At 71.7% G+C, this 57,671-nt stretch carries 44 protein-coding genes, 3 rRNA genes and 2 riboswitches (1 of these 49 running past the window's edge); of the genes, 28 read left to right on the top strand and 19 right to left on the bottom strand.

All coding sequences use genetic code 11. The features are described from left to right. Positions 1-151: 151 nt before the first annotated feature. From OH807_RS08240 to mmuM, 3 genes are all read right to left on the bottom strand, one after another. Entirely contained in the window at positions 152-871 is a 720-nt protein-coding gene (locus OH807_RS08240; protein WP_406195767.1) for an MIP/aquaporin family protein, read from the bottom strand. A 312-nt stretch (positions 872-1,183) separates the two neighbouring features. Next, on the bottom strand, positions 1,184-1,948 hold the full coding sequence (locus tag OH807_RS08235; protein ID WP_406195765.1) for an IclR family transcriptional regulator: 765 nt from the start codon (positions 1,946-1,948) through the stop codon (positions 1,184-1,186). Between the two features lie 185 nt (positions 1,949-2,133). Continuing rightward, the gene (gene mmuM, locus OH807_RS08230; RefSeq protein ID WP_406195763.1) at positions 2,134-3,105 is read right to left on the bottom strand and encodes a homocysteine S-methyltransferase; all 972 of its coding nucleotides are present in this window, start codon (positions 3,103-3,105) and stop codon (positions 2,134-2,136) included. 150 nt (positions 3,106-3,255) lie between these two features. Between mmuM and OH807_RS08225 the strand changes: the two genes are divergently transcribed. The 3 genes from OH807_RS08225 (at position 3,256) to OH807_RS08215 (ending at position 7,026) form a co-directional block, all read left to right on the top strand. Then, positions 3,256-4,266, top strand: coding sequence for an NUDIX hydrolase (locus tag OH807_RS08225; RefSeq protein ID WP_406195760.1), 1,011 nt, complete (start codon positions 3,256-3,258; stop codon positions 4,264-4,266). A gap of 39 nt (positions 4,267-4,305) precedes the next feature. Beyond that, positions 4,306-4,854 carry an NUDIX domain-containing protein gene (locus OH807_RS08220; RefSeq protein ID WP_406195757.1) on the top strand — a complete coding sequence of 183 codons (549 nt, stop codon included), beginning with the start codon at positions 4,306-4,308 and terminating at the stop codon, positions 4,852-4,854. Between the two features lie 153 nt (positions 4,855-5,007). Further along, positions 5,008-7,026, top strand: a complete 2,019-nt coding sequence (locus OH807_RS08215; protein WP_406195755.1) for an acetoacetate--CoA ligase — start codon at positions 5,008-5,010, stop codon at positions 7,024-7,026. Positions 7,027-7,090: 64 nt separating this feature from the next. On the opposite strand, the gene ptsP is transcribed toward OH807_RS08215, so the two are convergent. Together ptsP and OH807_RS08205 are read right to left on the bottom strand one after the other, a co-directional pair. Continuing rightward, a complete protein-coding gene (gene ptsP / locus OH807_RS08210) occupies positions 7,091-8,761 on the bottom strand; it encodes a phosphoenolpyruvate--protein phosphotransferase (RefSeq protein WP_406195752.1) in 1,671 nt (556 codons plus the stop codon). Positions 8,762-8,862: 101 nt separating this feature from the next. After that, positions 8,863-9,312, bottom strand: coding sequence for a PTS glucose transporter subunit IIA (locus OH807_RS08205; RefSeq protein ID WP_406195750.1), 450 nt, complete (start codon positions 9,310-9,312; stop codon positions 8,863-8,865). A gap of 675 nt (positions 9,313-9,987) precedes the next feature. On the opposite strand from OH807_RS08205, the gene OH807_RS08200 reads away from it, so the two are divergent. The 14 genes from OH807_RS08200 to OH807_RS08135 all read left to right on the top strand — a co-directional run bounded on the left by OH807_RS08200 (position 9,988) and on the right by OH807_RS08135 (position 27,572). Beyond that, a 16S ribosomal RNA gene (locus OH807_RS08200) occupies positions 9,988-11,511 on the top strand. 284 nt (positions 11,512-11,795) lie between these two features. Continuing rightward, positions 11,796-14,918 (top strand): 23S ribosomal RNA (locus OH807_RS08195). Between the two features lie 85 nt (positions 14,919-15,003). Further along, a 5S ribosomal RNA gene (rrf, locus tag OH807_RS08190) occupies positions 15,004-15,120 on the top strand. Together the 16S, 23S and 5S rRNA genes form the textbook arrangement of a ribosomal RNA operon. 98 nt (positions 15,121-15,218) lie before the next feature. Further along, complete coding sequence (locus OH807_RS08185) at positions 15,219-15,839, top strand: CDP-alcohol phosphatidyltransferase family protein (RefSeq protein ID WP_406195747.1); 621 nt, start codon at positions 15,219-15,221, stop codon at positions 15,837-15,839. A gap of 123 nt (positions 15,840-15,962) precedes the next feature. Continuing rightward, positions 15,963-18,458, top strand: a complete 2,496-nt coding sequence (locus tag OH807_RS08180) for a sugar phosphate nucleotidyltransferase (RefSeq protein ID WP_406195745.1) — start codon at positions 15,963-15,965, stop codon at positions 18,456-18,458. Between the two features lie 366 nt (positions 18,459-18,824). Next, positions 18,825-19,889 carry a DUF881 domain-containing protein gene (locus tag OH807_RS08175; protein WP_406195743.1) on the top strand — a complete coding sequence of 355 codons (1,065 nt, stop codon included), beginning with the start codon at positions 18,825-18,827 and terminating at the stop codon, positions 19,887-19,889. Further along, positions 19,886-20,218, top strand: coding sequence for a small basic family protein (locus OH807_RS08170; RefSeq protein ID WP_030062488.1), 333 nt, complete (start codon positions 19,886-19,888; stop codon positions 20,216-20,218). Before OH807_RS08175 ends, OH807_RS08170 begins: the two co-directional genes overlap by 4 nt. Before the next feature lie 121 nt (positions 20,219-20,339). Beyond that, positions 20,340-21,572 (top strand): DUF881 domain-containing protein, encoded by a 1,233-nt coding sequence (locus OH807_RS08165; RefSeq protein WP_406195741.1) that lies wholly within the window; start codon positions 20,340-20,342, stop codon positions 21,570-21,572. A 214-nt stretch (positions 21,573-21,786) separates the two neighbouring features. Further along, positions 21,787-22,671, top strand: coding sequence for an FHA domain-containing protein (locus OH807_RS08160; protein WP_406195739.1), 885 nt, complete (start codon positions 21,787-21,789; stop codon positions 22,669-22,671). A gap of 182 nt (positions 22,672-22,853) precedes the next feature. Further along, positions 22,854-23,546 (top strand): MerR family transcriptional regulator, encoded by a 693-nt coding sequence (locus OH807_RS08155; protein WP_406210791.1) that lies wholly within the window; start codon positions 22,854-22,856, stop codon positions 23,544-23,546. Positions 23,547-23,620: 74 nt separating this feature from the next. Then, positions 23,621-24,097, top strand: a complete 477-nt coding sequence (locus OH807_RS08150; protein WP_329490873.1) for a bifunctional nuclease family protein — start codon at positions 23,621-23,623, stop codon at positions 24,095-24,097. 270 nt (positions 24,098-24,367) lie between these two features. Beyond that, complete coding sequence (locus tag OH807_RS08145; RefSeq protein WP_406195737.1) at positions 24,368-25,012, top strand: MerR family transcriptional regulator; 645 nt, start codon at positions 24,368-24,370, stop codon at positions 25,010-25,012. A gap of 189 nt (positions 25,013-25,201) precedes the next feature. Further along, positions 25,202-25,933, top strand: coding sequence for a vancomycin high temperature exclusion protein (locus tag OH807_RS08140; protein ID WP_406195735.1), 732 nt, complete (start codon positions 25,202-25,204; stop codon positions 25,931-25,933). A 127-nt stretch (positions 25,934-26,060) separates the two neighbouring features. Continuing rightward, on the top strand, positions 26,061-27,572 hold the full coding sequence (locus OH807_RS08135; protein ID WP_406195733.1) for a DNA polymerase IV: 1,512 nt from the start codon (positions 26,061-26,063) through the stop codon (positions 27,570-27,572). A 209-nt stretch (positions 27,573-27,781) separates the two neighbouring features. On the opposite strand, the gene OH807_RS08130 is transcribed toward OH807_RS08135, so the two are convergent. Both OH807_RS08130 and OH807_RS08125 read right to left on the bottom strand, forming a co-directional pair. Further along, on the bottom strand, positions 27,782-29,272 hold the full coding sequence (locus OH807_RS08130) for an MFS transporter (RefSeq protein WP_406195731.1): 1,491 nt from the start codon (positions 29,270-29,272) through the stop codon (positions 27,782-27,784). A gap of 213 nt (positions 29,273-29,485) precedes the next feature. Further along, positions 29,486-30,859 carry a PRC and DUF2382 domain-containing protein gene (locus OH807_RS08125; protein ID WP_406195729.1) on the bottom strand — a complete coding sequence of 458 codons (1,374 nt, stop codon included), beginning with the start codon at positions 30,857-30,859 and terminating at the stop codon, positions 29,486-29,488. Between the two features lie 223 nt (positions 30,860-31,082). Next, a riboswitch (glycine riboswitch) is annotated at positions 31,083-31,186 on the top strand. Between the two features lie 240 nt (positions 31,187-31,426). Between OH807_RS08125 and gcvP the strand changes: the two genes are divergently transcribed. Then, on the top strand, positions 31,427-34,327 hold the full coding sequence (gcvP, locus tag OH807_RS08120; protein ID WP_406195726.1) for an aminomethyl-transferring glycine dehydrogenase: 2,901 nt from the start codon (positions 31,427-31,429) through the stop codon (positions 34,325-34,327). Between the two features lie 151 nt (positions 34,328-34,478). Here gcvP and OH807_RS08115 read toward each other — a convergent pair whose 3' ends face one another. Further along, positions 34,479-34,670 (bottom strand): DUF5999 family protein, encoded by a 192-nt coding sequence (locus tag OH807_RS08115; protein ID WP_360185144.1) that lies wholly within the window; start codon positions 34,668-34,670, stop codon positions 34,479-34,481. A 363-nt stretch (positions 34,671-35,033) separates the two neighbouring features. Next, positions 35,034-35,606, bottom strand: a complete 573-nt coding sequence (locus OH807_RS08110; RefSeq protein WP_406195724.1) for a hypothetical protein — start codon at positions 35,604-35,606, stop codon at positions 35,034-35,036. Positions 35,607-35,973: 367 nt separating this feature from the next. Between OH807_RS08110 and OH807_RS08105 the strand changes: the two genes are divergently transcribed. Then, positions 35,974-37,479, top strand: a complete 1,506-nt coding sequence (locus OH807_RS08105; RefSeq protein WP_406195722.1) for a glutamate--cysteine ligase — start codon at positions 35,974-35,976, stop codon at positions 37,477-37,479. Between the two features lie 75 nt (positions 37,480-37,554). After that, positions 37,555-38,343 carry a CPBP family intramembrane glutamic endopeptidase gene (locus tag OH807_RS08100; RefSeq protein ID WP_406195720.1) on the top strand — a complete coding sequence of 263 codons (789 nt, stop codon included), beginning with the start codon at positions 37,555-37,557 and terminating at the stop codon, positions 38,341-38,343. Here the strand turns inward: OH807_RS08100 and OH807_RS08095 are convergent. From OH807_RS08095 to OH807_RS08070, 6 genes are all read right to left on the bottom strand, one after another. Next, positions 38,321-38,854: an HAD domain-containing protein gene (locus tag OH807_RS08095; protein WP_406195718.1), complete on the bottom strand. Its 534-nt coding sequence runs from the start codon at positions 38,852-38,854 to the stop codon at positions 38,321-38,323. The genes OH807_RS08100 and OH807_RS08095 overlap by 23 nt on opposite strands. A gap of 102 nt (positions 38,855-38,956) precedes the next feature. Further along, complete coding sequence (locus OH807_RS08090; RefSeq protein WP_406195716.1) at positions 38,957-40,219, bottom strand: MFS transporter; 1,263 nt, start codon at positions 40,217-40,219, stop codon at positions 38,957-38,959. Positions 40,220-40,348: 129 nt separating this feature from the next. Then, on the bottom strand, positions 40,349-41,050 hold the full coding sequence (locus tag OH807_RS08085) for a dienelactone hydrolase family protein (protein WP_406195714.1): 702 nt from the start codon (positions 41,048-41,050) through the stop codon (positions 40,349-40,351). A gap of 63 nt (positions 41,051-41,113) precedes the next feature. Then, a complete protein-coding gene (locus tag OH807_RS08080) occupies positions 41,114-42,526 on the bottom strand; it encodes a sugar porter family MFS transporter (RefSeq protein ID WP_406195712.1) in 1,413 nt (470 codons plus the stop codon). Between the two features lie 125 nt (positions 42,527-42,651). Continuing rightward, positions 42,652-43,275, bottom strand: a complete 624-nt coding sequence (locus OH807_RS08075) for an FMN-binding negative transcriptional regulator (RefSeq protein ID WP_406195710.1) — start codon at positions 43,273-43,275, stop codon at positions 42,652-42,654. Positions 43,276-43,287: 12 nt separating this feature from the next. Next, the gene (locus OH807_RS08070) at positions 43,288-43,950 is read right to left on the bottom strand and encodes a pyridoxamine 5'-phosphate oxidase family protein (RefSeq protein WP_406195708.1); all 663 of its coding nucleotides are present in this window, start codon (positions 43,948-43,950) and stop codon (positions 43,288-43,290) included. A 34-nt stretch (positions 43,951-43,984) separates the two neighbouring features. Here OH807_RS08070 and OH807_RS08065 point away from each other — a divergent pair, with 34 nt between their 5' ends. Beyond that, complete coding sequence (locus OH807_RS08065; protein WP_406195705.1) at positions 43,985-45,322, top strand: aminotransferase class I/II-fold pyridoxal phosphate-dependent enzyme; 1,338 nt, start codon at positions 43,985-43,987, stop codon at positions 45,320-45,322. Between the two features lie 156 nt (positions 45,323-45,478). Then, the gene (locus OH807_RS08060; RefSeq protein ID WP_406195703.1) at positions 45,479-46,696 is read left to right on the top strand and encodes a GDSL-type esterase/lipase family protein; all 1,218 of its coding nucleotides are present in this window, start codon (positions 45,479-45,481) and stop codon (positions 46,694-46,696) included. Positions 46,697-46,787: 91 nt separating this feature from the next. Here OH807_RS08060 and OH807_RS08055 read toward each other — a convergent pair whose 3' ends face one another. Beyond that, complete coding sequence (locus OH807_RS08055; protein WP_406195701.1) at positions 46,788-48,146, bottom strand: NAD(P)/FAD-dependent oxidoreductase; 1,359 nt, start codon at positions 48,144-48,146, stop codon at positions 46,788-46,790. 331 nt (positions 48,147-48,477) lie between these two features. On the opposite strand from OH807_RS08055, the gene OH807_RS08050 reads away from it, so the two are divergent. The 4 genes from OH807_RS08050 (at position 48,478) to purB (ending at position 51,721) form a co-directional block, all read left to right on the top strand. Continuing rightward, positions 48,478-49,233 carry a HipA family kinase gene (locus OH807_RS08050; protein ID WP_406195698.1) on the top strand — a complete coding sequence of 252 codons (756 nt, stop codon included), beginning with the start codon at positions 48,478-48,480 and terminating at the stop codon, positions 49,231-49,233. Further along, on the top strand, positions 49,230-49,646 hold the full coding sequence (locus OH807_RS08045; protein WP_406195696.1) for a DUF3037 domain-containing protein: 417 nt from the start codon (positions 49,230-49,232) through the stop codon (positions 49,644-49,646). Before OH807_RS08050 ends, OH807_RS08045 begins: the two co-directional genes overlap by 4 nt. Positions 49,647-49,765: 119 nt before the next feature. After that, entirely contained in the window at positions 49,766-50,221 is a 456-nt protein-coding gene (locus OH807_RS08040) for a MarR family winged helix-turn-helix transcriptional regulator (RefSeq protein WP_406195693.1), read from the top strand. Positions 50,222-50,290: 69 nt separating this feature from the next. After that, positions 50,291-51,721 carry an adenylosuccinate lyase gene (gene purB, locus OH807_RS08035; RefSeq protein ID WP_406195690.1) on the top strand — a complete coding sequence of 477 codons (1,431 nt, stop codon included), beginning with the start codon at positions 50,291-50,293 and terminating at the stop codon, positions 51,719-51,721. A 7-nt stretch (positions 51,722-51,728) separates the two neighbouring features. Here the strand turns inward: purB and OH807_RS08030 are convergent, their stop codons facing one another. After that, positions 51,729-53,282, bottom strand: a complete 1,554-nt coding sequence (locus OH807_RS08030; RefSeq protein WP_406195688.1) for an MFS transporter — start codon at positions 53,280-53,282, stop codon at positions 51,729-51,731. A gap of 310 nt (positions 53,283-53,592) precedes the next feature. Beyond that, positions 53,593-53,750: riboswitch (cyclic di-AMP (ydaO/yuaA leader) on the top strand. 5 nt (positions 53,751-53,755) lie between these two features. Between OH807_RS08030 and OH807_RS08025 the strand changes: the two genes are divergently transcribed. After that, positions 53,756-54,751, top strand: coding sequence for a peptidoglycan DD-metalloendopeptidase family protein (locus OH807_RS08025; RefSeq protein ID WP_406195686.1), 996 nt, complete (start codon positions 53,756-53,758; stop codon positions 54,749-54,751). Positions 54,752-55,015: 264 nt separating this feature from the next. Here OH807_RS08025 and OH807_RS08020 read toward each other — a convergent pair whose 3' ends face one another. Next, positions 55,016-55,735, bottom strand: coding sequence for a DUF2470 domain-containing protein (locus tag OH807_RS08020; RefSeq protein ID WP_406195684.1), 720 nt, complete (start codon positions 55,733-55,735; stop codon positions 55,016-55,018). 270 nt (positions 55,736-56,005) lie between these two features. Here OH807_RS08020 and OH807_RS08015 point away from each other — a divergent pair, with 270 nt between their 5' ends. Then, positions 56,006-57,271, top strand: coding sequence for an MFS transporter (locus tag OH807_RS08015; protein ID WP_406195682.1), 1,266 nt, complete (start codon positions 56,006-56,008; stop codon positions 57,269-57,271). A gap of 145 nt (positions 57,272-57,416) precedes the next feature. On the opposite strand, the gene OH807_RS08010 is transcribed toward OH807_RS08015, so the two are convergent. Beyond that, on the bottom strand, positions 57,417-57,671 hold the 3' portion of the coding sequence (locus OH807_RS08010) for a RidA family protein (protein ID WP_406195678.1). 153 nt of this gene lie beyond the right edge of the window; only the last 255 of its 408 coding nucleotides appear in the window; its start codon lies beyond the right edge, outside the window; it ends in the stop codon at positions 57,417-57,419.

Raw genomic sequence — 57,671 nt, 5'->3', positions numbered from 1 at the left:
GGGTCCTCGGCTCAAGATGGGGGATTCGGGTGGGTGGGTCCGACTGTCCGGTCGGTCCCCGTGCTCGGGCTGGGCTAAGCCTGGCCCCGGGAGGACGGCCGTTTCCCGAAGGCGGTGATTCCGGAAACGGCCCTTCCAGCAGACGGCGCTTCTAGAAGATGACGTTGTAGAGGCCGCCGGCCAGCAGACCGCCGACGACCGGGCCGGCCACCGGGATCCAGGCGTACGACCAGTCCGAGCCGCCCTTGTTCGGGATCGGCAGCAGCGCGTGCACGATGCGCGGGCCGAGGTCGCGGACCGGGTTGATGGCGTAGCCGGTCGGGCCGCCGAGCGAGAGGCCGATGCCGACGACGGTGAAGGCCACGATCAGGATGCCCAGGCCGGACTCGCCCAGACCCTTGTTGACGCCCTGGGTGAGGATGCCGAAGCAGAGCACGAAGGTGCCGATGATCTCGGTGAGCAGGTTCTGGACGGGGTTCCGGATCTCGGGGCCCGTCGCGAAGATGCCCAGGGTCGGCTCCTTGTTCTCCTGGAACTGGCCGAGGTAGGTGGCCCAGACGAGGACGGCGCCGATCATCGCGCCGAGCAGCTGGGAGCCGAGGTAGACGGGGACGTCGCTCCATTCGCCGGACTTCACGGCGAGGGCCAGGGTCACGGCCGGGTTCAGGTGCGCGCCGGACTTCGGGGCCGACATGTAGGCGGCGATCATCACCGCGAAGCCCCAGCCGAAGGTGATCGCCAGCCAGCCGGCGTTGATGGCCTTCGACTTCTTGAGCGTCACGGCGGCGCAGACGCCGCCGCCGAGAAGTATCAGGGCGGCGGTGCCGAGGGTTTCGCCGACGAAGATGTCGCCGGTGGAGAACGCGGACACAAAGACTCCCTTGTCCATATGGCCCGGAGGTGCGGGTGGGGGCAGGTGACCGAGCGATCACTGTGCGGGTGAGCGCGTTGTGGGAGAGGTTCGCTCGGCCATCGTTCGACAATGTCGACCGTCATGCGGAAGCTTCCTCCCCGGGCCACCTTCACGTCAAGGCCGGGTTACGCAGCTGTGACCCTTCACTCGAAGTTACCAATCGGATATCCCTAAATACGGACAAAACGCTAAGGCGCGGACAGGCAACCCGCCTGTCCGCGCCTCAGCGTGAACGTCAGATGTCCGGCGCGGGCTCCGCGCGCCGCGCCGTCAGAACCGCCCGGCCCCCAGGTCCCGGGAGATCGCCCGGGCCGCGCTGCGCACCGAGGCGACCAGCGACGGCCTCACGAAGCCGTCCTCGCAGACCCGCTCCACCGCACCGCTGATGCAGACCGCGCCCACCGGGTTGCGCCGCCGGTCCTGGATCAGCGCACCGATCGAGGCCACGCCCTCCCAGGTCTCCTCGATCGAGTCCGCCCAGCCCCGCTCCCGGGTCAGCGCCGCCTCGGCGTCCACGTCGGCCGAGTCGGTCAGTGTCCGCGCCGTGTACGCCTCGAACGGCCCCGGGCCCAGCTCGCCGCGGGCCACCGGGTCGTAGGCCAGCAGGACCTTGCCCAGTGCGGTGGAGTGCAGCGGCTGCATCGAGCCGACCTCCAGGACCTGCCGGGTGTCGTCCGGGCGGAACACGTGATGCACGATCAGCACACCCTGCTGGTGGAGCACCCCCAGATAGACGGTCTCGCCGGCCGCCCGGGCCAGGTCGTCCGCCCAGACCAGGGCCCTGGCCCGCAACTCGTGCACGTCCAGGTAGCTCTGGCCCAGCCGCAGCAGCTCGGCGCCCAGCTGGTACTTGCCGCTCTCCGGGTCCTGCTCCACGAACCCCTCCTGCTGGAGGGTGCGCAGGATGCCGTGCGCGGTGCCCTTGGCGAGGTCCAGCGCCGTCGCGACCTCGGAGAGCCCGAGGCGGCGCTCGCCGCCGGCCAGGAGGCGCATGATCGCGGCGGCCCGGGAGAGCGACTGGATCGGGCCGGGCATTCGGTACCTCCGCTGACAGGCGGTCGGCATTGTCGACCGCAGTGGTAACGGCACGAGTCTGCCAGGCCGCCCCCGGTCCGTGCACCTTCCCCCTCGGTAACGACGCCCGGCAAGTGCTGTCCGGCAGGTGGCGCACGGTGGTGCCGATCGGCGGGTTGCCGTCCGGCGGGAGGCGCCCGGGGGGTTCAGCTGCGACCGCGCGCCACCTCGGCGGCCAGCCTGCCGATCTCCCGCGGCCCCACCCGGCAGCAGCCGCCGACCAGCCGGGCCCCGTCGGCCAGCCAGCCGCCCACCCGGTCCGCGCGGAACGTGGCACCGCCGCGCCACGCCCGGGCGCCGGCGTCCCAGCCCTCGCCGCTGTTCGGGTAGACCACCACCGGCTTCCCGGTCACCCGCGCCGCCGGCGCCACCGCCCGGTCCGCGTCCTCGGGGGTGCAGCAGTTCACCCCCACCGCCACCACCTCGTCCGCCTCCGCGGCCAGGGCGAAGGCCTCCGCCAGCGGCTGCCCGGCCCTGGTCCGCCCGCCCGCCACGCTGTACGACAGCCAGGCCGGCACCCCGAGCCCGCGGACCGCCCGCAGCAGCGCGCGGGCCTCGTCCGCGTCCGGCACCGTCTCCAGCGCCAGCACGTCCGGCCCGGCCGCCGCCAGCACCTCCAGGCGCGGGCGGTGGAACGCCTCCAGCTCGCGCACCGTCAGCCCGTACCGGCCCCGGTACTCCGAGCCGTCCGCGAGCACCGCGCCGTACGGGCCCACGGACGCGGCCACCCACCGCGGCCGGCCCGCCGCGGTCGCCCCGGCCGTACCGGCAGCTCCGCCCGCCCCGGCCGCCGGCGGCGCCGCTCCGGCCTGCCGGGCCGCCTCCCGCGCGAGCTCCACGCTGCGCGCCAGCAGCCCGGCCGCCGCCGCCCGGCCCACCCCGCGCCGGGCGAACCCCTCGAAGCTCGCCTGGTAGCTGGCCGTGATCGCGACCTCCGCCCCGGCCTCGAAGTACGCCCGGTGCGCGGCCACCAGCGCCGCCGGATCGTCCGCCAGCAGGCGCGCCGACCAGAGCGCGTCCGTCAGGTCGTGCCCGGCCGCGGCCAACTGGTTCGACAGCCCGCCGTCCAGCACCAGCGGACCGGCGGCCAGTGCCGCGGCGAAGCCGTTCCCGCTCATCGAAGCCCCCTTCCGGGCCGTGGAACCCCTGCTCACAGCCTAGGGAACCCGGCGCCGGGGCCGGTCGGGAAAATCATTTGCCGCAGAGTCAACGGATCGCTACGTTGTGCTCATCCCGAGAACGACGACCACGCACGGAAGGGGCCGGCCATGACCGCGGAGCAGCCGTCCGCCGACACCGGCACCGACCCGGGCGGCGACACCGGCCCCGGTCCGGAGCCGGCTGCGGGTGCAGCACCCGGCGGTGCGGCACCCGGCATCGACGAGCGCGACTGGCTCGCCGCCTACGATCCACGCGCCTACACCCCCGTGGCCGTCACCGTCGACGTGGTCGCCCTGACGCTGCGCCACGGCAGCCTGCACGTCCTGCTGGTCGAGCGGGCCGCTCCGCCCTACCAGGGCTCGTGGGCGCTGCCCGGAGGCTTCCTGCGGGCCGGCGAGGAGGGCCTGGACGAGGCGGCCGCCCGCGAGCTCGCCGAGGAGACCGGCCTGCACGGCAGCTCCGACGCCGAGGCCGCACTCAGCCGCATCCACCTCGAACAGCTCGGCACCTACGGCACCCCCGACCGGGACCCGCGCATGCACGTGGTCTCGGTCGCCTACCTGGCCTTCGCCCCCGACCTGCCCGACCCCGAGGCCGGCTCGGACGCGGCGACCGCGGCCTGGCACCCCGTCACTGCCCTCGAACTCCGGCCGTCCGGCGGCCGGTCACCGGCAGCCGGTGGGCCCGTCGACACCCACGGGGGTGGCGTCGACGGGCCCACCGGCCCCCACCCCGCCGACCCGCGCCCGGAGGGCGACCACCCGGCCGGCCCGGCGCCGATCACCCTGGCCTTCGACCACGACCGCATCCTGGCCGACGCCCTCGACCGCGCCCGCGCCAAGATCGAGTACAGCCCGCTGGCCACCGCCTTCCTCCAGCACGACTTCACCGTCCCCGAGCTGCGCGCCGTGTACGAGGCCGTCTGGGACGAGAAGCTCCACCCCGGCAACTTCCACCGCAAGGTGCTCTCCGTCCCCGGCTTCGTGGAGAGCACCGGCACCACCACCGAGCGCGGCGGCGCCCGCGGCGGCCCGCGCGCCCGCACCTACCACGCCGGCGACGCCCAGCTGCTCCACCCCGCCCTCCTCCGGCCCACCCGCGAGGACGAGATCCGCTGACCGGCGCCACCGGTCCCACCCGCGCACTACCATCCCGCCATGACCACTCAAGAGGTGAGCAGAACGAGCAACCGGCCGAACTCCCACTGCCACTGGTGCGGCACGCCCTACGCGCCGGGCACCGACGCCTGGCCCCGCACCTGCCCCGGCTGCGCCGAGATCAGCTACCGCAACCCGCTCCCCGTCGTGGTCACCCTCCTCCCGATCGTCCAGGCGAGCACCGCACCCCGCCTCGTCGTCATCCGCCGCACCATCGAGCCCGGCTACGGCGAACTCGCCATGCCCGGCGGCTACATCGACTACGGCGAGAGCTGGCAGCAGGCGTGCGTGCGCGAGCTCCGCGAGGAGACCGGGATCCTGGCCGAGGCCTCCGACATCACCCTCGTCGCCACCGACTCCGACACCCGCGGCGGCTTCCTCTGCCTCTTCGGCCTGCTCCCGGCCCGCCCGCTGGCCGAGCTCCCGCCCTCCGAGCCCACCGACGAGACCGACGGCTGGGAGCTCGCCACCCCCGAGACCCCCCTCGCCTTCCCCTTCCACACCCGCGTCTCCCGGTCCTGGTTCAACGGCGAGTTCGCCCCCCGCTGACCCGTCACCGGCACCGGGCTGACCAGGCGCGCGCCCGCCCGGCAGACCCTGGCGCACCGGCCGCTCACATGGCAGGGTCTGCACCGACAGCCCAACCGGACGGGCCCTGCCACAAGCACCCCCGTCCCATCGACCGGCCGGGAGACCACCACCGTGAGCACCCCACCCCAGGACCAGCCGCTCTGGCGCCCCAGTCCCGAGCGCGCCGCCGCCACCAGCCTCGTCGCGTTCCAGGCCTGGGCGGCCGAGCAGCACGGCGCCCCGGCCGCGCCGCTGGCCCCGACCGCCGACGACGCCGAGGCCGCCCGCCGCTACGCCGACCTGCACGCCTGGTCGGTCGAGGACCTCGACCGCTTCTGGACGGCCGTCACCCAGTGGTTCGACGTGCGCTTCCTGCAGGCCCCGGAGGCCGTGCTCGCCGACCCGGCCATGCCCGGCGCCCGCTGGTTCCCCGGCGCCCGTCTCAACTACGCCGAGCACGCCCTGCGCGCCGCCGCCGACCCGGCCAACCACGACCGCCCGGCCGTCCTCCACCTGGACGAGACCACCGAGCAGCCGGTCACCCTCACCTGGGCCGAGCTCCGCCGCCAGGTCGGCTCCCTCGCGGCCGCCCTGCGCGCCCACGGCATCGGCCCCGGCGACCGCGTCAGCGCCTACCTGCCCAACATCCCGCAGGCCGCTGTCGCCCTCCTCGCCACCGCCGCCGTCGGCGCCGTCTGGACGAGCTGCGCCCCCGACTTCGGCGCCCGCAGCGTCCTCGACCGCCTCCAGCAGATCGAACCCGCCGTCCTCTTCGCCGTCGACGGCTACCACTACGGCGGCAAGGACCACGACCGCACCGAGGTCGTCGCCGAGCTCCGCCGCGAGCTCCCCACCCTGCGCACCGTCGTCCACGTCCCGCTGCTCGGTGCACCCGCCCCCGAGGGCGCCCTGCACTGGGACGACCTGGTCGCCGACGACGTCGAGCCGGTGTACGAGCCCGTTCCGTTCGACCACCCGCTCTGGGTCCTCTACTCCTCCGGCACCACCGGCCTGCCCAAGGCCATCGTCCAGAGCCAGGGCGGCATCCTGGTCGAGCACCTCAAGCAGGCCGGCCTCCACCTGGACCTCGGCCCCGAGGACCGCTTCCTCTGGTACACCTCCACCGGCTGGATGATGTGGAACTTCCTCCTGGCCGGTCTGCTGGTCGGAGCCACGATCGTCACCTACGACGGCAGCCCCGGCCACCCGGACACCGGCGCCCTCTGGTCCGTCGCCGCCCGGACGGGCGCCACCGTCCTCGGCACCTCCGCCGCCTACGTGATCGCCAGCCGCAAGGCCGGCCTCCACCCCGGCCGGGACTACGACCTCTCCGCCGTCCGCTGCCTCGGCACGACCGGGTCCCCGCTCCCGCCCGACGGCTTCCGCTGGATCTACGACGAGGTGAAGGAGGACGTCTGGCTCGCCTCCGTCAGCGGCGGCACCGACGTCTGCTCCTGCTTCGTCGGCGGCGTCCCCACCCTCCCCGTCCACCTCGGCGAGATCCAGGCACCCTGCCTGGGCGCCGCCGTGGAGTCCTGGGACGTCCAGGGCCGCCCGCTCACCGACGGCGTCGGCGAACTCGTCGTCACCAAGCCCATCCCGTCGATGCCCACCGGCTTCTGGAACGACCCCGACGGCACCCGGTACCACGACAGCTACTTCGACGTGTACCCGGGCATCTGGCGCCACGGCGACTGGATCACCGTCACCTCGCGCGGCACCGTCGTCATCCACGGCCGCTCCGACTCCACCCTCAACCGCCAGGGCGTCCGGATGGGCTCCTCCGACATCTACGAGGTGGTCGAGCGCCTCCCCGAGATCGCCGAGTCCCTGGTGATCGGCCTGGAGGAGCCCGACGGCGGCTACTGGATGCCGCTCTTCGTCGTCCTCGCCCCCGGCGCCGACCTGGACGACGACCTCGTCGGCCGCATCCGCACCACGCTGCGCACCGAGCTCTCCCCGCGGCACGTCCCGGACGAGGTCATCGCCGTCCGCGGCCTGCCGCACACGCTGACCGGCAAGCGCATCGAGGTCCCGGTGAAGCGCCTGCTCTCCGGCACCCCGCTGGAGCAGGCCGTCAACCCCGGCTCGGTCGACAACCTCGACCACCTGCGCTTCTTCGAGCAGCTCCGCCGGGAGCACCAAGCCTGACCCCGGACACGGCGAAGGGGCGCCCCACCGTCGGCGGGGCGCCCCTTCGATCTCTCCTGCGGAGTTACTCGCCGGACAGCACCTGCTGCGCGGCGGCCCGCGCGCCCTCGGCGCTGTCGGCCGACCGGGCGGCCTCGGCGGCCCGGCGGCACTGCGCCAGGGTGTACTTGGCCAGCGCCGTCCGCACGTAGGGGATCGACGACGAGCCCATCGACAGGCTGGTGACACCCAGACCGGTCAGCACCACCGCGAGCAGCGGGTCCGCGGCGGCCTCGCCGCAGACGCCGCAGCTCTTGCCGACGGCCTGCGCGGCCTCGGCCGAGAGCGCGACCAGGTCGAGCAGGGCCGGCTGCCACGGGTCCTGCAGTCGGGCCAGCGCACCGACCTGGCGGTCGGCGGCGAAGGTGTACTGAGCCAGGTCGTTGGTCCCCAGCGAGAGGAACTCGACCTCCTGAAGGATCGACCGGGCCCGCAGCGCCGCCGACGGAATCTCCACCATGGCGCCGTACTTGGCGTTCAGCCCGGCCTCACGACACGCGTCCGCGAAGTCCTTGGCGTCCTTGCGGTCGGCCACCATCGGGGCCATCACCTCAAGGTGGACCGGCAGGCCCTCGGCGGCCTTCGCCAGCGCGCGCAGCTGGGTCTGCATGACCTCCGGGTGCTCCAGCAGCGTGCGCAGACCACGGACGCCCAGCGCCGGGTTGGGCTCGTCCGCCGGGGTCAGGAAGTCCAGCGGCTTGTCCGCGCCCGCGTCCAGCGCCCGGACGACGACCCGGCCCTCCGGGAACGCCTCCAGCACCTTGCGGTACGCCTCGACCTGCTTCTCCTCGCCGGGAGCCTTCGCCGAGTCGTCCAGGAACAGGAACTCGGTCCGGAACAGCCCGACGCCCTCCGCCCCGGCCTCCAGCGCGGCCGGCAGGTCGGCCGGGCCGCCCACGTTGGCCAGCAGCGGGACGCGGTGCCCGTCCGAGGTCTGCCCCGGACCGGAGGAGGCGGCGAGGGCGGCCTTGCGCTCGGCGGAGATCCGGCGCAGCTCGTCCTGCTTCTCCTGCGAGGGCTCCACCAGGACGTCGCCGGAGCTGCCGTCCACCGCGACGACGGTGCCCTCGGCGACGCCGGACGCGCCCGGCAGCGCCACCACGGCCGGCACGCCCATGGCCCGGGCCAGGATGGCGCTGTGGCTGGTCGGCCCGCCCTCCTCGGTCACGAAGCCGAGCACCAGGGTCGGGTCCAGCAGCGCGGTGTCGGCGGGCGCCAGGTCCCGGGCGAACAGCACGTACGGCTCGTCGCTGTCGGGAACACCGGGCATCGGCACGCCGAGCAGTCGGGCGACGATGCGGTTCCGCACGTCGTCGAGGTCGGCGACCCGGCCGGCCAGGTACTCCCCGGCCGAGGCGAGCAGCGCGCGGTAGGCGGCGAACGCGTCGTAGACGCCGCGCTCGGCGCTGCTGCCGACAGTGATCCGGCGGGCGACGTCGGCCATCAGCTCCGGGTCCTGCGCCATCAGCGCCTGCGCCTCCAGCACGGCCTGGGCCTCGCCACCGGCCAGGTTGCCGCGAGCGGTCAGGTCCGCGGCCACCGCCTCGACGGCTGCCTGCGCGCGGGCCTGCTCGCGCGGGGCGTCCTCGGTGGGGATCTGGGTGGCCGGCGGCTCCAGCACCGCCGTCCCCATGTGCCGCACCTGGCCGATCGCGACCCCGTGGCTGACACCCACGCCGCGCAGCGTCTTCTCCATTGTCACTGTCTCCGCTGAGAGGAGCGGCCCCGCCGGGTACCGCTGTGTGCCGGGCCGCCCCGTCGAGTGCGCCGGGGCGGGTGTGTCGGGTGAGAGAGGGGTCAGCTCCAGCTGAACAGGGTGTCGCCGACGGCGACCTCCCCGTCCTCGCGGAGCTCGCCGAGGGAGTCGGGCGCCGCCTCCAGGGCGACGATCGGCGAGATCGGCGACTTGCCGGCGGCCTCGACGGCGGCCGGGTCCCACTTGATGACGGCCTGGCCGCGGGTCACCGTGTCCCCCTTGGCGACGAGGAGTTCGAAGCCCTCGCCGTTCAGCTGGACGGTGTCGATGCCGAGGTGGGTCAGCACGCCGTGCCCGTCCGCGTCCACGACGACGAACGCGTGCGGGTGCATGGATACGACGACACCGTCCACCGGGGCGACGGCCTCGGTCGGCCGGCGGACCGGGTCGATCGCGGTGCCGGGGCCGACCATCGCGCCCGAGAAGACCGGATCGGGCACGCCGGCGAGCCCGACGACACGGCCGGTCAGCGGCGACGTCACAGTGGTCATGGTTGAGCCTCCCAAGTGCGCAGTACAGCGAGCGGCCGCGAGCTGCGGCAGGACATCGAGTGAAGCCTAAATCATGTCAACTTCGGACATCTGCTGACATTCCCGGGCGAAGAACCACGCCCTGTCCACTCCACCTCGGCCGACATCTCACCGACCGACAGTGGTCTAGTCCTCTTCACCAACGCGCCGCACTCTACAGGCATCTTGGCGAATCGGGACCATTGCTGTATATGCTCGCGAGAGCAACAAATCATGCCTCCGACCGGGTGACGCCCGGCGCGGCTCGATTCGCGCTCCGTCACGGGAGCCGCTATGGTTGGTCGAGTCGCCGCAAGACGACGGTTAACAGCAGATTTCAGAAGCGAAAAGCACCGGTAAACGGAGCGGAAAGCATCTGGTAAGCTGGAAACACGAAAGAGCGAAGCGCCCGGAGGGCCGGTGTGAAAGCCGCCCGAAGGAAGTGTCCGTTCCTTGAGAACTCAACAGCGTGCCAAAAGTCAACGCCAGATATGTTGACATCCCCGGCCTCGATCATTTGATCGGGGTTGGAGATTCCTTTTGAAGTAAAACACTAGCGAGGACGCAGTGCGCGGGGCCGCCCTATTCCGGTGGTTGCCGTGCCGCTCGACGCGAGTGCAGCTCGACCGCTTTTCATTAAGCACTGTCGAGAAGACATTCACGGAGAGTTTGATCCTGGCTCAGGACGAACGCTGGCGGCGTGCTTAACACATGCAAGTCGAACGGTGAAGCCCTTCGGGGTGGATCAGTGGCGAACGGGTGAGTAACACGTGGGCAATCTGCCCTGCACTCTGGGACAAGCCCTGGAAACGGGGTCTAATACCGGATATGACCACGGTCCGCATGGACTGTGGTGTAAAGCTCCGGCGGTGCAGGATGAGCCCGCGGCCTATCAGCTTGTTGGTGGGGTAATGGCCTACCAAGGCGACGACGGGTAGCCGGCCTGAGAGGGCGACCGGCCACACTGGGACTGAGACACGGCCCAGACTCCTACGGGAGGCAGCAGTGGGGAATATTGCACAATGGGCGAAAGCCTGATGCAGCGACGCCGCGTGAGGGATGACGGCCTTCGGGTTGTAAACCTCTTTCAGCAGGGAAGAAGCGCAAGTGACGGTACCTGCAGAAGAAGCACCGGCTAACTACGTGCCAGCAGCCGCGGTAATACGTAGGGTGCGAGCGTTGTCCGGAATTATTGGGCGTAAAGAGCTCGTAGGCGGCCTGTCGCGTCGGATGTGAAAGCCCGGGGCTTAACCCCGGGTCTGCATTCGATACGGGCAGGCTAGAGTGTGGTAGGGGAGATCGGAATTCCTGGTGTAGCGGTGAAATGCGCAGATATCAGGAGGAACACCGGTGGCGAAGGCGGATCTCTGGGCCATTACTGACGCTGAGGAGCGAAAGCGTGGGGAGCGAACAGGATTAGATACCCTGGTAGTCCACGCCGTAAACGTTGGGAACTAGGTGTTGGCGACATTCCACGTCGTCGGTGCCGCAGCTAACGCATTAAGTTCCCCGCCTGGGGAGTACGGCCGCAAGGCTAAAACTCAAAGGAATTGACGGGGGCCCGCACAAGCAGCGGAGCATGTGGCTTAATTCGACGCAACGCGAAGAACCTTACCAAGGCTTGACATATGCCGGAAACGGCCAGAGATGGTCGCCCCCTTGTGGTCGGTATACAGGTGGTGCATGGTTGTCGTCAGCTCGTGTCGTGAGATGTTGGGTTAAGTCCCGCAACGAGCGCAACCCTTGTTCTGTGTTGCCAGCATGCCTTTCGGGGTGATGGGGACTCACAGGAGACTGCCGGGGTCAACTCGGAGGAAGGTGGGGACGACGTCAAATCATCATGCCCCTTATGTCTTGGGCTGCACACGTGCTACAATGGTCGGTACAAAGGGCTGCGATGCCGCGAGGCGGAGCGAATCCCAAAAAGCCGGCCTCAGTTCGGATTGGGGTCTGCAACTCGACCCCATGAAGTTGGAGTTGCTAGTAATCGCAGATCAGCATGCTGCGGTGAATACGTTCCCGGGCCTTGTACACACCGCCCGTCACGTCACGAAAGTCGGTAACACCCGAAGCCGGTGGCCTAACCCGTAAGGGGAGGAGCCGTCGAAGGTGGGACCAGCGATTGGGACGAAGTCGTAACAAGGTAGCCGTACCGGAAGGTGCGGCTGGATCACCTCCTTTCTAAGGAGCACATGGCCGCTTGCAGGCGAATGTTCTGCACGGTCGCTCATGGGTGGAACGTTGACTATTCGGCACAGGAAGAGATCGGTTCACAAGTACTGCCTTCGGGCGTGGAACGTGGGTTCGGGATTGACTGTGTCGGGCACGTTGTTGGGTCCTGAGGGAACGGCCGTATGGTCGTTGCTTCAGAGATGCCGGTCTCACTTGAGGCAGCCCGTTTCGGGTTGTTGATGGTGGGTGACTGGTCGTTGTTTGAGAACTGCACAGTGGACGCGAGCATCTGTGGCCAAGTTTTTAAGGGCGCACGGTGGATGCCTTGGCACCAGGAACCGATGAAGGACGTGGGAGGCCACGATAGTCCCCGGGGAGCCGTCAACCAGGCTTTGATCCGGGGGTTTCCGAATGGGGAAACCCGGCAGTCGTCATGGGCTGTCACCCATACCTGAACACATAGGGTATGTGGAGGGAACGCGGGGAAGTGAAACATCTCAGTACCCGCAGGAAGAGAAAACAACCGTGATTCCGGGAGTAGTGGCGAGCGAAACCGGATGAGGCTAAACCATCAGCGTGTGAGACCCGGCAGGGGTTGCGCTGGTGGGGTCGTGGGATTTTTCTTGATCGGTCTGCCGGCCGGTCGACGAGTCAGAAACCGTATGGGTAGTCGAAGGACATGCGAAAGGTCCGGCGTAGAGGGTAAGACCCCCGTAGACGAAATCTGTACGGCTCGTTTGAGAAACTCCCAAGTAGCACGGGGCCCGAGAAATCCCGTGTGAATCTGGCGGGACCACCCGCTAAGCCTAAATATTCCCTGGTGACCGATAGCGGATAGTACCGTGAGGGAATGGTGAAAAGTACCGCGGGAGCGGAGTGAAATAGTACCTGAAACCGTGTGCCTACAAGCCGTGGGAGCGTCGGACATGCAGCTTGCTGTGTGTCTCGTGACTGCGTGCCTTTTGAAGAATGAGCCTGCGAGTTTGCGGTGTGTAGCGAGGTTAACCCGTGTGGGGTAGCCGTAGCGAAAGCGAGTCCGAATAGGGCGTTTCAGTTGCATGCCCAAGACCCGAAGCGGAGTGATCTAGCCATGGGCAGGTTGAAGCGGAGGTAAGACTTCGTGGAGGACCGAACCCACCAGGGTTGAAAACCTGGGGGATGACCTGTGGTTAGGGGTGAAAGGCCAATCAAACTCCGTGATAGCTGGTTCTCCCCGAAATGCATTTAGGTGCAGCGTCACGTGTTTCTTGCCGGAGGTAGAGCACTGGATAGGCGATGGGCCTCACCGGGTTACTGACCTTAGCCAAACTCCGAATGCCGGTAAGTGAGAGCGTGGCAGTGAGACTGTGGGGGATAAGCTCCATGGTCGAGAGGGAAACAGCCCAGAACACCGACTAAGGTCCCTAAGCGTGTGCTAAGTGGGAAAGGATGTGGAGTCGCAGAGACAACCAGGAGGTTGGCTTAGAAGCAGCCACCCTTGAAAGAGTGCGTAATAGCTCACTGGTCAAGTGATTCCGCGCCGACAATGTAGCGGGGCTCAAGCACATCACCGAAGTCGTGTCATTGCAGCATATAGGGCCAACGCCTGCTGTGATGGGTAGGGGAGCGTCGTGTGCCGGGTGAAGCGGCGGTGGAAACCAGTCGTGGACGGTACACGAGTGAGAATGCAGGCATGAGTAGCGATACAAGAGTGAGAAACTCTTGCGCCGATTGACCAAGGGTTCCTGGGTCAAGCTGATCTGCCCAGGGTAAGTCGGGACCTAAGGCGAGGCCGACAGGCGTAGTCGATGGACAACGGGTTGATATTCCCGTACCCGCTTTGAAGCGCCAACGCTGAACCAGGTGATGCTAAGGCCGTGAAGCCGGCCCGGAGTCTTCGGACAAAGGGACGTGGTGGAGCCGCCGGACCAAGTCTGTATTAGGTGAGCGATGGGGTGACGCAGGAAGGTAGTCCAGCCCGGGCGGTGGTTGTCCCGGGGTAAGGGTGTAGGCCGAGTGATAGGCAAATCCGTCACTCATTAAGGCTGAGACCTGATGCCGAGCCGATTGTGGTGAAGTGGATGATCCTATGCTGTCGAGAAAAGCCTCTAGCGAGTTTCATGGCGGCCCGTACCCCAAACCGACTCAGGTGGTCAGGTAGAGAATACCGAGGCGTTCGGGTGAACTATGGTTAAGGAACTCGGCAAAATGCCCCCGTAACTTCGGGAGAAGGGGGGCCATTCCTGGTGGAGAGTCTTGCACTCCGAGCTGGGGGTGGCCGCAGAGACCAGCGAGAAGCGACTGTTTACTAAAAACACAGGTCCGTGCGAAGCCGTAAGGCGATGTATACGGACTGACGCCTGCCCGGTGCTGGAACGTTAAGGGGACCGGTTAGCTCTGATTCGTCGGGGCGAAGCTGAGAACTTAAGCGCCAGTAAACGGCGGTGGTAACTATAACCATCCTAAGGTAGCGAAATTCCTTGTCGGGTAAGTTCCGACCTGCACGAATGGCGTAACGACTTCTCGACTGTCTCAACCATAGGCCCGGTGAAATTGCATTACGAGTAAAGATGCTCGTTTCGCGCAGCAGGACGGAAAGACCCCGGGACCTTTACTATAGCTTGATATTGGTGTTCGGTTCGGCTTGTGTAGGATAGGTGGGAGACTTTGAAGCAGCAACGCCAGTTGTTGTGGAGTCGTCGTTGAAATACCACTCTGGTCGTGCTGGATGTCTAACCTGGGTCCGTGATCCGGATCAGGGACAGTGTCTGGTGGGTAGTTTAACTGGGGCGGTTGCCTCCTAAAGAGTAACGGAGGCGCCCAAAGGTTCCCTCAGCCTGGTTGGCAATCAGGTGTTGAGTGTAAGTGCACAAGGGAGCTTGACTGTGAGACTGACGGGTCGAGCAGGGACGAAAGTCGGGACTAGTGATCCGGCGGTGGCTTGTGGAAGCGCCGTCGCTCAACGGATAAAAGGTACCCCGGGGATAACAGGCTGATCTTCCCCAAGAGTCCATATCGACGGGATGGTTTGGCACCTCGATGTCGGCTCGTCGCATCCTGGGGCTGGAGTAGGTCCCAAGGGTTGGGCTGTTCGCCCATTAAAGCGGTACGCGAGCTGGGTTTAGAACGTCGTGAGACAGTTCGGTCCCTATCCGCTGTGCGCGTAGGAGTGTTGAGAAGGGCTGTCCCTAGTACGAGAGGACCGGGACGGACGAACCTCTGGTGTGCCAGTTGTCCTGCCAAGGGCATGGCTGGTTGGCTACGTTCGGGAGGGATAACCGCTGAAAGCATCTAAGCGGGAAGCCTGCTTCGAGATGAGCGCTCCCACCTCCTTGAGAGGGTAAGGCTCCCAGTAGACGACTGGGTTGATAGGCCGGATATGGAAGCCCTGTAAGGGGTGGAGTTGACCGGTACTAATAGGCCGAGGGCTTGTCCTCAGTTGCTCGCGTCCACTGTGTTGTTCTGAAACAACGACCCCCATGCCAGGTCACGGTATGGGTGCGGTGATAAGTTTCATAGTGTTTCGGTGGTCATAGCGTGAGGGAAACGCCCGGTTACATTCCGAACCCGGAAGCTAAGCCTCACAGCGCCGATGGTACTGCAGGGGGGACCCTGTGGGAGAGTAGGACGCCGCCGAACAATTCTTCTGGAGAAGCCCCCGCCCGGGAACCGGTCGGGGGCTTCTCTGTTGTAGGGTCAGCATGCAAAGTCGTCACACGGTAACAGGAGGCCCCCGGGTGGAGGTCCAGGAGACGCGGGTCCAGACCGATCGCGTCCTCACCATCCCCAACCTGCTGAGCATGGGCCGGCTGGTCGGCGTTCCGCTCTTCCTCTGGCTGATTCTCTGGCCGGTGTTCGACGGGCCGAACAATGACGGCTGGGCGCTGCTGATCCTGATGCTGAGCGGCATCAGTGACTACCTGGACGGAAAGCTTGCCCGCAGGTGGGGGCAGATCAGCCGGGTCGGCCAGTTGCTGGACCCGTTGGCGGACCGGCTCTACGTGCTGTCCACCCTGGTCGGCCTGACCTGGCGTGAGATCCTGCCGTGGTGGCTGACGGCGATCCTGTTGGCCCGTGAGCTGTTTATCGCGACCCTGCTGCCCATTCTCAACCGGCACGGCTACGGGCCGTTGCAGGTGAGTTTCCTGGGGAAGGCCGCGACTTTCAATCTGATGTACGCGTTTCCGCTTCTGCTGCTCGGTACCGGCGACAGCTGGATCGCGCGGCCGGCCGAGGCGGTGAGCTGGGCCTTCATCTGGTGGGGGACCACGCTGTACTGGTGGGCCGCCATTCTTTACGCGGTGCAGGCACGGCAGATCGTCCGCGGGGCCGCAGGCTCCTCGGCGTCCACAGTCTGAGACGTGATCTGAGAGAAGTCCCACGGCGACACGGTGCGTCGGACGATATCTTCCGGGTAGAGAACCTCTGGAACGGTTTGATGGACCTGCAGGTCCACCACCGCGAAGGAGGACGCACCCGTAATGAAAGCCGTTGTAATGGCAGGGGGCGAAGGCACTCGTCTCCGCCCGATGACCTCCAGCATGCCGAAGCCACTGCTTCCCGTGGCCAATCGGCCGATCATGGAGCACGTGCTGCGGTTGCTGAAGCGGCACGGCCTCTCCGACACAGTCGTGACCGTGCAGTTCCTGGCCTCGTTGGTCAAGAACTACTTCGGTGACGGCGAAGAGTTGGGTATGCATCTGACATATGCCAACGAGGAGACGCCACTCGGCACTGCGGGGAGTGTCAAGAACGCCGAGGACGCGCTCAAGGGTGACTCCTTTCTGGTGATCTCCGGTGACGCGCTGACCGACTTCGACCTCACAGAATTGATCGAGTTTCACCGCAGTAAGAACGCACTGGTGACGGTCTGTCTCACCCGGGTACCGAATCCACTGGAGTTCGGTATCACGATCACCGATGACGAAGGGCGGGTCGAGCGCTTCCTGGAGAAGCCGACCTGGGGGCAGGTGTTCTCCGACACGGTGAACACCGGCATCTACGTGATGGAGCCCGAAGTCTTCGACTACGTGGCGGCGGGGGAGTCCGTCGACTGGTCGAGCGACGTGTTCCCGCAGCTGCTCAAGGAGGGCAAGCGGGTCTACGGGTACGTGGCCGAGGGCTACTGGGAGGACGTCGGCACCCACGAGAGCTACGGCAAGGCCCAGGCGGACGTCCTGGAGGGGAAGGTCGACGTCGAGCTCGACGGCTTCGAGATCTCCCCCGGCGTCTGGGTGGCCGAAGGAGCCGAGGTGGACCCGGAGGCGGTGCTCCGCGGGCCGCTGTACATCGGGGACTACGCCAAGGTCGAGGCCGGCGTGGAGATCCGCGAGCACACCGTGCTCGGCAGCAACGTCGTCGTGAAACGCGGCGCCTTCCTGCACAAGGCCGTGATCCACGACAACGTGTACATCGGACCGCAGAGCAATCTGCGGGGCTGCGTGGTCGGAAAGAACACCGATGTGATGCGGGCCGCGCGGATCGAGGACGGCGCGGTGATCGGGGACGAATGCCTGATCGGCGAGGAGTCGATCATCGGGGCGAACGTCCGGGTCTACCCGTTCAAGACCATCGAGGCCGGCGCCGTGGTGAACACCTCGGTGATCTGGGAGTCGCGCGGGCAGGAGCACCTGTTCGGCCTGCGCGGCGTCTCGGGCATCCTCAACGTCGAGATCACGCCGGAGCTGGCCGTTCGGCTGGCGGGCGCGTACGCGACCACGCTGAAGAAGGGCGCCACCGTCACCATCGCACGTGATCACTCGCGGGGTGCGCGTGCGCTCAAGCGGGCGATGATCTCGGGGCTGCAGACGAGCGCGATCGACGTCCGCGACCTGGAGAACGTGCCGATGCCGGTGGCCCGGCAGCACACCGCCCGGGGGAGCGCCGGCGGGATCTTCCTGCGGACGACGCCCGGTGTGCCGGACTCGCTGGACATCCTGTTCTTCGACGAGCGCGGCGCCGACCTCTCGCAGGCCGGCCAGCGCAAGCTGGACCGCGTCTACGCGCGCCAGGAGTACCGGCGGGCGTTCCCCGGCGAGATCGGGGACCTCACCTTCCCGTCCAGCGTCTTCGACTCGTACGCGGGCAACCTGCTGCGGACCATCGACACCACCGGGGTCCGCGAGGCCGGGCTCAAGGTGGTCGTGGACACCGCGCACGGCAGCGCGGGGCTCGTCCTGCCGAGCATCCTCGGCCGGCTCGGCGTGGAGGCGCTCACCGTCTCCAGCGGGTTGGACGAGGCCCGGCCGACCGAGGACGCCGAGGAGCGCCGCAAGGGCCTGGCCCGGCTCGGCGAGCTGGTGGCGTCCTCCCGGGCGGCCTTCGGCGTCCGCTTCGACCCGGTGGGCGAGCGGGTGGCCTTCGTGGACGAGCTCGGGCGGGTGATCGACGACGACCGGGCGCTGCTCGTCCTGCTGGACCTGGTCGCGGCCGAGCGGCGGAGCGGGCAGGTGGCGCTCCCGGTGACCACCACGCGGATCGCGGAGCAGGTGGCGGCGTACCACGGCACCCAGGTCATCTGGACGACGACCACGCCGGACGACCTGGCCAAGGCGGCCGCCGCCGAGGGCACGGTGTTCGGCGGGGACGGGCGCGGCGGCTTCGTCGTCCCGGAGTTCAGCGGCGTCCTGGACGGGGCGGCGGCGTTCGTCCGGCTGGTCGGGCTGGTGGCCCGGACCCAGCTCACGCTGAGCCAGATCGACGCGCGCATCCCCCAGGCGCACATCCGGCGGCGGGACATCGCGACGCCCTGGGCGGCCAAGGGAATGGTCATGCGCTCGGTGGTCGAGGCGGCCGGTACCCGGCGGCTGGACACCACGGACGGGGTCCGGGTCGTCGAGGCCGACGGGCGCTGGACGCTCGTCCTGCCGGATCCGGCCGAGGCCGTGACCCATCTCTGGGCGGAGGGCCCGGACGACGAGGCGACCGAGGCGCTGCTGGACGAGTGGGCGGCGGTGGTCGACGGCGCCGGGAGGTGACCGCAGGCCGGCGGCCACCGCTCGGTGGCCGCCGGTCGCCGGCCAGGAGCGTGTGAGGACCGGAGCGCTTGAGGACCGGGGCGGGTGAGGACCGGCGCGGGTGGCGCCATCTGCCACCCGCCCCGGCCGTGCACCCGCCTTGTCGCCCGCCCCGGCCGTGCGGAGGCCCCGGTACGTCGTGCGGAGGCCCCGCCGGGGCAGGACATGACCGATTTGTGACCCTTGCGTACGATCCGTCGCTTCTGGTGAGTGTGCAGGTCAGGGGGTGTGCGCGGGCCCCTCCGCCGACGTGGGACGATGGTCCGCATGCCAGCGACGCCGACGCCGAGTGCCAGGAACGGACGGTACAACCGTCCGGATGCCTCGATGTCCCTGCTGACCAGCGTGATGGATCACGGCCTGGACGAGGGGTACGCCGAGGCGGCCGCGGCCCGGGGCGGCGATCGCGACAGCCGGATACCCGGCACGGCCCGGGGCCTGCTGACACTGGGTGTCGGGCTGGCCCTGGTGGGGGCGGTGGTGACGGTCGGGGCGGTGAACGCACACAAGGCGGAGCCGACGCTGGCCAAGGAGCGCGACGCACTGATCCACCGGATCAATGACAGTAACGGCTCGGCGGAGCGCCTCCAGCAGCAGGTGCAGGAGCTGCGGCGGAAGGTCGACAGCACGCAGCAGCAGGCACTCCCCTCGGGGGACGGGGATCCGGCCGCGCTGGCCGGCTCGGTGGGCCTCGCCGAGGTCACCGGCCCCGGCGTCAAGCTGGTCCTGGAGGACGCGTCCGGCACCGGCGCCGGCGGAAACGTCGACCCGCGGGCCGGGCAGGGCTTCTCGAACAGCGGCCGGTTGCGGGACCGCGACCTCCAGCTGGTGGTGAACGGGCTCTGGGAGTCCGGCGCGGAAGCCGTCTCCATCAACGGGCAGCGGCTCACGGCGCTCTCGGCGATCCGCGCCGCGGGGGAGGCGGTCCTGGTGGACAACCGGCCGCTCGTCCCGCCCTACAACGTCCAGGCGCTGGGGGACGGGCCCAAGCTGGTCGGTGCCTTCGAGAGCAACATGGCGGGCCAGTACCTGCGCCTGTTGCAGGAGAAGTACGGCATCAAGTCGACGATCTCCGCACAGAAGAAGCTGACGCTGCCCGCCGCGGTGGGCGTCACCCTGCGGACCGCCCAGCCCGTCACGCCGGAGCCCTCGCCGACCGCGAGCCCGTCCGCCGTGCCGACGACGAGTCCGTCGGCGTCCGCCCCGGGATCCACGCCGTCCGCCGCAGGCGCGGGGAGCCCCTCCGCGAGCCTGTCGCCGTCGGCCGCGCCGAGCCCGCAGAGCTCGGGGAAGCGCACACCGAGCGGTTCCGCCAAGACCACGACAGCCCATACCCCCACGGCGGCCACGAGCGGGTCGTCGTCCGCAGGGACAGGAGCAGCTAGACCGTGATTGCCGTACTGGGTCTCGTGATCGGGGTGGTCGTCGGACTCTTCGTCCAGCCCGAGGTGCCGGACGCCGTTGTGCCCTACCTCCCGATCGCGGTGGTGGCGGCGCTCGACGCCGTGTTCGGCGGCGTCCGGGCGATGCTGGACGGGATCTTCAACGACAAGGTGTTCATCGTCTCCTTCCTCTCCAACGTGGTGGTGGCGGCGCTGATCGTCTTCCTCGGTGACCAGCTGGGCGTCGGCTCGCAGCTCTCCACCGGCGTGGTCGTCGTCCTCGGCATCCGCATCTTCTCCAACGCCGCAGCGATCAGGCGCCATGTCTTCCGCGCCTGAGCACGGCCGCGGGCCGGCGGACGAGAAGCAGGCGGACGGACGGGCAGGAGAAGGCGTGCGCGAGGGCAGTCCGGTGGGGCACGAGGCGTCGCCCGGGAAGCCGGCGGGGCCGGTCGGCCCGGTGGAGCGGTCGGAGTCGGAGCCGGACGCCCGGCCCGGCACGACGGCCGAGGCGGCGGAGACGGAGCCGGCGGGCGGCGACGCCACGGTGCCCGGGCAGTCGGCCGCGCCGGTGGCCGCGTCCGAGCCGGATCCTGAGCCCGAGCCCGAGCCCGAGTCGGAGCCCGAGCCCGAGCCGGTGTCGGAGGCCGTGGTGGAGCCCGCGGAGTCGACCGGGCCGGAGCCCGAGCCCGTAGCCGCCGAGCCCGTGGTGGACGTGTCGGTGGCGGATGTGCCCGCGGCCGCGAAGCTCACGAAGCCTGCGCAGTCCGCGAAGCCGGAGCAGGAAGGGCCCGCAGCGACCGAGGCGGAGCAGCGCGAGGCTGACGTGACCCGCGTCGGCGAGCCGACGGCCGCGCCTGCCGAACACGACCCCGAACACGACCCCGAGGCCGTACCGGCCGAACCGGCACGCGCCGAAGCTGCCGAGCCCGAGGCCGAAGAGCCGTCCCGGCCCGCCACCGACCGCGGCGAGGGCCGGCGCCGCCTGCAGGCCGCGCTCTGGCCGCCGCGGCTCTCGCGCGGTCAGCTGGTGGTGGCGGTGCTGCTCTTCTCGCTCGGCCTGGCCCTCGCGATCCAGGTCCGCTCGACCAACGACCACCACAGCCAGCTGCGTGGCGCGCGCCAGGAGGATCTTGTCCGGATTCTCGACGAACTGGACGGCCGTCAGCAGCGTCTCCAGCAGGAGAAGGCGGAGCTTGAGCAGTCCCTGGCCAAGTTGGAGAACAGTTCCAACCAGGCCAAGGAGGCCCAGGAACAGACCAGGAAGAAGGTGACGGAGCTCGGTGTCCTCGCGGGAACCGTCAAAGCCACTGGTCCGGGCATCGTACTCACGGTCGATGATCCCCAAGGGCAGGTGAAGGCGGATATGCTGCTGGACACCCTGCAGGAACTCCGAGCGGCGGGGGCGGAGGCGATTCAGATCAACGATGTGCGCGTGGTGGTCAACACCTACTTCACGGACGTGTCCGGCGGCGGTGTGCAGATCGACGGCAAGAAGGTCTCGCAGCCCTACCGCTTCACCGTCGTGGGGAACCCGCAGGACCTCACACCCGCGCTGAACATCCCGGGAGGTGTCGTCCGCACGCTGGAGAGCCATCAGGCGCGCGCGACCATCACCCAGCAGCAGAAGGTGGTCGTCGACGCCCTCGTCGAGCCGAAGACACCGCAGTACGCCAAGCCGGCTCCGAAGTGACGGCGCACCGGCCGAACGGCCCGTCACCTGCGCGCGGCCCCCGGTGCGGGGTGCCGTCGTTCCGTGGGCGAGACTGGTCGGCACCGGCAGACGCCGGAGCACCACACGTAGGAGTACCACTTCAGCCGGCCCGATCAATGACCGGGCCCGAAGCCTGTCCGAGGTTCTCACCCTGCCCCGCGGGCGGGTCTGTCACACGCAAGGGGATTCGCCCGTGAGTTTCTTCTCGAAGTTGTTCGGTCGCAACAAGGGCCGTGACGCGGCTGCCGTCGAGGCACCCACCGCGCGTCACCGCCGCGCCGACGAAGAGCCCGCCGTGCCGGGCATGCGTCCCGCCCCCGAGGGGGTGGAGTACGCCGACCGCCCCCTGTTCCGTGAGGGCGCGGACCAGCAGTTCGCGGCGAATCCGGCGGGCTACGGCGCGTCGGTCGACCCCTCCGGCGACCCGCGCATAGGTTTCCAGTCAGGACCCTCAACCTCGGGTGGAGGGTTTGCCCCGGACCCGTACGCCGGGCACAACCCGTCGGGTGTGCCGCGCCAGGAGGCTGTGAACATGGCTGGCCCCATTCCGTGCCCCAGGTGCGGTAACCAGAACCCGGCCGCGGCCCGCTTCTGTTCCAACTGCGGCACGGCGCTGCGCGGCGGAATGCTGCCCGAGGGTCCGGCGGAGACCACGTCGACCATCTCGATCTCCGGCCTGGAGTCGTACGACCCCAACACCACGACCGGGACCGGCGCCACGCCGGCGCTCTCGGCCGAGGTGCTGGCGGCGATCGACGCGCTGCCGGCCGGCTCGGCCCTGCTGATCGTCCAGCGCGGTCCGAACTCCGGCAGCCGGTTCCTGTTGGACTCGGACAAGACGACGGCCGGCCGTCACCCGCAGGGCGACATCTTCCTGGACGACGTCACCGTCTCGCGCAAGCACGTGGAGTTCCGCCGGACGCCCGGCGGCGGCTTCACCGTCGCGGACGTGGGCAGCCTGAACGGCACCTACGTCAACCGGGAGCGGATCGACGAGGTGCCGCTGAACAACGGCGACGAGGTCCAGATCGGGAAGTACCGGCTGGTCTTCTTCGCCAGCCACCACCGGGGGTACTGAAACCAACGTCGGCAGGAGCCCGAGTGAGTGCGAACACCCCTTCATCTCTCGGGGCGGCCAACCCCGCGCCCTCCGGTCCGGACCAGGACCGGGGCGCGCGGGGGGTGGTCGCGGCCCCCAGGCAGCCGGTCCGTCCGGACCGGCCCGCCGGGGGCGGCCGACGGCGCGGCGGTGAAGAGCTGCTGAGCATCGGCGCGGTGCTGACCTTCCTGCGGGACGACTTCCCCGAGGTCACCATCTCCAAGATCAGGTTCCTGGAGGCCGAGGGCCTGGTCGAGCCGCAGCGCACACCCTCCGGGTACCGCAAGTTCAGCCCGGCCGACGTCGAGCGGCTGGCCTACGTGCTGCGGATGCAGCGCGACCACTACCTGCCGCTGCGGGTGATCCGCGAGCACCTGGACGCGATCGAGCGCGGGGAGAGTCCGCCCGCGCTGCCCCCCGCCGACGCCCGGCCCGGGCCGCTGGAGGAGGCGGACCGCGAGCTGGTGGCGGGCGCCGAGGCCTCGACCGGGGTCCGGCTGGGCCGCGCCGAGCTGCTGGCCGCCGCCGAGGCGGGCGAGCGCGAGCTGGCCGAGTGGGAGGCGTACGGGCTGGTGCTGCCCGGTCCGGACGGCGGTTACGACGGCGAGGCGCTGCAGGTCGCGCGGCTGGTGGCGGAGCTGGGCCGGTACGGGCTGGAACCGCGCCACCTGCGGGCCATGAAGGCCGCCGCCGAACGCGAGATCGCGCTCGTCGACCAGGTGGTGGCGCCGCTGAGACGGCACCGGAACCCGCAGACCAGGGCGCACGCCGAGGCCACCGCGCGGGAGCTGGCGACCCTCTCGGTGCGCCTGCACGCGGCCATGGTCCAGGCGGGTCTGCGGACCCGGTCCTGACCGGCCGACCCCGCTGACCAGCGCCGTCGGCCCTGCGCTTTCATATCCGCGTCAAGGGCCATAGGGTTGCGTGTGTGAATGAGCTCGACGTCGTGGGTGTCCGGGTGGAGATGCCTTCCAACCAGCCGATCGTGCTGCTCCGGGAGGTCGGGGGCGACCGGTACCTGCCGATCTGGATCGGCCCCGGCGAGGCGACCGCGATCGCCTTCGCCCAGCAGGGCATGACTCCGGTGCGCCCGCTGACGCACGACCTCTTCAAGGATGTCCTGGAGGCGCTCGGCCAGCAGCTCACCGAGGTGCGGATCACCGACCTGCGGGAGGGCGTGTTCTACGCCGAACTGGTCTTCACCGGCGGGGTCGAGGTGAGCGCCCGGCCTTCCGACGCGATAGCGCTGGCGCTGCGGACCGGGACGCCGATCTACGGGAGCGAGGAGGTGCTCGCCGAGGCGGGCATCGCCATCCCGGACGAGCAGGAGGACGAGGTCGAGAAGTTCCGCGAGTTCCTCGACCAGGTCTCGCCGGAGGACTTCGGGGGCGGCACGCCGCAGTAGCCGCCCGGCCGCCGGGCCGCGTGCCGTACCGGGGGCCCGGGGCCGTGGGGCACCGGCTCGCGCCGTATACGTGCGGCCGTTTTGCCAAAGAGCGTCCACCTACCCACACTAGGGGCACGAAAAACCACTCTCCTGAGTGACGTGGTTTCTCCCGTCCGGCGTGGCGATCGTTGACGGGTCATAGGGGACTGCCTACCGTCAGGAGTGGCTGCCCGGGTGTCTGTCGCCCGCAGTCCGGGTTGCCCGCAGCAGAAGTGGACGGAGGTAGGCATGACCGGTACCGGCGATGACGCGGCCGCGGGAGGCCTGTGTGCCGTGCACCTGCCCCGCGCCGCCCGCAGCGTGACCGAACTGCCCCGGATGAGCCGGTTCCCGGCCGTACAGCCGGGCCAGCCCGCGATCGAGCGGCTCGCGCCGACCTCGGAGCTGATCGGCTTCCGCGGGCCGACGGCCTGCGCCGCGGCCGGCATCACCTACCGCCAACTGGACTACTGGGCCCGGACGGGGCTGCTCGAACCGAGCGTCCGCTCCGTCTACCCGGCGAGCAGCCAGCGGCTCTACAGCTTCCGCGACATCCTGCTGCTGAAGATCGTCAAGCGGCTGCTGGACGCCGGCGTCTCGCTGCAGAACATCCGGGTCGCCGTCTCCCACCTGCAGTCGCCCGAGGTGGCCGACCTGGCCGGGCTGACGCTGATGTGCGACGGCGCCACGGTCTACGAGTGCACCACGCCGCAGCAGGTGGTCGACCTGCTGAAGGGCGGTCAGGGTGTCTTCGGCATCGCGGTCGGCGCGGTCTGGCGGGAGCTGGAGCTGACCCTCGGCCGGTTGCACGCCGAGCGGACCGACACCGGCGAGACGGTGATCGGGCACGACCCGGGCGACGAACTGGCGCAGCGCCGCAACCGCGCGGTCTGAGGCCGCCGCAGATGCGGGCCGGAGCCGGGGACCGACGCAGCCGCGGGAATTGACGGGACGAACGACGAGGCACGACGAGGCCGCGGGCCCGGACGGGGAACCGTCCGGGCCCGCGGCCTCGTCGTGCCTCGTGAGGGTGATCAGGCCCGGTGACATCCGGCCCCGTGGTCCGGGACGAAGGGGGAGTACGTGCGGTTCGGTTCCGGCATACCTGGTCTGCTCCAGCGGCGGGCACGGCGGCTCGGCGTGCGGTTGCGGCAGCGGCGCACCCAGCGCCGGATCTTCCAGCTCGTCACCGCGGGCTGCGTGCTCGCGCTGGCACCGAGCGGGTGGCTGTGGATCTCGGCGGGCGACCGGGTGGGCACCGTGGCGAGCGCGCCGAAGGCCCCGGTGGCCGTGGTGTTCGGCGCGGGCCTCTACGAGGGCAGGCCGTCGCCGTACCTGGCGCACCGTCTGGACGCGGCCGTCGACCTGTACCGGGAGCAGAAGGTGCAGGCGATCCTCGTCACCGGTGACAACGGGCGGGACAGCTACGACGAGACCGATGCGATGCGGCAGTACCTGATCGAGCACGGGGTGCCGCAGGTGCGGGTGGTGGGCGACTACGCCGGATTCGACACCTGGGACTCCTGCACCAGGGCGCACCGGATCTTCGGCGTCGACCGGGCCGTGCTGGTCAGCCAGGACTTCCACGTCCGGCGGGCGCTGGCGCTCTGCGAGGCGGCCGGCATCGACTCCTACGCGGTCGGGGTGCCGGAGGTGCACGACGAGACCTGGCTGTACGGCGGGCTGCGGGAGATCCCGGGAGCGGGCAAGGCGGCGCTGAACGCCTGGCTGCGGCCGGATCCGCTGTTCCTCGGGCCGGCGGAACAGGGCATCTTGCGGGCGCTGTCGGACGCGGCGCCGGTGGCGCAGCGGTAGTCCGACGGCGCGGCCGTGGTCCGACGGCGCGGCGGTAGTCCGGGGCGCGCTGCGGCCCGGACCGGGGGCCGACCGGGCGGCGGCCCGGTTCGGCCGGACTGTCGGACCCGTGCGGCATGATCGGCAGGTGCGGTCACTGCCGAGCATCATCCACCTCGACATGGACGCCTTCTTCGCCGCGGTGGAGCAGGCGGCCAAGCCGAGCCTGCGCGGGAAGCCCGTCATCGTCGGGGGTCTGGGCGGGCGCGGCGTGGTCTCCACGGCCTCGTACGAGGCGCGGAAGTTCGGTGTGCACTCGGCGATGCCGATGGCCCAGGCCCGCCGGCTCTGCCCGAACGCGGCCTTTCTGTCGGGGCGCTTCGAGGCCTACCGGCAGGTGAGCGAGATGGTGATGGGCCTGCTGCGCGAGCTGTCGCCGCTGGTGCAGCCGCTCAGCCTGGACGAGGCCTTCGTCGACCTGGAGGCCGGTCCGTACGGCCCGGCGCTGGCGGGGGCGGACCATGCGACGGGCGAGCAACTGGTGCTGGCCCTGGCGGAGGACCTCCGGGCCGACATCCGGCGGCGCAGCGGGCTGACCGCCTCGGTCGGGGCGGCGGGCTCCAAGCTGATGGCCAAGATCGCCTCCGAGCAGGCCAAGCCGGACGGCCTGGTGCTGATCGAGCCCGGCCAGGAGCGCGCGGTGCTCGGGCCGATGTCGGTGCGGGCGCTGCCCGGTATCGGGCCGGCCACCGAACAGGCGCTGCGCCGGGCCGGGTTGACCACGGTGGCCGAACTCGCGGAGGCGGGGGAGGCGGAGCTGGTGCAGCTGCTCGGCAGGGCGCACGGCGCCGGTGTGTACGCGATGTCCACAGGGCTGGACGACCGGCCGGTCGTCGCCGACCAGGACGCCAAGTCCGTCTCGGTGGAGGACACCTACGAGGTGGACCTCGCCGACCGCGACCGGGTGCTGCGCGAGGTGGATGTGCTGGCCGCGCGGTGCGTGCGCCGGCTGCGGGCGGCCGGTCGTTCGGGGCGGACGGTGGTGCTGAAGGTCCGGCGGTTCGACTTCTCCACGCTCACCCGCTCGGAGACGCTGCGCGGCCCGACCGACGACGAGGCGGTGATCACCGAGACGGCCCGCCGGCTGGCGGCTCAGGTGGACATCACCGGCGGGGTCCGGCTGCTCGGCGTCGGGGTGTCCCAGCTGGCCGACTACACCCAGGAGGACCTCTTCGCGCAGGCGGTCCGCGACGAGGCCGACGAGCACGAGCCGGCCGGGAGCGAGGAGGAGGCGGCGGCGGAGCCGGCCGGGCCCGCGGTGCCGCACTGGATGCCCGGGCAGGACGTGCGGCATGCCGGGCTCGGCCCCGGGTGGGTGCAGGGCAGTGGTGTGGGGCGGGTGACGGTGCGGTTCGAGACGCCGTGGAGCGGGCCGGGCCGGGTGCGCACCTTCGCGGTGGACGATCCGGAGCTGGAACCGGCGCGTCCGCTGCCGCTGCGCGGGAGCGAGGGCGCTGGGGAGGGCGGCGGGGAGGGCGGCCACGACGGGGGTGCCGACGACCGCGGCCCCGGGAGCGAGGGCGGTGGCGGTGGCGCGGACGGGAATGGCGGCAGGGCCGCCGACGGGGGCACCGACGGCGGGGCGGTGGACGGCAGGTAGGTCGGGGGCGGGGCGGTCGGGGGCGGCGGGGCCGGGGGAGGGCCTGCCGGGCCCGGGCCCGGGCCCGGAACGCACGAAGCGGCCCCGCCCGGAGGGGTACCGGGTGGGGCCGCATGCAGTGTCCGGGCCTCGGACGGTCGCGATGCCCTCGTCGACCGTTCGGGGACCGGACCCCGCGCCCTGTCCCTGGGCGCGGGGTGGACGCCTCGTCAGGCGTCGGTCTTGACCAGCTTGTCGCTGGAGTCCAGGTCCGCGACCGCGTTGCCGGCGGCGACGGTGGTCGCGGGCTTGATGGTGCGGATCAGGAAGGGCACGGCGCCGGCGATCGCGCAGACCACCGCGGCGGTCCAGAACGCGTGCTTGTAGGCGTCCAGGGTGGGCAGCGCGATCGGGATCGGCAGCTTCATGGTGTCGCCGGTCAGGATCGCGGCCATCACGGCGGTGCCGATCGCACCACCGACGGTGCGCAGCACGGCGTTCATGCCGTTGGCGATGCCGCTCTGCTCGACCGGGACGGCGCCGTTGATGTAGGCGGGCATCGCCGAGAAGGCGAGGCCGATGCCGAGGCCGAAGATCGCCGAGGCGGTGTAGATGTCGGCCTCGTGGCTGTGCCGCACGGCCAGGTAGACCATCGCGACGGCGCCGAGCACGCCACCGAGGACCAGCGGCAGCCGGGGGCCGCGGCGGGCGATCAGCAGGGCGCCGAGCGGGGCGGCGACCATCGAGCCGAGGGCGGAGGGCAGCAGCATGACGCCGGCGTGCAGCACGGTGGCGGTGAAGCCGTAGTGGGCGAACTTCTCCGGGGTCTGGGCGAAGTTGCTGATCACCATGAACGAGCCGTACATGCCGAAGCCGATCAGCAGGCCGGCCAGGTTGGTGAAGGCGACGGCCGGGCGGGACATCATCTTCATGTCCACCAGCGGGTGCTTGACCTTGACCTCGATGATGCCCCAGACGAGGGCGACCACGGCGGCGACGGCGAACAGGCCGAGCGTCTTGGTGGAGGTCCAGCCCCAGGTGTTGCCCTGGCTGACGGCGACCAGCAGGGCGGAGAGCCAGCCGGCCAGGGTGAGCGCGCCGAGCGGGTCGGCGCCGCCCTCCTTGTCGGTGACCGGGTCGGTGGGCACCCGCAGGGCGACCAGGGCGACCGCGATCAGGCCGAAGACCAGGCCCATCCAGAAGATGGACTTGTAGCTCCAGTGCTCCAGCAGCAGGCCGGTGGCGACCAGGCCGAGGCCGCTGCCGACGCCCATCGAGGCGCTGATGGCGGCGACGCCGCCGGTCACCTTCTGCTTGGGCAGCTCGTCGCGGACGATGCTGATCGCCAGCGGCAGCACGCCACCGCCGGCGCCCTGCAGGACGCGGGCGACGACCAGCCAGGTGAAGGAGTGGGTGCTGACCGCGAGCGCCGAACCGGCGACCAGGCCGGTCAGCGAGATCAGCAGCATCGGCTTGCGGCCGCGCAGGTCGCCGAAGCGGCCCAGCAGGGGGGTGAGCACTGCGGCGGAGAGCAGGTTGGCCGTCATCAGCCAGGTGATGCTGGAGCCGGAGACGCCGAGCTCCTTGGCCAGCGAGGGCAGGATCGGGACGACCGCGGTCTGCACCACGCTGAACGACAGCATCGCCAGGATGAGGGCCGGCAGGACCCGGGCGCTGCTCGGCTTCTCGGCCGCGGTGGTGGGCTGTGGTGCCTCACTCACGGTTTGCTTCCTCCCGTACATAGTGAATGAACTGAAGTAACCATGCCGGGAGATACTTCAGTGTGTCAAATATCGATCGGTGAAGCTTTGGCAAAGTCGAAGGATCTTGCCGCACGGAGCCGTACGGAGCCGCCCCCGGCCGCCCCGCGGGCCGTGCCGGAAGGCCGAAGGACCCCGAGCCGTGGCGGCCCGGGGTCCTTCGGTGAGCGTCGGTCAGGCGAGCGGCCGCAGCGGCGCCGGCCGGGCCGGCTCGTCGGCGACCGAGTGGCTCGGGGTGTGGCCCGGGGTATGGGCGGTCGCCGAGGCCGAGGCCGAGGCCGAGGCCGGAGCCGGTGCGGAGCCGGACGCGGGCGCCGAGGCCGGGGCGGGGGTGGGGACGGGGGCCGAGGTCGCGGCGGTGTTGTCGTGCACCTCGACGTGCTCGCGGCGCAGCTCGTCCCGGATCACCTCCTCGGCGGTGTAGCGCTCGACGACCAGGCGCACCCGCTCGATCGGTGCCAGGTACTTGCGCACCACCGGGCGCTCCTCGCGCAGCGTGACCTCCTCCACCGCCTCGGCGATCTCCTTGTCGCTGAGCGAGGCCCGCTCGGCCTCGCCGACCGGCATCCGCTCCACCCGGACCCGCTCGCGGACCACCGGGACACGGCGCTCCACCGCCTCGCTGGTCACGTACTTGCGCAGCTTCGCGGTGCCCAGGACGTGCCACTCGGTGGTGATGTCCAGCCGCTCCTCGCGGCAGGTGATCTCCACCGGGCCGCTGGGCGCGGAGGAGGCCGGGCCGGCTGCGACCGGGCCGGTCGCGGGGGTGGTGGCGGCCGCGGCGACGCCGTGCTGGGAGGTGCCGTTCGCGGCGGGGGTGGCGGCCGGTGCGGCCTGCGGGCGCTGCTCCGGGGTGACGGGTGCCGCGGGGGCGGCGGCGGGCGCGGTGGTGCTGAGGGTCCGCACGTTGGCCTCCGTGGCGGTGTCGTTCGGCCTGCCGGTGCCGGCGGCCGGGGTGGTGTGGGAGACGGGTGTAGGGGCGGGGGCAGGGGCAGGGGGCGTGGCGTCGGCCGGGTGGAAGGCCAGTGGCTTGGTGCCGGCCGCTGCGGCCGGGGGATCGGCGGGCTTCGCCTCGGCCGCGTTGCCGGCCATCGCGGTGGCCGCGGCCGCCGCTGCTGCCGCCGCTGCTGCCGGCGCCGCTGCCGCTGCCGCGGGGGCTGCTGCCGGGACGGAGCCGAAGTCCAGGTCGGCCGGCTGCGAACCGGAGCCGTCCCCCGAGGACGGTCGCCCGTCGAACGGGGTGTCCAGCCCGTAGTAGCGGTACAGCTGTAGCTCCTGCGCGGGCGACAGGTGCTGGCCCACGCCGAAGTCCGGCGATTCCTTCACCAGCGACTTGTCGTACGGCACCCGCAGCTCGTCGCCGGAGAACTCGCTCGTGGTCAGGGGGACGAAGGCGTCCCGGCCGAAGATGCCGGTCCGGACGGCGGCCCACTCGGGCTGCCCGGTGGCGTCGTCCAGGTACACCTCGTCGACCGTGCCGATCTTGTCTCCGTTGCGGTCGACCGCCTTGTGGCCGATGAGGTCCCGGGGGTCGATATCGGTCTGCACTCTTTCCTCCAGTGCGCTGCGCCTGCGGAACTCCCGCAGGCAGGCGGTCGGCCCGCCCGTCCCGTCCGCCACTTCACACCAAATGCCATGAACCGGACGCCCGCGACCGGGGCGGGGCCGGACGGGCACCGCGCTGCGCCGTACGGGTCACGGCCGACCTGCCGGAGTGACCGGGCGCACCCGTGATCGAAGGCCCTCCCGCTGGTACCCTGGGCGCGACCGCCGAGCCCGCTCGGGAGAGTCCCCGACAGCGAAAGTCACTGGTCGGGGCGCCGAAGGAGCAACTCCTCCCCGGAATCTCTCAGGCATCCGTACCGTGTGGGATAGGTCACTCTGGAAAGCAGGGCAGGACCGCCGGCGAGGGAGCCGGTGGCCACCACCCTCACCGACGGTGCAAGCCGGCGGTGCGCCCACAGCGCACCGCGCGGGCGAAGCTCTCAGGTCCCGATGACAGAGGGGGAGGCCTGTCGGGTCCGCCCGCCCAGGCCGGTCCGCTGTTGTCGACAGCGGCTGGGCCGCCCGGCGTGCGTACCCCCGCCGGTCCGTGACCAGGAGGCCTCGACCACCATGAACGCCCAGTCGAACGCGGGACGCCCCAGCGGCAACCCGACCCTCACCGAGCTTGAGCTGGCCAGCCCCTTCGAGAACCGCCACATCGGCCCCGACGCCGCCGCGCAGGACAAGATGCTGGCGCACATCGGCTACGGCTCGCTGGACGAGCTCGCCGCCACCGCGGTGCCCGAGGCGATCCGCTCCATCACCGGCCTCGACCTCCCCGGCGGCCGCAGCGAGGCGCAGGTGCTGGCCGAGCTGCGCGAGCTGGCCGGCCGCAACCAGGTGCTCCAGCCGATGATCGGCCTGGGCTACTACGGCACCTTCACCCCGCCGGTGATCCTGCGCAACGTCCTGGAGAACCCGGCCTGGTACACGGCCTACACGCCGTACCAGCCGGAGATCTCGCAGGGCCGCCTGGAGGCGCTCCTCAACTTCCAGACCCTGGTCTCCGACCTGACCGGCCTGCCCACCTCCGGCTCCTCGCTGCTCGACGAGAGCACCGCGGCCGCCGAGGCGATGGCCCTGGCCCGCCGGGTGACCAAGGTCAAGGGCGGTGTCTTCCTGGTCGACGCCGAGACCCTGCCGCAGACCGTCGCGGTGATCAACACCCGCGCGGTCCCGACCGGTGTCGAGGTCGTCGTCGCCGACCTCTCCGACGGCATCCCGGCCGAGATCGCCGAGCGCGGCGTCTTCGGTGTGCTGCTCCAGTACCCGGGCGCCACCGGTGTGGTCCGCGACCTCACCGCCGTCATCGAGGAGGCCCACGGCCTCGGCGCGATCGTCGCCGTCGCCGCCGACCTGCTGGCGCTGACCCTGCTGAAGTCCCCGGGCTCGCTCGGCGCCGACATCGCCTGCGGCACCTCGCAGCGCTTCGGCGTTCCGATGGGCTTCGGCGGCCCGCACGCCGGCTACCTCTCCGTCCGCGCCGAGTACGCCCGCTCGCTGCCCGGCCGCCTGGTCGGCGTCTCCGTCGACGCCGACGGCAACCGCGCCTACCGCCTGGCGCTGCAGACCCGCGAGCAGCACATCCGCCGCGAGAAGGCCACCAGCAACATCTGCACCGCCCAGGTGCTGCTGGCCGTGATGGCGTCGATGTACGCCGTCTACCACGGCCCGGACGGCCTGGCCGACATCGCCCGCCGCACCCACCGCTACGCCGCCGCCCTCGCCGAGGGCCTGCGCGCCGGCGGCGTGGAGCTGCTGCACGGCGAGTTCTTCGACACCGTCACCGCGGTCGTCCCCGGCCGCGCCGCCGCGATCGCCGAGGCCGCCCGCGCCCACGGCATCAACGTCTTCCAGGACGGCGAGGACCGGATCTCGGTCTCCACCGACGAGACCACCACCCGTGAGCACCTGGCCGGCGTCTGGGCCGCGTTCGGCGTCGAGGGCGTCGAGGTCGCCGAGAGCGCCGACGCGCTGCCGGCCGCGCTGCTGCGCGAGGACGAGTACCTGACCCACCCGGTCTTCCACAGCCACCGCTCGGAGACCGCCATGCTGCGCTACCTGCGCCGCCTGTCGGACCGCGACTACGCGCTGGACCGCGGCATGATCCCGCTGGGCTCCTGCACCATGAAGCTCAACGCGACCACCGAGATGGAGCCGGTGACCTGGCCGGAGTTCGGCCAGCTGCACCCGTTCGCGCCGATCGACCAGGCGCAGGGCTTCCTCACCCTGATCCGTGAGCTGGAGCGCCAGCTGGTCGAGGTGACCGGCTACGACGCCGTCTCGATCCAGCCGAACGCCGGCTCGCAGGGCGAGCTGGCCGGTCTGCTGGCGGTCCGCGCCTACCACCACGCCAACGGCGACACCCAGCGCGATGTCTGCCTGATCCCGTCCTCCGCGCACGGCACCAACGCGGCCTCCGCCGTGATGGCCGGCATGCGGGTGGTCGTGGTGAAGACCCTGGTCGACGGCGACGTGGACGTGGCCGACCTCAAGGCCAAGATCGCGCAGCACCGCGACCAGCTCTCGGTGCTGATGGTCACCTACCCGTCCACCCACGGCGTGTACGAGACCGAGATCACCGACATCTGCGCGGCCGTGCACGAGGCCGGCGGCCAGGTGTACGTGGACGGTGCCAACCTGAACGCCCTGGTCGGCCTCGCCAAGCCGGGCAAGTTCGGCGCGGACGTCTCGCACCTGAACCTGCACAAGACCTTCTGCATCCCGCACGGCGGCGGCGGCCCGGGCGTCGGCCCGGTCGCGGTGCGCGCGCACCTCGCGCCGTACCTGCCGAACCACCCGCTGCAGGCCGAGGCGGGCCCGGCCACCGGCGTCGGCCCGATCTCGGCCGCGCCGTGGGGCTCGGCCGCGATCCTGCCGATCTCCTGGGCGTACGTCCGGCTGATGGGCGGCGAGGGCCTCAAGCGCGCCACCCAGGTGGCGGTGCTGAACGCCAACTACATCGCCAAGCGCCTGGCCCCGCACTTCCCGGTGCTCTACACCGGCCCCGGCGGCCTGGTCGCGCACGAGTGCATCATCGACCTGCGCCCGCTGACCAAGGACACGGGCGTGTCGGTGGACGACATCGCCAAGCGCCTGATCGACTACGGGTTCCACGCGCCGACGATGTCGTTCCCGGTGGCCGGCACCCTGATGATCGAGCCGACCGAGTCCGAGGACCTGCACGAGATCGACCGCTTCTGCGACGCGATGATCGAGATCCGCGCCGAGATCGACAAGGTCGGCTCGGGCGAGTGGGAGGCCGAGGACAACCCGCTGCGCAACGCCCCGCACACCGCCGCCACGCTGGCCGGCGACTGGGCGCACGGCTACTCGCGGCAGGAGGCGGTCTTCCCCGCGGGCGTGAACCCGTCGGACAAGTACTGGCCGCCGGTCAGCCGGATCGACGGCGCGTACGGCGACCGCAACCTGGTCTGCTCCTGCCCGCCGCTGGACGAGTACGGCGTCTGACGTACGGCTGCGCGCCCGGCCGGCCCACCGGCCCGGGGGAGCAGCGGAGAGCACAGGGCAGGGCCCCGGCGGAATCCTCCGCCGGGGCCCTGCCCGTACGTGTGTGTCCGGTGGTGCCCGGTGCCGACGGCTGCCCCCCGCCGGCCGCCGGTCAGGCCGCGTGGGCGACGGGGCGGCGCGGGGCGATCACCCGGCCGTCGGGCAGCAGTTCGCCGGTGTCCTCGAAGAGCAGGACGCCGTTGCAGAGCAGGCTCCAGCCCTGCTCCGGGTGGCAGGCCACCGGTTCGGCGGCCTCGCGGTCCTCGGACTCGGCCGACGGGCACTCAGGACGGTGCTGGCACATACGTACCCTCGCTTCGCTCTGCGATCCTCCCCGTGATGCGGCGCCGTTCGGATGACCCTCGGGAGCCGCCGCGGTAGTCGGATCCTGTCCGGCGCCGGGCCAGGTGTAGACCAGCGCTCAAGTGGGTAGGACAGGGGGTCCTTCCACGCTGGTTCCCAGTGTCGGCATCCTGGGGCGCTCGCGCAGCGATTTCGTGACATGCGCCACAACCTACGGGCAGAGATCACCCGTTCAGGTGGCAAGGGCGGCAGAACGCGCCCGGACGGGCCATCGGACGGCTGACCCGTTTCGGCCATGCCCGATGGCCCGTCCGGGTGGGGCGGGCGTTTCGGTGGTGACGGCGGAGCCCGGTGGGCGCGGAGTTCAGGAGGAGCCGAGCAGCAGTGGGCGGGCCAGCGGCGCCCGGGCCAGTACCGGCAGCAGGTCGACGGCCGGGTAGGCGCGGTGCGCGGTGACCCCGAGCGGGGCCGGCGCGAGCGGGATCAGCTGGTCCGCGCCGGGGCCGGCGTCCGGGGTGTGCAGCCACAGCGCCGTGGCGTACTGGCCCGGGAAGGTGAGCAGCCGGGGCTGCTGCCGGGAGCGCGAGGTCTGGGCGAGCTGCCAGGCCTGGCGCAGCGCCCGGACGGTGGAGTCCAGGTAGGGCCCGGCGGTGAAGTGGGAGAAGGCGTGGCCCTCGACGCCCTGCACCACCTCGGCCGCGGCGGCCACCTCGGTACCGTCCTTGATCAGGAAGCGCCAGCCCGTCCGCCGGGCGGCGGTGAGTTCGGGGCGCGGCCCGTCGAGGACGTGGACCGCGAGCGGGTGTGCGGGGAGCAGCGGTCCGGCCCGGTGGCGCAGCGCTGCGGCGCCGGGCTGGCGCAGCGCGTCCTCCGAGTCGAGCGCGGTGAGCACCGCGCGCAGGGCACTGGGCGGGGGCTGGGGGGTCTGCAGAGTCATGGCGGGGTCGCCTCTCCGTGCGAGATCGGCGTGCGAGTGCGGCATACCGGCATGGCGCGGTGTGTCGTCGGTGACGTGACCTGGCCGTGTCCGGTTGTGCAGGATCGCGGTGCGGGTGCGGTCGCTGCCGTCGACGAGGGTTTCGGAGCGGCAGCGGCCCGGCCTGGGCGCAGTGCGAATTCTATCGAACAGGTGCACAGGGTGACCTGTTTATCACAGGCCGTGGCGTCGGGCAAGTCGAGGGATGTGCTGAAAGACCATCAGTTTCCTTACATTGCAAGCCGTTAGAAGCAATCGGGTATCGATCTTCGGGGTGGGCATGATGCTTGCACGGTCGCTCGGCCGGGCGGCTCAGGAGGAGGGGATCATGGGCGAGAAGGTCGTGGCGACGCGGGCGGACCTGTCGGACCGGCAGCTCTACCGCCGCAAGCTCCAGTCCTGTCTCGACGCGCTCGGTCGGATGCTGCGGGAGGACCGGTTCGACCGGCCGCGGGCGGTGATGGGCCTGGAGATCGAGCTCAACCTGGCCGACGAGCAGGGCCTGCCGGTGATGCGCAACGCCCAGGTGCTCAGCGCGATCGGCTCCAGTGACTTCCAGACCGAGCTGGGCCAGTTCAACATCGAGGTCAACATCGCCCCGCACCGGCTCTGCGGCCACGTCTTCGAGGAGCTGCGCGAGGAGATCGACACCGGGCTGCGCTACGCCGACCGGCGGGCGGCCGAGGCCGGCGCGCGGATCGTCATGGTGGGAATCCTGCCGACCCTGGAGAACGACCACACCGGGCTGGACGCGATGTCGCTCAACCAGCGCTACAGCCTGCTCAGCGACCAGATCCTGGCCGCCCGCGGCGAGGACATCACGCTGGACATCGAGGGTGTCGAGCGCCTCCAGCTGGAGTCGATCACCATGGTCGCCGAGGCCGCCGCGACCTCCCTGCAACTGCACCTGCAGGTCACTCCCGAGCGGTTCTCCTCGGTCTGGAACGCCGCCCAGGCGATCTGCGGCCCGCAGCTCGCGCTCGGTGCCAACTCGCCGTTCCTGTTCGGCCGCGAGCTCTGGCGGGAGACCAGGCCGGTGCTCTTCCAGCAGGCCTGCGACACCCGTTCGGCGGAGCTCAAGGCCCAGGGCGTGCGCCCGATCACCTGGTTCGGCGAGCGCTGGGTGGACTCGGCCTACGACCTGTTCGAGGAGAACCTGCGGTACTTCCCGGCACTGCTGCCGATCTGCGACGACGAGGACCCGGTCAAGGTGCTGGCCTCCGGCGGCGTGCCGCGGCTCGCCGAGATGCGCCTGCACAACGGCACCATCTACCGGTGGAACCGCCCGGTGTACGACGTCAGCGGAGGCGTGCCGCACCTGCGGGTGGAGAACCGGGCACTGCCGGCCGGGCCGACGGTGGCCGACACGCTGGCCAACGCGGCCTTCTACTACGGCCTGGTGCGGGTCCTGGCCGAGCAGCCCAGGCCGATCTGGACCAGGCTGCCGTTCGAGCGCGCCGACGAGAACTTCCGCCAGGCGGCCCGGTACGGCCTGGACGCGGTGTTCCAGTGGCCGCGGTCGGGCCGGGCCGGGCGCGGCAGCGGCACGGTCACCGTCCCCGCCGTGGACCTGGTGCTGGGCGAACTGCTGCCGCTCGCGCACCAGGGGCTGGACGAGTGGGGCGTGGAGCCCGCCGACCGGGACCGCTACCTCGGCATCATCGAGCAGCGCTGCCTGCGCCGGGTCAACGGGGCCTCCTGGCAGAGCGCGACCTTCCACCGGCTGCGCGAGCAGTACGGGATGGACCGGCCGGCCGCGCTGGCCGCGATGACCCGGCGCTACATCGAGTACATGCGCGGCGGGGAACCCGTGCACACCTGGCCGGTCGGGTAGCCGCCCGCTGTGGAAGGATGACCGCTCCGGCGGTCGGCCGACGGCCGGAGCGATGCCGGACCGCTGGAGCACGCCGTGACCACCGCACCGACCGACCCGGAGACCGCGGAGCCGACGCGCCGGCTGCTCGGCGTGGAGCTCCTGATCGTCCTCGGCCTCTCCCTCGGGGCCAGCGGCATCGGCGCGCTGATCAGCTTCACCGGCTCACTCACCGAGACGCTGAAGCTCGGCCAGCAGGTCGCGACCCTGAACTCCTCGCGCGCCCCCGGCCGGCCCTGGCTGGACCTCGCCTGGCAGCTCTACTACATCGCGCGCGGCCTGATGCCCGTCGCCCTGGTCGGCTACCTGCTGGTCCGCGAGGGCGCCTCGCTGCGGGTGCTCGGCTTCGACCTCGGGCAGAAGCTGCGCGACCTCGGTCGCGGCGCCGCCGTCGCCGCCGCGATCGGCGGGTCCGGCCTGGCGCTCTACCTGCTCTCGCAGGCGGCCGGCTACAACCTGACGGTGGCACCGTCCGGGCTGCCGGACGTCTGGTGGCGGATCCCGGTGCTGCTCGCCTCGGCGTGGCAGAACGCGATCCTGGAGGAGGTCGTCGTCCTCGGCTACCTGCTGCGCCGGCTGGGCCAGTTGGGGTGGTCGTGGCCGGCCGCGCTGGTGGCGAGCTCGGTGCTGCGCGGCTCGTACCACCTGTACCAGGGGGTCGGCGGGCTGATCGGCAACATGGTGATGGGCGCGGTGTTCTGCCTGCTCTACCGGCGGTGGGGGCGGGTGATGCCGCTGGTGGTGGCGCACGCGCTGATCGACACGGTGGCGTTCGTCGGGTACGCGCTGCTGGCCGGGCACGTCAGCTGGCTGCCCACCGGCTGAACGGCCTCCGGACGGCGAGTGCGCGCGGCGGGCGGGCGAGCAGCCGGTCGACGTGCCGCCGCTCCAGGCCCCGGGCCGGGTCGATCGGGAGCAGGACGCGGTCGCGGCGCCAGAGCGCGTTGCGGACGAGCCGGCCGGGGATGACGTCGTCGATCCAGGCGAACGGCCGGCCACCGGCGTGGCGCAGCAACGGGGCCCACTTGGCGGCCGAGAAGAGCTCCATCAGCGGGACGCGCGGATCGCCGGGCTGCGGGACGTACCCGGTGAAGCGGACCACGGGCAGCTCGGGCAGGCCGATCGCCGGGGCGATGTGGGCGTTGGCCTGCTCCTCCCAGGTGGTGGCCCAGACCAGCTCGTAGCTGCCGGCCAGCTCGCGCAGCCAGGCGCCGTGCCGGGCGGAGAGCAGGACGGTGTAGCCGAGCAGGGTGTGCGCGTCGAAGCCGGCGTCCGGCTCCGGGCAGACCGGGTTGAGCACGCCGTCGACGTCCAGGAACAGCAGTGGCTTCGGCATCGAGCGCCCTCCGGGTGTGGCTCCGTCGTCACCTGGTCGGACGAGCGGCGCCCCCCGGTGGTTGCCCACCGGAGGGCGCACGCGGGGGCGCACTCCGGCGCGTCAGGAGGTGCCGACGGGTTCGGCGGGGCGGGGCGACGCCTCGGCGACGGTGCGCCGGGAGAGCCGCCGGACCTGCGGCTCCAGCAGGACGACGGCGCTCAGCAGCAGGCAGAGCGCCGTGCACGCCCAGAGTGCGCCGGAGAGGCCGAGTGCGGTCGCGGCCGGTCCGGCCAGGGCGGTGCCGACCGGGGAGAGCGAGAGCGAGCCCAGGTGGTCGTAGGCGGAGACCCGGGAGAACATCGCGGCCGGGATCTCCTGTTGCAGCGCGATCATCCAGTTGACGCCGAAGACGGTCACCCCGGCGCCGGAGAGGAACATCGCCAGGACCAGGACGGGCAGCGGTGCGGCGACCGCGAGCGCGAGGGCGGGCACGCCGAAGAGGAAGACGCCCCAGTTGCCGACCAGCAGGATCCGGCGCGGCTGCCAGCGGACCATCAGCAGGCCGGTCACCACCAGGCCGAGGCCGTGGGCGGCCAGGGCCAGGCCCCAGTCGCGCGCCCCGCCGAGCCGCTGCTCGGCGACGACCGGCCCGTACACCGCGTCGACGGCGGTGATGCAGGCCATCAGGACGGCGAACTGGAGCACGATCACCCAGAGCCAGCGGCGGGAGGCGAACTCCTGCCAGCCCTCGCGCAGGTCGCGCAGCATGCCGCCGCCGGGTTCGGCGTCGGCCGCCGCCTCGGCCTCCAGGAAGAACCGCAGCGAGGCCGCGAGCAGGAAGCAGCCGGCGTCCAGCGCCAGCACCCAGCCGGGGCCCACGGCGGCGGTGAGCGCGCCGCCGAGCGCCATGCCGCCGATCTGGGCGGAGTTGAGCGCCAGCCGGAAGACCGAGAACGCCCGCCCGGCGTGCTCCGCGGCCACGCTCTGCATGATCATGCCCTCGGAGGCGGGGGCGTAGAAGGCGTGCCCGGCGCCGCCCGCCGCGGCGAGCAGCATCAGCTCCCAGAGCCGGACGTGGCCGTTCAGCACCAGGACCGCCAGGACGGCCTGCGAGACGGCGCTGAACAGGTTGGCGGCGACCATGACGTGGTGGCGCGGCAGGCGGTCGGCCAGGGCGCCGCCGACCATCAGCAGCAGGACGACCGGCACCAGCCGGGCGGCGGTGACGTAGCCGACCTCGGCGGCGGAGCCGCCGCTCGCCAGGACGGCGAAGGCGGTGGCGATCGGCGCGCCGGAGTTGCCGAGGCCGCTGATCACGGTGGCGGCGGTCTGGATGCGGAAGTTGCGGCCGGCCCAGGGGAAGCGGCGCCCGCGGGCGGGCACGGGGCGGGACGGCGGCTGCGGAGGGCCGGGGAGCGGGGCCGGGCTCGTGGGTGGGGGTTGGCTCTGCACTCCGTGACTATGGCCGGGCCGGTCGTCCGTGTCCATCCGATTGTCGGACGGGCGGTGGCGTCAGCCGAGGTGGCCCCAGAGGAAGCTCAGCGTGCGCCGCCAGGCGATCCGGGCCTGGAGCGGGTCGTAGCCGCCGAGCCGGTTCTCGTCGTTCATGAAGGCGTGCCCGGCCGGGTAGAAGTGGATCTCGGGGCGGATGTCGGTGGCCTCACCGATCCGGATCGCCGCCTCGTCCACGGCGGTCATCGGGATCGAGCGGTCGTGCTCGCCGAAGTGGCCGAGGACGTGGGCGGTCAGGCCCCGGTAGTCGAACTCCGGGTCGGGCGGCAGCCCGTAGAACGGCACAACGGCGGCCACCCGGTCGCCCTCGGCCGCGGCCAGCAGCAGGGCGAAGCCGCCGCCCATGCAGAACCCGGCCACGCCGACCGCGTCGCCGACCACACCGTCCAGCCCGAGCAGGAAGTCCACCGCGCCGCGCAGGTCCACCACGGCCCGTTCGACCGGGAGTTCGCGCTTGAGCCGGGCGGCCTCGGCGGCGTCGTGGGTGGTCGCGCCGCCGAAGAGGTCCGGTGCGAGCACCGTGAAGCCCTCGGCGGCGAAGCGGTCGGCCACGGCCGCGACGTGCGAGGTGAGGCCCCACCACTCCTGGACCACCACCAGGCCGGGGCCGACGCCCTGCGGCGGCCGGGCCAGGTAGCCGTGGGCCTCGCGGCCGTTGCCCGGGAAGGTGACGTTCTGCCGGGAGCCGCCGTGCTCGGGCATGGCTTCCTCTCGGGGGGACGGGCCGCGCGCGGCGGCGTGGACGGCGGTGCCGCGGACGCGGGCTCAGCCCATCTCCTCCAGGGCGCGGCCCTTGGTCTCCTTGATGCAGAAGGCCACGAAGGGGATGGAGAGCAGCGCGAAGGCCGCGTAGATCACGTACGTCGCCGACAGGTTCCAGTCGGCGAGGTCGGGGAAGCTGACGGTGATCGCCCAGTTGGCGAGCCACTGGGCCGAGGCGGCGACGGACAGGGCGAGCGCCCGGATCCGGTTGGGGAACATCTCGCCGAGCAGGACCCAGACCACCACGCCCCAGGAGAAGGCGAAGCAGAACACGAAGACGTGCGCGGCGACCAGGGCGACGGTGGCGTAGGTGTCGTCCAGGGTGGCGGTGTCGCCGGTGCCCTGCCGGAAGGAGAACGCCCAGGCGGCGGTGGACAGGGCCAGTGCCATGCCGGCCGAGCCGGCCAGCGCGAGCGGCTTGCGGCCGATCCGGTCGACCAGGGCCATCGCGACCACCGTGCCGACCACGTTGACGATCGAGGTGGAGAGGCTGATCAGCAGCGAGTTGGCCTCGTTGATGCCGACGGACTGCCAGAGGAAGGAGGAGTAGTAGAAGATCACGTTGATGCCGACGAACTGCTGGAACACCGAGGCGCCGATACCGACCCAGACGATCGGCAGCAGCCCGAACCGGCCGCCCAGCAGGTCCTTGAGCCGCGGCTTGTGCGCGGACTCCAGCACGGAACGGATCTCGGCGACCCGGGCGTCGAGGTCCACCCCCTCGCCCTCCACCTCCAGCAGCACCTTGCGGGCCTGCTCCTCGCGGTGGTCGGCGATCAGGTAGCGCGGGGACTCCGGGATGGCCAGCGCCATCAGCCCGTAGACCAGTGCCGGCACCGTCTCCACGCCGAGCATCCACTGCCAGGCCTGGATGCCGCCGAGGTGGCCGGTGGACTCGCCGCCGGCGGCCTGGTTGAGCGCCCAGTTGGCGAGCTGCGAGACGGTGATGCCGAGCACGATGGCCAGCTGCTGGAAGGAGGCGAGCCGGCCGCGGTAGGCGGTCGGTGCGACCTCGGCGATGTAGGTCGGGGCGATCACCGAGGCGATCCCGATCGCGACACCGCCGACCACCCGCCAGGTGGCCAGCACCTGGATGCTCGGCGGGAACATCGAGCCGACGCCGCTGATCGCGAACAGCCCGGCGGCCAGCAGCATGGTGCGGACCCGCCCCAGGTGGTCGGCGAGCCGGCCGGCGGCCACCGCGCCGGCTGCCGAGCCGAGCAGGGCGATGGCCACCACGAAGGCCGTCTCGCCGTTGCCGACCCCGAAGTGCTTCTGGATCCCGGTCACCGCGCCGTTGATCACCGCGCTGTCGTAGCCGAACAGGAAACCGCCCATCGCGGCCGCGGCGGAGATGAAGACGACGTGCCCCAGGTGGGCCTCGCCGGAGGCGGGATGGGTCTGGGTGGTGGACACGTACGCTCCCCGAGTGGACAGGCCCGTCGGCACAGCCGCATGGGCAGGGTTCGCGTCACATTCGATCAGCACCTGTCCGGCTTCGCCCGAAATCAGGCCGATCGGGTGACTCTGCGTCAGCCCTGCTACCCCGTGCGCCGCGCGTTACGCCGGAGCAGTTGCGTGCGTACGCCCTCGTCCAGGCCCTGCCCGCGTTCCGCCAGCCGGTCCGCGAGGGCGTACTGCTCGGCGGCGGGCTTCTTGTCGTCGTACTTGAACTTGGCCCGGACCTCGCGGACGGTCAGCCGCAGGCCGCGCAGACCGGGGAGCAGCCGGCCGAACGGGCCGTCGCCGGGCACGACCCGGACCTGCGGCGTCTCGGGCTGGAAGTGCCCCAGCTGCCGGTTGAGGATCTCCGCCTTGCCGGCCGCGTCCGCCACGATCTCGGCCGTGCAGACGAACTGCACCGAGGCGTAGAAGCTGGTGGGCGTGCCCGGCTCGCCGCGCCAGTGGCCCGGGGCGAAGGCGTAGTCGTCGGTCACCGCCAGGGTGACCGACGGGTCGGCGCGGACGGCGGCCAGCAGCGGGTTGGGCGCGGCGAGGTGGAGCAGGATCTCGCCCGCCTCCGCGTCCAGCAGGAAGTGCGTGGGGACGAGCACCGGGCTCTCCCCGGGGCTGCCGTTGGCGGCGAGCAGGCCGAAGTCGCGGCCCTCGGCGAGCCAGGCCCGCCACTCGGCCTCGTCGCCCCGGTCCCAGGATCTGATCAGCATCGTCGGGCCCGCTCAGCCGGTGAAGTCGCGCAGGTGCGCGGGGAGCGGCACGGTGGTGGAGGTGTGCGGCTCGGGCGTGCCGTACACCGTGGACACCGGTACGACGCCGGCCCAGTACGGGAGGCCGAGGTCGGCCTCGTCGTCGTCGGCGCCGTCGGCCCGGGTCTTCGCGGAGACCTCGTCCAGGACCAGCCGGACGACGGCGGTGGCGGCCAGCTCCTTGGCGTTGGCGGGGCGGACCTCCGCGGAGCGGCCCGGGACGGTCTGGTCGACCAGTGCGTCCAGCGCGACCGACAGCTCCTCGGGGTCGGTCACCTGGTGGGCGGTGCCGTGGGCGACCACCGAGCGGAAGTTGACCGAGTGGTTGAAGGCGGACTTGGTCAGCACCAGGCCGTCGACCAGGGTGACGGTGACGCAGACCGGAAGGCCCTGGTCGCCCTTGGCGCCGCGCAGCGGTCGGCTGCCGGTGGAGCCGTGAAGGTAGAGGCGGTCGCCGACACGGGCGTAGATGGTCGGCAGCACCACCGGGGCGCCGTCGGCGACGAAGCCGAGGTGGCAGAGGTAGGTGCTGTCCAGCACGGCGTGGATGGCGTCCTGCTCCCAGGTCGCCCGGTCCTTGTAGCGGGTCGGGGTGGTGCGCGGGGTGCGGGAGTAGGACGCGGCGCTGCCTGACATGACAACCTCTATGTACTAGTGCATAATCTGTTTTGTGCTAGGAGACTATCCGATCAAGGGTCGGCGCGCCAGCGATATCGCGGCCGACGTCGAGCAGGGCGTCAGTACCGGACGGCTCGCGCCGGGCACCCCACTGCCCCCGCTGCGCGACCTGGCCGCCGAACTCGGCGTCAACCCCAACACCGTGGCCGCCGCCTACCGGCTGCTCCGCGACCGGGGCGTCATCGAGACCGCCGGCCGCAAGGGCAGCCGGATCCGCCCGCGGCCCGCCACCGCACCGCGCGACCAGATCCGGATGCCCGTCCCGCCGCACGCCCGCGACCTCTCCCACGGCAACCCCGACCCGGCCCAGCTGCCCGACCTCACCCCCGCCCTGGCCGCGGCCGCCGGGGCCGCCCGCCGCGACCCCGTCCGCTACGGCCGCCCCTCCGCCGACCCCGGACTGCTCGCCCTGGCCGCGGAGGGCTTCCGCGCCGACGGCCTGCCCGCCGGGCCGATCGCCATCGCCTCCGGCTCGCTCGACACCATCGAGCGGATCCTCGTCACCCGGCTGCGCCCCGGTGACGCCGTGGCCGTCGAGGACCCGGGCTGGGGCAGCCTGCTGGACCTGCTGCCGGCGCTCGGCCTGCGCGCCGTGCCCTTCCGGCTCGACGACGACGGCCCGCTGCCCGGGGCGTTCGCCGACGCCCTCGCGGACGGCGCCCGCGCGGTGGTCGTCACCAACCGGGCGCAGAACCCGACCGGCGCCGTGCTGACCGCCGACCGGGCGCGGGAGCTGCGCACCGTCCTGGCCCGCCACCCGGCGGTGCTGCTGATCGAGGACGACCACGGCCACGGCATCGTCGACCAGCCCTACGAGTCGCTGGCCGGTGCCGGTTCGCAGCACTGGGCGGTGGTCCGGTCGGCGGCCAAGGCGTACGGGCCGGACCTGCGGCTGTCGGTGGCGGTGGGGGATCCGGAGACCGTCGCGCGGGTGCTCGGGCGCCAGCGGCTCGGGGCCGGCTGGGTGAGCCACCTGCTCCAGGCCACCGTCGCGGAGCTGTGGCGCACCGACGCGGCGCCGGCCCCGCGGGTGGCGGCCGCCTACCGCGCGAAGCGGGAGGCGCTGCTGCAGGCACTGGCCGCCCACGGCATCGAGGCGCACGGTGCGAGCGGGCTCAACGTCTGGGTGCCGGTGCCGGACGAGACCACCGTTCTGGCCATGCTGGTGCAGCGCGGCTGGGTGGCGGCGCCCGGCTCGCGGTTCCGGCTGCAGTCCCCGCCGGGCCTGCGGATCACCGTCACGGAGCTGGACCCGGCCGGGGCGCGACGGCTGGCCGACGATCTGGCGGCCGTCCTGGGAACGGACGGTGCCGTCTCGCGACCGATCTGAACCGACCGGTAACACAGCGAGAAACCTGGTGCAGATACCTAGCGGTAACAAGCGCGGGCATGTCATCTTCATCGCGCCACCGGCCGGCGGCCCACCCTCACCTCCGCGTCTCCCCGCCTCCTCACAGCGGGCGAGACCGACCGCAGGAGTTCCGCCGTGCCCGAAAACTGTTCGAGCATCACTCGCAGAACCACCCGCACCACCCGCGCCCCCCGGCTGACCCGCCTCGCCCGCCGGCTGCTCGCCGCCGGGCTCACCCTCCCGCTCGGCGCGGCCGGCCTGCTCGCCGTCGCGGCCGCGCCCGCCCGGGCCGCGGCCGGTACGGGGACGACCGCCAGCGTCACGCTCGGCGACAGCTACATCTCCGGCGAGGCCGGCCGCTGGAAGGGCAACGCCGTTGTCACCAGCGGCAACCGGGCCGGCACCGACCGGGCCTGGACCGGCAGCGCGTACGACCCGAGCCGGGTGTACGGCGCGACCGCGGCGAGCGGGTGCGACCGCTCCGACGTGGCCGAGGTCCGCAGCGCGCCCACAGTGGCGCAGGCCCAGATCAACCTGGCCTGCTCCGGCGCCGTCGCCGCCAACGTCTACCGCGCCGCCAACGGCGGCCAGTCGTTCAAGGGCGAGGCGCCGCAGGCCGACCAGCTCGCCACGGTGGCGAGCCAGTACAACGTCAAGCTGATCACCCTGTCGATCGGCGGCAACGACCTCGGCTTCTCCGACGTGATCACCACCTGCGTCTCGGACTACCTGGTCTGGTACTCCTACTGCAACGACGACCAGCAGTCCGCGATCGACTCCCGGATGTCGGCCGCGATGGCCGGCGTGGGCAAGGCGCTGGACGAGATCCGCACGGTGATGTCGACCGCCGGCTACCGGACGGGCGACTACCGGGTCGTGCTGCAGTCCTACCCCTCGCCGATCCCGCGCAGCGCCGAGATGCGCTACCCCGAGAGCGGCTGGAGCCGCTCCGACACCGGCGGCTGCCCGTTCTGGAACGCGGACGCCGACTGGGCGCGGGACTCGCTCGTCCCGCAGATCTCCCGGGCGCTGGCGGGGGTCGCCGCCGCGAAGGGCGCGCAGTTCCTCGACCTCGCCGACATGCTGCAGGGCCGCGAGGTGTGCGCCAAGGCCGCCCGCCAGGCGACGTCGACCACCGCGCCGTCCGCCACCACCAGCGAGTGGGCGCGCTTCGTCGACGGCGGGCTCAGCTCCTCGCAGGGCGTCATCCAGGAGTCGATGCACCCGAACTACTACGGGCAGCAGGCCCTCGGGCAGTGCCTCACCCTGCTGTACGCGCGGCCCAGCGGAAACTACGCGTGCCGCAACACCGCGGGGAAGGACGCGAGCGGGATGTACCTGACCGCGAAGTAGCGGCCGGGGACGGGCCGGTGCCCCTGCCGGGATCGGCAGGGGCACCGGTCGTTCTGTCTCGTGCCGCGCCCGCGCGGCGGGCCCGGTGCCGTCAGCCCTTGGCCAGCAGGGCCTGGGCGTGCGCCCGTACCTGATCCTTCGTCAGATAGGCGTCGGTGTACTCGAAGTCGCGCAGCCGGGCGGGCTGGCGGGCGAGGAAACCCGTCCGGACGAAGTCGTCGCCGGCGGCCGCGTTGAGCAGCCAGTTGGCGCCGACCCGGAACTTGGCGACGTTGGTGCGCATCGCCATCAGGTGGTAGCCGCGCGCCACCAGCTGGGCCGGGACGCCGCGCAGTTCGATGCCGATCGGCTTGGAGACGGCGTCCTTGCCGCCGAGGTCCACCACCAGGCCCAGGTCCTTGTGGTAGTAGGGCTCCAGGGGCTGGCTGCGCAGGGCGGCGATCACGTTGCCGGCCACCGCGCGGCCCTGGCGGGCGGAGTGCTGGGCGGTCGGCGGGCAGACCGCGCCGTCGCCCTTGGCGAGGTCCGGCACCGCGGCCGCGTCGCCGAGGGCGAAGACGCCCTCGAACTGCGGCACCCGCATCTCGGCGGTCACCGCGATCCGGCCGCGGACGGTCTCGGCGTCCAGGGTGCCGATCAGCGGGCTGGCCGCGACGCCGGCCGTCCAGATCAGGGTGCGGCAGGGGAGCACCCGGCCGTCGGTGAACTTGACAGTCTCGGCGCCGACTTCGGCCACCGAGACGCCGAGCGAGACCTCGATGCCGCGCTCGCGCAGCACCTCCAGCGCGGCGGTGCCGAGGGCGTCGCCGAGCTCGGGCATCAGCTTCGGGGCGATGTCGATCAGGTGCCACTTGATCTGCCGGGCGTCCAGCCGCGGGTAGCGCTGGGCGGCCGCCGTGGTCAGGCGCTGTAGGCAGGCCGCCGTCTCGGTACCCGCGTAGCCGCCGCCGACCACCACGAACTGGAGCCGGGACTCGCGCTCCTTCTGGTCCAGGGTGGCGGAGGCGAGGTCGAGTTGGGCGATCACGTGGTCGCGGACGTACGTCGCCTCGGCGAGCGTCTTCATGCCGCGCGCGTAGTCGGTCAGGCCAGGGATGTCGAAGGTGCGGGTGACGCTGCCGGGGGCGAGGACCAGGTAGTCGTACTTCTGCGCCACCACCTCGTCGGTGATCTTGCGGACCACGCAGACCTTGGAGCGCGGGTCCACGCCGATCGCGCCGCCCGGGACGATGTGGGTGCGGCGCAGCGTCCGGCGCAGCGAGACCGCGACCGACTGCGGTGTGAGCACCCCGGCCGCCACGTGCGGGAGCAGTGGCAGATAGAGCTGATAGCTGAACGGCGTGACCAGCGAGATCTCCGCCTCCGAGGGCGAGAGCTTGCGTTCGAGGCGGCGAGCGCACTCCAGTCCGGCGAAGCCGCCGCCCACGATCAGGATCCGAGGTCGTTCCATCGCTCATCCTCACAGTGCAGGTCGTACCGCGCAGGGTCCGAGGTCACTACTGCCCGCCACACTCGCACGGCGCAGCACGGCCTGCCACCGGGGCGGCGCGGATGGCGCAGACGGGTTCTGCGGGGGTGTGACGGCGGCGCGGTGGAGGTGCGCAGGGGGGCGGGAGCGCCGGGGGGGAAGGGTGTGGGGAGGACAGGGAGGACAGGGAGGACAGGGAGGAAGGGGAGGGAGGAAGGGGGCGGGGGAGCGGCGGTGCGGTGCGGGAGGGGGCCGGCACCGCACCGGTGGAGTGCGGGGCCGGGGCGCACACCTGCCCGATAGGCTGTCGGCTGTGCTCACCGAGGTGACGGCGGTCCGCTACGTGACCCCACTGCGAGAAGGCGGCTCGATGCCGGGCCTGGTCGAGGCCGACGACCGGCGGCTGTACGCGCTGAAATGGGTCGGCGCGGCACAGGGCCGCAAGGCGCTGGTCGCGGAGGTGCTGGCGGGCGAACTCGGCCGCCGGCTCGGCCTGCCGGTGCCCGAGCTGGTGACGGTCGACCTGGACCCGGTGCTGGCGCGCAGCGAGCCGGATCCGCAGATCCAGGACCAGATGCGGGCCAGCGGTGGCCGCAACCTGGGCATGGCCTTCGTCAGCGGCGCGCTCAACTTCGACCCGCTCTGCTTCGAGGTGGACGCCGAACTGGCCGGTCAGGTGCTCTGGTTCGACGCGCTGATCGGCAACGTGGACCGCTCCTGGCGCAACCCCAACCTGCTGGTCGCCACCGGCGGCCTGCGGCTGATCGACCACGGCGCCAGCCTGATCTTCCACCACCACTGGGCCGGCGCGGCGGCCTGGGCCCGCCGCCCGTACGACGCGGCCGGCCACGCGCTGCTGGGCGCCGAACCGGACCTCGCGGCGGCCGACAAGACGCTCGCCCCGCTCGCGGAGGCCGCGATCGAGGGTGCGGTGGCCCAGATCCCGGACGTCTGGCTGGAGGACGAGCCGGGCTTCGACTCGCCCGGGGCGGTGCGCGCCGCGTACCGCGAGCTACTGACCGCGCGACTGGCCGGTCCGCGTGACTGGCTGCCGGAGGTGCCCGCATGACCGAGCCCGTGCCGCAGGCCCCGGCGGCCCCCGCCGAGCTGCACGACTACGAGTACGCCGTGATCCGGGCGGTGCCCCGGGTGGAGCGCGGCGAGTTCGTCAACGTCGGCGTGCTGCTCTACTGCCGGCAGAGCGCCCACCTGGCCGCGCGCACCCACCTGGACCAGTCCCGGCTGCTGGCGCTGGACCCGGTGGTGGACGTCGCCGGGGTGCGGCGGGCGCTGCACGGGATCGAGGCGGTCTGCGCAGGCGGGCCGGCGGCCGGCCCGGCGGCGGGGGACAGCCCCGGGCAGCGGTTCCGCTGGCTGACGGCGCCGCGCAGCGCGGTGGTCCAGCCGGGGCCGGTGCACACCGGTCTGACGGCCGACCCGGAGACGGAGCTCCGGCGGCTCTTCGACCAGCTGGTGCTCTGATCCGGGCTGCGCCCCGTAGGGTGGCCGGTGCGGCATCCGGCGTTCCGGGCGGTTGACCTACGGACCTTTGCCGTGGTCAAAGCTTGAGTTGCTGAAGCACTTCGCCTTACCCTGGTCCCATGGGTTCGACAGCGACGACGACCGTACCGACCAACGGTGAGTTGATGGAGGCGTTGGCCGCCGTCGGCGCCGCCTACTTCCAGGACTTCGCGGCGGCCGCGGCCCGGCACGGGCTGTCCTCCTCGCAGGCCAAGGCGCTCGGCGCCGTCCAGGAGCCGGTGCCGATGCGGGCGCTGGCCGGGCGGCTCGGCTGCGACGCCTCCAACGTGACCGGGATCGTCGACCGGCTGGAGTCCCTCGGGCTGGCCCACCGCGAGGCGGCGGCCGGGGACCGGCGGGTGAAGATCGTCGTGATCACCGACCAGGGCCGGGAGATCCTCACCCTGATCCGCGCCGAGATGGGCCGCACCCACGAGGCCTTCGGGGCGATGACCGACGAGCAGCGGGTGTCCCTGCACTCGATCTGCGCCCAGGTGCTGCCGGTGCTGACCGGCCGGGCGGTTCCGGGCCGGTAGCGCCCGCCCGTGCCGGACCGCGGAGGTCGGCGCCGCTCCCGCTGACCTCGGCTGTTAGGCTTGCGAAGCGTGAGCGCGAAGCCCCAGATCCCCAATGTCCTGGCCTCCCGGTACGCCTCGGCGACCCTGGCCCAGCTGTGGTCCCCCGAGCACAAGGTGGTCCTTGAGCGCCACCTGTGGCTCGCCGTCCTGAAGGCCCAGCAGGACCTCGGCGTCGAGGTGCCCGCGGGTGCCGTCGCCGACTACGAGCGGGTGATCGACCAGGTCGACCTCGGCTCGATCGCCGCCCGTGAGCGGGTCACCCGCCACGACGTGAAGGCCCGGATCGAGGAGTTCAGCGAGCTCGCCGGGCACGAGCAGATCCACAAGGGCATGACCTCGCGGGACTTGACCGAGAACGTCGAGCAGCTGCAGATCCGCCAGTCGCTGGAGCACGTGCGGGACCGCACCGTCGCCGTGCTGGTGCGCCTGGGCCGGCTCTCCGCCGAGCACGCCGAGCTGGTCATGGCCGGCCGCTCGCACAACGTGGCCGCGCAGGCCACCACGCTGGGCAAGCGCTTCGCGACCGTCGCGGACGAGCTGCTGGTCGCCTTCCGCCGCCTGGAGGAGCTGATCGCCCGCTACCCGCTGCGCGGGATCAAGGGCCCGGTCGGCACCGCCCAGGACATGCTGGACCTGCTCGGTGGCGACACCGACAAGCTCGCCGAGCTGGAGCGCCGGGTGGCCGGTCACCTCGGCTTCGACAACGTGCTCACCTCGGTCGGCCAGGTCTACCCGCGCTCGCTGGACTTCGAGGTGCTGACCGCCCTCGTCCAGCTCTCCGCCGCGCCGTCCAGCCTGGCCAAGACCATCCGCCTGATGGCCGGCCACGAGCTGGTCACCGAGGGCTTCAAGGAGGGCCAGGTCGGCTCCTCCGCGATGCCGCACAAGATGAACACCCGCTCGTGCGAGCGCGTCAACGGCCTGGCCGTCATCCTGCGCGGTTACGCGTCGATGACCGCCGAGCTGGGCGGCGACCAGTGGAACGAGGGCGACGTCTCCTGCTCGGTGGTCCGCCGGGTCGCGCTGCCGGACGCCTTCTTCGCCTTCGACGGTCTGCTGGAGACCTTCCTGACGGTGCTCGACGAGTTCGGCGCGTTCCCCGCCGTGGTCGAGGCCGAGCTGGACCGCTACCTGCCGTTCCTGGCCACCACCAAGGTGCTGATGGGCGCGGTGCGCGCGGGCGTCGGCCGGGAGACCGGCCACGAGGTCATCAAGGAGCACGCCGTCGCCTCGGCGCTGGCGATGCGGGCCGGTGCCCGCGAGAACGAGCTGCTGGACCGGCTCGCCGCCGACGAGCGGATCCCGCTGGACCGGGCCGCGCTGGACGCGCTGCTGGCCGACCGGCTCTCCTTCACCGGCGCGGCCGGTGCGCAGGTCGCCGAGGTGGTCCGCCGGGTCGAGGCCGTCGCGGCCGCCTACCCGGAGGCCGCCAAGTACGCCCCGGGCGACATCCTCTGACGTCGGGTCAGTCGGTCGAGGGCCCCGCTGCCGTTCCGGTGGCGGGGCCCTCTCCCGTTCCCGGGGGGTGCCCGGTGCCGACGTGGCCCGGGTCCAGCGGCGGGGCGTTGGTGCCGCACGCGTAGCGGCAGTCCGGCTCGGCCACCGGGCGTTCCTCGGGGGCCAGGACGTTGCCCCGGACGGTGGCCGCCGCCGTCAGCCCGCCGGTGACGAGCAGCCCGGCACAGATCAGCATCGCGGTGTGGAACGCGGCGTCCACCGAGGCCGGCACCTGGTAGGCGTCGCCGCTGAGCCCGGCCAGTGCGGGCAGGGCGGCGACCGCCAGCAGGCCGGCCGCGCGGGCGGCGGCGTTGTTGACGCCGCTGGCGATGCCCGCGTGCCGGACCTCCACCGCCGCCAGCACGGTGGCGGTCAGCGGGGCGACCAGCAGGACCATCCCGCAGCCCATCACGGTGACGGCCGGCAGCACGTCCACCCAGTAGGAGGCGCCGGGGCCGATCCGCAGCATCAGCAGCACGCCGGCCGCGCAGAGCAGCGGGCCCACGGTGAGCGGCAGCCGCGGGCCGATCCGCTTGCCGAGCCGGCCGGCCCGGGCGGAGAGCGCCAGCATCAGCACGGTGATCGGCACCAGCGCCAGCCCGGACAGCAGCGGGGAGAAGCCCGCGACGATCTGCAACTGCACGACCAGCAGGAAGAAGACGCCGCTGAACGCCGCGTACACGCAGAGGGTGACCAGGTTGACGGCGGTGAACAGGCGCGAGGAGAAGAGGCCGAGCGGCAGCATCGGCTCCGCGGAGCGGCGCTCGACCTCGACGAAGGCCCAGCCGAGCAGCAGCCCGGCCACCCCCGACACCCAGACCCCGGGGGTGAGCCCGCCGCCGGCCGCCGTCAGTGCGTAGGTGACCGCGCCGAGGGCGAGCGCGGCGAGTGCGGCGCCCAGCACGTCGAACCGGCCGGTGGCGCTCTCGTCCCGGCTCTCCGGCACGTGCCGGGACGCGACGGCGACCACCAGCGCGGCGAGCGGCACGTTCAGCAGGAAGATCCACCGCCAGCCCGGACCGTCCACCAGCCAGCCGCCGACGAACGGGCCGACCGCGGCGGACACCCCGCCGAGGCCGGACCAGAGGCCGACCGCGGCCGAGCGGTCGTCAGGGTGGAAGACCGCCTGGAGCATCGCCAGCGAGCCGGGTGTGAGCAGCGCCCCGCCGATGCCCTGCACGGCCCGGGAGGCGATCAGCACCTCGATGGTGGGCGCGGCGGCGCAGGCCGCGGAGGCGACGGCGAACCAGACCACGCCGAGCAGGAAGATCCGGCGCCGTCCGTAGCGGTCGCCGAGCGCGCCGCCGAGCAGGATCAGCCCGGCCAGGGTGAGCAGATAGGCGTTCAGCGTCCACTGCAGGGCGGCGAGCTGGGCCCCGAGATCGGCGCCGATCCGCGGCAGGGCGACGTTCACGACGGTGCCGTCGAGCAGCGCCATGCTGGAACCGAGCACCGTCGCCAGTAGTACCCAGCGACCCTGCGCGGTGCTCAGCCGCAGGGTGCCGGCCTCGGAGGTGGCCACGGCCCGATCGTCCGCCCCGGGCGCCCACGTGACAAGGCTCACCGGGGGTGTGTCGGTGAATGGCTTTCCGTAGGCGACCGAATGCGGACGGGAACCGAAATCGGCGGAGTGTCGTGGATCAGTGGCGCGCGGTGAATCGATTGTGCACATACCGTGCAGCCGATCATTCGGAGCGTCACGGTGCTCCGGGCCTTTGTTGCGGGTTCAAGAGATCGACATTGCTTCACCCGGACGGATGGGTTTTAGTTCAGCGACCGCCCGGCATTGGCCCGGGTGGCCACCGGGTGGAACGCCTAGTCCTGCCGCTGCCCGGTGGTACGAACCGAACTCTGTACGGCAGGAGCGGGGGACCCAAAGGTAAGTCGCCGGACCGGAATTCACGGTCCGGCTTGGGGTGAAGCCGCCTATGCGGCCGGGCAACTCCAGCCCGAACCCGACAGCTCACCTCGCAGGCGTCGGAGAGGAAAACCCCCATGCCCGCACAGGCTCGTCGTATCGCCCTGCCCCGCGCCGCCCGCATCGGTATCGCCACCGCCGTCACCGGCGCCGCGTTCGCCCTCCCGCTGGTGACCACCATCAGCGCCCAGGCCCACACCGCCCCGGCCGCGAAGCCCGCGCAGACCAGCACCTGGACCGGCGCCACCAGCGTCGACGCCACCCCGGCCGCCGCCGCGCAGCCGGCCGCCGAGACCGCCGCCCCGGCCGCCGCCGCTGCCGAGCAGAGCTACAAGGTCGTCGGCGGGGACACCCTGTCGAAGATCGCCGCCGCCAAGAACGTCGACGGTGGCTGGCAGGCGCTGTACGAGCACAACCGCTCGGTCGTCGGTGCCAACCCGAACCTGATCCACCCGGGCCAGAAGCTCGCGCTGGGCACCGCCGCTCCGGCCGAGGCCGCCAAGCCGGCCGCCCCCGCCGCGAAGCCGCAGGCCTCGCACGACTCGGTGAAGCCGGCCCCCAAGCCCGCCGCCCCGAAGCCGGTCCAGGCCGTCAAGCCGGCCGCCCCCGCCGCGAAGCCCGCCGCGCCGGCCACCACCCCGGCCCCGGCCGCCGTGGCCAGCACCTCCGGCTACGTCGCCCCCGTCGCCAACCCGAAGCTCGGCACCGCCTACGGCGTGGCCGGCTCGATGTGGGCCTCCGGCCACCACACCGGTGCCGACTTCGTCGCCTCCACCGGCACCCCGCTGCGCGCCGTCGCGGCCGGCACCGTGGTGAAGGCCGGCAACGGCGGCGCCTACGGCAACGAGGTCGAGATCAAGCTGGCCGACGGCAAGTACGCCGAGTACGCCCACCTGTCCTCGATCGGCGTGAAGATCGGTCAGACCGTCACCGCCGGCCAGCAGATCGGCCTCTCCGGCGCGACCGGCAACGTGACCGGCCCGCACCTGCACTTCGAGATCCGCACCGGCTCGGAGTACGGCTCGGACATCGACCCGATCGCCTACCTGCGGGCGCACGGCGTCTCCATCTGACCTCTGGTCGGGACTTCCGCCGGGTGCGGGGCGAACGATCTCCGGGATGGTCATGTCGGGTGACCGCTCGACCGGATGATCGCCGCACCTTCGGCGGTACCACGGGCGCGGGACACGCCCAGGCCGGCCCGGCCCGCGAATTTCGATTCGCGGGCCGGGCCGGCCGCCGTCGTTTCCGCCGGTGCTCCGGTGCCCTTTTCCGCTGTTGGTTCCGGTGCCGTTTCCGGTCTTGTTTCCGGCGGGGAGGGCAGACAGGCCGGGAATTCAGGCGCGGTGTGCGGGCAGCGTGCGGTGCGCGGCGGTCAGCAGCTGGTGCACCCGGTGGCCGAACTCGTCGGCGTCCGCGGCCGGTTCGGGGAAGACCAGGCGGACGTCGCGGTGGCCGTGCGGGTGGTCCAGGCGCAGCACCAGGCCGTACCGGTCGAGCGCGAGCGGGCGGACGTCGGGCCGCCCGGTGAGGAGGGCGGGGTCGAGCAGCCGGGTGAGCACGGCGAGCGCGTCCGGGTGGTCGTCGGCGAGGTGGGTGAGCAGGCCGGCCTCGTAGCGGGCGAGCGGGTCGGGGCGCGCGAGCGAGATGTCGGCGCCGGTGAGCGCGGTCGTGCCGTACGGGGTGGAGAGGACGGCGTGCGCGACGTGCAGGCGCAGGTGCACGCTGAGCCCGTCGTCGGCGAGGTGGGCGAGGTGCAGCCGCCCGGCCAGGGTGAGGCGGCCGCGGACCCGGTCGCGGACGGCGACGGGCGCGATGTCCGTGAGGTCCAGCACGACGGCGAGGCCGTCCTGTTCCCTCGTCACGGCGAGGGTGAGCGGCGCGTCGAGCGGGGCGCTGAGCCGCAGCCGGGAGCCGTGCACCGAGACCGGGGTGTCGAGTTCGTGGTACTCGCCGCAGGCGCGGATCACCACCGAGGAGGTGGCGCCGAGCAGGCTGCAGACCCGTTCGGCGGCGGTGGGTTCGGGCGCCTCGGCGTCGGTGGGGCTGGGGCTCATGGCGACCTCCGGTGAGTTAGGTGAGCCTAACCTAATGACTTCGCCCCGCTGGGGCAAGCGGCCCGGGGTGCGCGGGCTCCCGTGTCGCGGGCCCGCGCGGTGCGGGCCTGCGTGACGCGGGCTCGCGCGGCACTCGGACGGCGCTTCCGGGTCCGGTGATTTGCGCATGGAGATAGTCCGCGCTTGCAAGTATCTGTCGATCGGTCGTATGGTCGACCTCGGTAGTTGCACGCGCAACATTCTCTGTACGCTCCGGAAAGCGGTTCCCTCATGCCCCTCGCGCTCCTGGCGCTGGCGATCAGTGCCTTCGGCATCGGTACCACCGAGTTCGTGATCATGGGCCTGCTGCCCGAGGTCGCCGGCGACTTCTCGGTCTCCATCCCCACCGCCGGCCTGCTCATCTCCGGCTACGCGCTCGGCGTGGTGGTCGGCGGGCCCCTGCTCACCGTCCTGGGCACCCGGATCCCCCGCAAGGGGATGCTGCTGATGCTGATGGGCCTGTTCATCGCCGGCAACCTGGTCTCCGCCGTCGCCCCCGCCTTCGGCCTGCTGCTCGTCGGCCGGGTACTCGCGGCCTTCGCGCACGGTGCCTTCTTCGGCATCGGTTCGGTGGTCGCCGCCGGTCTGGTCGCCCCGCACAAGCGGGCCGGCGCCATCGCCCTGATGTTCACCGGGCTCACCGCCGCCAACGTGCTCGGCGTCCCGATGGGCACCCTGCTCGGCCAGCACTTCGGCTGGCGTTCCACCTTCTACGTGGTCGCGGCGCTCGGCGTCGTCGGCTTCGCCGGGATCGCCGCGCTGGTGCCGGTCCGGGCGCGGGCCGAGGACACCCGGCTCGGCCCCGAACTGGCCGTCTTCCGCCGCCCGCAGATCTGGCTGGCGCTCACCATGACGGTGCTCGGCTGGGGCGGCATCTTCGCGATGTTCACCTACATCACGCCGATGATGACCGAGCTGGCCGGCTTCGCCGACTCCAGCGTCACCTGGCTGCTCTTCCTGTTCGGCGTCGGCCTCTTCGTCGGCAACCTGCTCGGCGGCTGGTTCGCCGACCGCGCGCTGATGCGCAGCCTGTACGTGATCCTCGCGGTGCTGGCGGTGCTGCTGTTCGCCTTCACCTTCGCCGCGCACAGCAAGGCGGGGGCGATCGCCACCATCCCGCTGATCGGGGTGTTCGGCTTCGCGACCGTCGCGCCGCTGCAGAAGCGGGTGATGGACCAGGCCTCGGGCGCGCCGACGCTGGCCTCGGCGGCCAACATCGCGGCGTTCAACCTGGGCAACGCGCTCGCCGCCTGGATCGGCGGGCTGGTCATCTCGGGCGGCCTCGGGTACGACGCGCCCAACTGGGTGGGCGGGCTGATGGCCGCGCTCGCCCTCGGGGTGGCGCTCTTCTCCGGTGCGCTGGACCGGCGTTCGGGCGTCACCGCCACGACCGACGGCGGTGCTGGTGACGCCGCCGCCGGCGGCGGCAAGGTCGTGGCGCGGGGCGGGGCTCCGGTCGGGGAGCCGGCCGGTGAGTCGGTGGCCGCGGGGCGGTGACCGGCCGCGCCGCGCCGGACGGGCGGTGACGCGGGAGGGCCCGGACGGTTCGCGTCCGGGCCCTCGGTGCCGTCGGGCTGCCCGGCCCGCGGGCCGGTCCGCCAGGACCGGTCGACGGGGACCGGTCGCTCAGGGGACCGGTCGGTCAGCCGATCACGGCCTGCGCGTCGATCTCGACCAGCATCGGCTCCTGCGGCAGCTCCACGAAGATCGTGGTGCGGCAGGGCTTCACGCCGCCCGGCTTGATGTTCTCGTCGATGAACGCGGCGTAGACCTCGTTCATCAGCGGGAAGTCGGACCGCTTGGTGAGGTAGACGCGGAACATCACGACGTCCTCGACGGTCGCGCCGCCGGCCTCCACGATCGCCTTGACGTTCTCCAGCGTCCGCCGGGTCTGCGC

Source organism: Kitasatospora sp. NBC_01560 (assembly GCF_045208415.1).
Taxonomy (GTDB): domain Bacteria; phylum Actinomycetota; class Actinomycetes; order Streptomycetales; family Streptomycetaceae; genus Kitasatospora.
This window is presented reverse-complemented; position numbering and strand designations above follow the sequence as displayed.

Excerpts from the sequence above, each read along its gene's own strand:
- OH807_RS08235 (WP_406195765.1), bottom strand. The coding sequence starts at position 1,948 with ATGCCCGGCCCGATCCAGTCGCTCTCCCGGGCCGCCGCGATCATGCGC.
- mmuM (WP_406195763.1), bottom strand. The coding sequence starts at position 3,105 with ATGAGCGGGAACGGCTTCGCCGCGGCACTGGCCGCCGGTCCGCTGGTG.
- OH807_RS08225 (WP_406195760.1), top strand. The coding sequence starts at position 3,256 with ATGACCGCGGAGCAGCCGTCCGCCGACACCGGCACCGACCCGGGCGGC.
- OH807_RS08220 (WP_406195757.1), top strand. The coding sequence starts at position 4,306 with ATGACCACTCAAGAGGTGAGCAGAACGAGCAACCGGCCGAACTCCCAC.
- ptsP (WP_406195752.1), bottom strand. The coding sequence starts at position 8,761 with ATGGAGAAGACGCTGCGCGGCGTGGGTGTCAGCCACGGGGTCGCGATC.
- OH807_RS08205 (WP_406195750.1), bottom strand. The coding sequence starts at position 9,312 with ATGACCACTGTGACGTCGCCGCTGACCGGCCGTGTCGTCGGGCTCGCC.
- OH807_RS08180 (WP_406195745.1), top strand. The coding sequence starts at position 15,963 with ATGAAAGCCGTTGTAATGGCAGGGGGCGAAGGCACTCGTCTCCGCCCG.
- OH807_RS08175 (WP_406195743.1), top strand. The coding sequence starts at position 18,825 with ATGTCCCTGCTGACCAGCGTGATGGATCACGGCCTGGACGAGGGGTAC.
- OH807_RS08145 (WP_406195737.1), top strand. The coding sequence starts at position 24,368 with ATGACCGGTACCGGCGATGACGCGGCCGCGGGAGGCCTGTGTGCCGTG.
- gcvP (WP_406195726.1), top strand. The coding sequence starts at position 31,427 with ATGAACGCCCAGTCGAACGCGGGACGCCCCAGCGGCAACCCGACCCTC.
- OH807_RS08115 (WP_360185144.1), bottom strand. The coding sequence starts at position 34,670 with ATGTGCCAGCACCGTCCTGAGTGCCCGTCGGCCGAGTCCGAGGACCGC.
- OH807_RS08110 (WP_406195724.1), bottom strand. The coding sequence starts at position 35,606 with ATGACTCTGCAGACCCCCCAGCCCCCGCCCAGTGCCCTGCGCGCGGTG.
- OH807_RS08105 (WP_406195722.1), top strand. The coding sequence starts at position 35,974 with ATGGGCGAGAAGGTCGTGGCGACGCGGGCGGACCTGTCGGACCGGCAG.
- OH807_RS08095 (WP_406195718.1), bottom strand. The coding sequence starts at position 38,854 with ATGCCGAAGCCACTGCTGTTCCTGGACGTCGACGGCGTGCTCAACCCG.
- OH807_RS08085 (WP_406195714.1), bottom strand. The coding sequence starts at position 41,050 with ATGCCCGAGCACGGCGGCTCCCGGCAGAACGTCACCTTCCCGGGCAAC.
- OH807_RS08075 (WP_406195710.1), bottom strand. The coding sequence starts at position 43,275 with ATGCTGATCAGATCCTGGGACCGGGGCGACGAGGCCGAGTGGCGGGCC.
- OH807_RS08070 (WP_406195708.1), bottom strand. The coding sequence starts at position 43,950 with ATGTCAGGCAGCGCCGCGTCCTACTCCCGCACCCCGCGCACCACCCCG.
- OH807_RS08055 (WP_406195701.1), bottom strand. The coding sequence starts at position 48,146 with ATGGAACGACCTCGGATCCTGATCGTGGGCGGCGGCTTCGCCGGACTG.
- OH807_RS08045 (WP_406195696.1), top strand. The coding sequence starts at position 49,230 with ATGACCGAGCCCGTGCCGCAGGCCCCGGCGGCCCCCGCCGAGCTGCAC.
- OH807_RS08040 (WP_406195693.1), top strand. The coding sequence starts at position 49,766 with ATGGGTTCGACAGCGACGACGACCGTACCGACCAACGGTGAGTTGATG.
- OH807_RS08025 (WP_406195686.1), top strand. The coding sequence starts at position 53,756 with ATGCCCGCACAGGCTCGTCGTATCGCCCTGCCCCGCGCCGCCCGCATC.
- OH807_RS08020 (WP_406195684.1), bottom strand. The coding sequence starts at position 55,735 with ATGAGCCCCAGCCCCACCGACGCCGAGGCGCCCGAACCCACCGCCGCC.
- OH807_RS08015 (WP_406195682.1), top strand. The coding sequence starts at position 56,006 with ATGCCCCTCGCGCTCCTGGCGCTGGCGATCAGTGCCTTCGGCATCGGT.